This window comes from Bacillus sp. FSL W8-1127, assembly GCF_038006725.1.
In the GTDB taxonomy this organism is placed as follows: domain Bacteria; phylum Bacillota; class Bacilli; order Bacillales; family DSM-4216; genus Bacillus_O; species Bacillus_O smithii.
The window spans coordinates 1672477-1730147 of the sequence record NZ_JBBOVU010000001.1 but is presented as its reverse complement, the minus strand read 5'-3'; the positions used below and the strand labels follow the sequence as shown (position 1 = coordinate 1730147).

The 57671-nt window shown below is 38.6% G+C and carries 57 protein-coding genes, 1 tRNA gene, 5 pseudogenes and 1 riboswitch (2 of these 64 only partly in view); of the genes and pseudogenes, 34 read left to right on the top strand and 29 right to left on the bottom strand.

From position 1 onward, the window contains the following. From NST12_RS08245 to NST12_RS08215, 7 genes are all read left to right on the top strand, one after another. Positions 1-1095: the 3' portion of a heavy metal translocating P-type ATPase gene (locus tag NST12_RS08245; protein WP_341100892.1), read on the top strand. It extends 996 nt beyond the left edge of the window; 1095 of the gene's 2091 nt are visible here — the last part of the coding sequence; its start codon lies off the left edge, out of view; its stop codon occupies positions 1093-1095. Between the two features lie 299 nt (positions 1096-1394). Then, the gene (locus NST12_RS08240; protein WP_082142290.1) at positions 1395-1982 is read left to right on the top strand and encodes an SCO family protein; all 588 of its coding nucleotides are present in this window, start codon (positions 1395-1397) and stop codon (positions 1980-1982) included. A gap of 260 nt (positions 1983-2242) precedes the next feature. After that, positions 2243-2422, top strand: coding sequence for a hypothetical protein (locus NST12_RS08235; RefSeq protein WP_040340888.1), 180 nt, complete (start codon positions 2243-2245; stop codon positions 2420-2422). A gap of 326 nt (positions 2423-2748) precedes the next feature. Beyond that, entirely contained in the window at positions 2749-3861 is a 1113-nt protein-coding gene (ald, locus tag NST12_RS08230; protein WP_003352941.1) for an alanine dehydrogenase, read from the top strand. 528 nt (positions 3862-4389) lie between these two features. Further along, the gene (proB, locus tag NST12_RS08225; protein ID WP_327797511.1) at positions 4390-5514 is read left to right on the top strand and encodes a glutamate 5-kinase; all 1125 of its coding nucleotides are present in this window, start codon (positions 4390-4392) and stop codon (positions 5512-5514) included. Between the two features lie 38 nt (positions 5515-5552). Beyond that, positions 5553-6800 carry a glutamate-5-semialdehyde dehydrogenase gene (locus NST12_RS08220; RefSeq protein WP_327797510.1) on the top strand — a complete coding sequence of 416 codons (1248 nt, stop codon included), beginning with the start codon at positions 5553-5555 and terminating at the stop codon, positions 6798-6800. A gap of 447 nt (positions 6801-7247) precedes the next feature. After that, positions 7248-8813, top strand: coding sequence for a hypothetical protein (locus NST12_RS08215; RefSeq protein ID WP_341029490.1), 1566 nt, complete (start codon positions 7248-7250; stop codon positions 8811-8813). A 62-nt stretch (positions 8814-8875) separates the two neighbouring features. On the opposite strand, the gene NST12_RS08210 is transcribed toward NST12_RS08215, so the two are convergent. Then, entirely contained in the window at positions 8876-9307 is a 432-nt protein-coding gene (locus tag NST12_RS08210) for a MarR family winged helix-turn-helix transcriptional regulator (RefSeq protein WP_003352937.1), read from the bottom strand. Between the two features lie 342 nt (positions 9308-9649). Between NST12_RS08210 and NST12_RS08205 the strand changes: the two genes are divergently transcribed. Together NST12_RS08205 and NST12_RS08200 are read left to right on the top strand one after the other, a co-directional pair. Then, a complete protein-coding gene (locus NST12_RS08205) occupies positions 9650-10219 on the top strand; it encodes a lytic transglycosylase domain-containing protein (RefSeq protein ID WP_341102172.1) in 570 nt (189 codons plus the stop codon). A gap of 106 nt (positions 10220-10325) precedes the next feature. Continuing rightward, entirely contained in the window at positions 10326-11150 is an 825-nt protein-coding gene (locus NST12_RS08200; RefSeq protein WP_327824420.1) for a thermonuclease family protein, read from the top strand. 414 nt (positions 11151-11564) lie between these two features. Here the strand turns inward: NST12_RS08200 and NST12_RS08195 are convergent, their stop codons facing one another. After that, positions 11565-11840, bottom strand: a complete 276-nt coding sequence (locus tag NST12_RS08195; RefSeq protein ID WP_327803876.1) for a hypothetical protein — start codon at positions 11838-11840, stop codon at positions 11565-11567. Between the two features lie 415 nt (positions 11841-12255). After that, on the bottom strand, positions 12256-12399 hold the full coding sequence (locus NST12_RS08190; protein WP_003352931.1) for a small acid-soluble spore protein P: 144 nt from the start codon (positions 12397-12399) through the stop codon (positions 12256-12258). 118 nt (positions 12400-12517) lie between these two features. Between NST12_RS08190 and NST12_RS08185 the strand changes: the two genes are divergently transcribed. Then, positions 12518-12889: a hypothetical protein gene (locus NST12_RS08185; protein ID WP_341100884.1), complete on the top strand. Its 372-nt coding sequence runs from the start codon at positions 12518-12520 to the stop codon at positions 12887-12889. Positions 12890-13505: 616 nt separating this feature from the next. Here the strand turns inward: NST12_RS08185 and sspO are convergent. Continuing rightward, complete coding sequence (sspO, locus tag NST12_RS08180; protein ID WP_048623370.1) at positions 13506-13655, bottom strand: small acid-soluble spore protein O; 150 nt, start codon at positions 13653-13655, stop codon at positions 13506-13508. A gap of 262 nt (positions 13656-13917) precedes the next feature. Here sspO and NST12_RS08175 point away from each other — a divergent pair. Beyond that, positions 13918-14451 (top strand): annotated as a pseudogene (locus tag NST12_RS08175) (N-acetylmuramoyl-L-alanine amidase family protein); the annotation flags it as partial. Positions 14452-14679: 228 nt separating this feature from the next. Here the strand turns inward: NST12_RS08175 and NST12_RS08170 are convergent. Next, positions 14680-14753, bottom strand: a tRNA-Arg gene (locus NST12_RS08170). A gap of 292 nt (positions 14754-15045) precedes the next feature. Continuing rightward, on the bottom strand, positions 15046-15549 hold the full coding sequence (locus NST12_RS08165) for a DUF1648 domain-containing protein (protein WP_048623368.1): 504 nt from the start codon (positions 15547-15549) through the stop codon (positions 15046-15048). 281 nt (positions 15550-15830) lie between these two features. Between NST12_RS08165 and acnA the strand changes: the two genes are divergently transcribed. From acnA to NST12_RS08135, 6 genes are all read left to right on the top strand, one after another. Then, on the top strand, positions 15831-18548 hold the full coding sequence (gene acnA, locus NST12_RS08160) for an aconitate hydratase AcnA (protein WP_003352926.1): 2718 nt from the start codon (positions 15831-15833) through the stop codon (positions 18546-18548). A gap of 112 nt (positions 18549-18660) precedes the next feature. Beyond that, positions 18661-19245: a peroxiredoxin family protein gene (locus NST12_RS08155; protein WP_048623367.1), complete on the top strand. Its 585-nt coding sequence runs from the start codon at positions 18661-18663 to the stop codon at positions 19243-19245. A gap of 84 nt (positions 19246-19329) precedes the next feature. Then, positions 19330-19473 (top strand): FbpB family small basic protein, encoded by a 144-nt coding sequence (locus NST12_RS08150; protein WP_082142289.1) that lies wholly within the window; start codon positions 19330-19332, stop codon positions 19471-19473. A 60-nt stretch (positions 19474-19533) separates the two neighbouring features. Then, positions 19534-19677 (top strand): acid-soluble spore protein N, encoded by a 144-nt coding sequence (locus tag NST12_RS08145; RefSeq protein WP_040340887.1) that lies wholly within the window; start codon positions 19534-19536, stop codon positions 19675-19677. A gap of 38 nt (positions 19678-19715) precedes the next feature. Continuing rightward, positions 19716-19946: a small acid-soluble spore protein Tlp gene (tlp, locus tag NST12_RS08140; RefSeq protein WP_341100880.1), complete on the top strand. Its 231-nt coding sequence runs from the start codon at positions 19716-19718 to the stop codon at positions 19944-19946. Between the two features lie 339 nt (positions 19947-20285). Then, positions 20286-20588, top strand: coding sequence for a hypothetical protein (locus NST12_RS08135; protein WP_048623366.1), 303 nt, complete (start codon positions 20286-20288; stop codon positions 20586-20588). Between the two features lie 72 nt (positions 20589-20660). Here NST12_RS08135 and NST12_RS08130 read toward each other — a convergent pair whose 3' ends face one another. Together NST12_RS08130 and plsY are read right to left on the bottom strand one after the other, a co-directional pair. Then, the gene (locus NST12_RS08130; RefSeq protein ID WP_048623365.1) at positions 20661-20957 is read right to left on the bottom strand and encodes a HesB/YadR/YfhF family protein; all 297 of its coding nucleotides are present in this window, start codon (positions 20955-20957) and stop codon (positions 20661-20663) included. 233 nt (positions 20958-21190) lie between these two features. Continuing rightward, the gene (plsY, locus tag NST12_RS08125; protein ID WP_040340886.1) at positions 21191-21772 is read right to left on the bottom strand and encodes a glycerol-3-phosphate 1-O-acyltransferase PlsY; all 582 of its coding nucleotides are present in this window, start codon (positions 21770-21772) and stop codon (positions 21191-21193) included. A 283-nt stretch (positions 21773-22055) separates the two neighbouring features. Here plsY and NST12_RS08120 point away from each other — a divergent pair, with 283 nt between their 5' ends. From NST12_RS08120 to NST12_RS08060, 13 genes and pseudogenes are all read left to right on the top strand, one after another. Continuing rightward, entirely contained in the window at positions 22056-22466 is a 411-nt protein-coding gene (locus NST12_RS08120) for a CoA-binding protein (RefSeq protein WP_048623364.1), read from the top strand. 288 nt (positions 22467-22754) lie between these two features. Then, positions 22755-24728, top strand: coding sequence for a DNA topoisomerase IV subunit B (gene parE / locus NST12_RS08115; RefSeq protein WP_280513057.1), 1974 nt, complete (start codon positions 22755-22757; stop codon positions 24726-24728). Positions 24729-24731: 3 nt separating this feature from the next. Continuing rightward, positions 24732-27164, top strand: coding sequence for a DNA topoisomerase IV subunit A (parC, locus tag NST12_RS08110; protein WP_048623362.1), 2433 nt, complete (start codon positions 24732-24734; stop codon positions 27162-27164). 527 nt (positions 27165-27691) lie between these two features. Beyond that, positions 27692-27803, top strand: a riboswitch (SAM riboswitch). 83 nt (positions 27804-27886) lie between these two features. Then, positions 27887-28633: a phosphoadenylyl-sulfate reductase gene (locus tag NST12_RS08105; RefSeq protein ID WP_048623361.1), complete on the top strand. Its 747-nt coding sequence runs from the start codon at positions 27887-27889 to the stop codon at positions 28631-28633. Between the two features lie 54 nt (positions 28634-28687). Continuing rightward, positions 28688-29839 (top strand): sulfate adenylyltransferase, encoded by a 1152-nt coding sequence (sat, locus tag NST12_RS08100; RefSeq protein WP_048623360.1) that lies wholly within the window; start codon positions 28688-28690, stop codon positions 29837-29839. 141 nt (positions 29840-29980) lie between these two features. After that, positions 29981-30574 (top strand): adenylyl-sulfate kinase, encoded by a 594-nt coding sequence (gene cysC / locus NST12_RS08095; protein WP_003352912.1) that lies wholly within the window; start codon positions 29981-29983, stop codon positions 30572-30574. Positions 30575-30590: 16 nt separating this feature from the next. Beyond that, a complete protein-coding gene (locus NST12_RS08090; RefSeq protein ID WP_048623359.1) occupies positions 30591-32216 on the top strand; it encodes a nitrite/sulfite reductase in 1626 nt (541 codons plus the stop codon). A gap of 17 nt (positions 32217-32233) precedes the next feature. After that, positions 32234-32461 carry a DUF3906 family protein gene (locus NST12_RS08085; protein WP_048623358.1) on the top strand — a complete coding sequence of 76 codons (228 nt, stop codon included), beginning with the start codon at positions 32234-32236 and terminating at the stop codon, positions 32459-32461. 15 nt (positions 32462-32476) lie between these two features. Then, positions 32477-33250, top strand: a complete 774-nt coding sequence (gene cobA / locus NST12_RS08080; protein ID WP_341029474.1) for a uroporphyrinogen-III C-methyltransferase — start codon at positions 32477-32479, stop codon at positions 33248-33250. Then, positions 33247-34008 (top strand): sirohydrochlorin chelatase, encoded by a 762-nt coding sequence (locus tag NST12_RS08075; RefSeq protein WP_327797498.1) that lies wholly within the window; start codon positions 33247-33249, stop codon positions 34006-34008. Before cobA ends, NST12_RS08075 begins: the two co-directional genes overlap by 4 nt. Next, the gene (locus NST12_RS08070) at positions 33989-34612 is read left to right on the top strand and encodes an NAD(P)-binding protein (RefSeq protein ID WP_341029471.1); all 624 of its coding nucleotides are present in this window, start codon (positions 33989-33991) and stop codon (positions 34610-34612) included. The genes NST12_RS08075 and NST12_RS08070 overlap by 20 nt, the downstream gene beginning before the upstream one ends. 33 nt (positions 34613-34645) lie before the next feature. Beyond that, positions 34646-35557, top strand: coding sequence for a sulfite exporter TauE/SafE family protein (locus tag NST12_RS08065; protein WP_048623354.1), 912 nt, complete (start codon positions 34646-34648; stop codon positions 35555-35557). A gap of 228 nt (positions 35558-35785) precedes the next feature. After that, positions 35786-35911, top strand: a pseudogene (locus NST12_RS08060) (alpha/beta hydrolase); the annotation flags it as partial. A gap of 208 nt (positions 35912-36119) precedes the next feature. Here the strand turns inward: NST12_RS08060 and NST12_RS08055 are convergent. Next, complete coding sequence (locus NST12_RS08055) at positions 36120-36950, bottom strand: serine/threonine-protein kinase (RefSeq protein ID WP_169799156.1); 831 nt, start codon at positions 36948-36950, stop codon at positions 36120-36122. Between the two features lie 15 nt (positions 36951-36965). Next, on the bottom strand, positions 36966-37142 hold the full coding sequence (locus NST12_RS08050) for a hypothetical protein (protein ID WP_187118537.1): 177 nt from the start codon (positions 37140-37142) through the stop codon (positions 36966-36968). Between the two features lie 953 nt (positions 37143-38095). Here NST12_RS08050 and NST12_RS08045 point away from each other — a divergent pair. Then, positions 38096-38538: pseudogene (locus NST12_RS08045) on the top strand (site-specific integrase). Here NST12_RS08045 and NST12_RS08040 read toward each other — a convergent pair. From NST12_RS08040 to NST12_RS08000, 10 genes are all read right to left on the bottom strand, one after another. Further along, positions 38513-39079 carry an LOG family protein gene (locus NST12_RS08040; protein WP_003352899.1) on the bottom strand — a complete coding sequence of 189 codons (567 nt, stop codon included), beginning with the start codon at positions 39077-39079 and terminating at the stop codon, positions 38513-38515. The pseudogene NST12_RS08045 and the gene NST12_RS08040 sit on opposite strands and share 26 nt — an antisense overlap. Before the next feature lie 87 nt (positions 39080-39166). Further along, complete coding sequence (locus NST12_RS08035; protein WP_341100869.1) at positions 39167-40132, bottom strand: M24 family metallopeptidase; 966 nt, start codon at positions 40130-40132, stop codon at positions 39167-39169. 21 nt (positions 40133-40153) lie between these two features. Next, positions 40154-40525, bottom strand: coding sequence for an NUDIX hydrolase (locus tag NST12_RS08030; RefSeq protein ID WP_341100867.1), 372 nt, complete (start codon positions 40523-40525; stop codon positions 40154-40156). Then, on the bottom strand, positions 40494-40634 hold the full coding sequence (locus tag NST12_RS08025) for a hypothetical protein (protein ID WP_327805742.1): 141 nt from the start codon (positions 40632-40634) through the stop codon (positions 40494-40496). Before NST12_RS08025 ends, NST12_RS08030 begins: the two co-directional genes overlap by 32 nt. Positions 40635-40680: 46 nt before the next feature. Then, positions 40681-41220 (bottom strand): 4-hydroxyphenylacetate 3-hydroxylase C-terminal domain-containing protein, encoded by a 540-nt coding sequence (locus NST12_RS08020; protein ID WP_341100864.1) that lies wholly within the window; start codon positions 41218-41220, stop codon positions 40681-40683. Beyond that, entirely contained in the window at positions 41210-41332 is a 123-nt protein-coding gene (locus NST12_RS08015) for a hypothetical protein (RefSeq protein WP_445662343.1), read from the bottom strand. The genes NST12_RS08020 and NST12_RS08015 overlap by 11 nt, the downstream gene beginning before the upstream one ends. 310 nt (positions 41333-41642) lie before the next feature. Beyond that, complete coding sequence (locus tag NST12_RS08010; RefSeq protein ID WP_327805741.1) at positions 41643-41801, bottom strand: hypothetical protein; 159 nt, start codon at positions 41799-41801, stop codon at positions 41643-41645. Positions 41802-41813: 12 nt separating this feature from the next. Then, positions 41814-42323 carry a hypothetical protein gene (locus NST12_RS08005; RefSeq protein ID WP_327805740.1) on the bottom strand — a complete coding sequence of 170 codons (510 nt, stop codon included), beginning with the start codon at positions 42321-42323 and terminating at the stop codon, positions 41814-41816. Positions 42324-42373: 50 nt separating this feature from the next. After that, positions 42374-42700 (bottom strand): DUF4062 domain-containing protein, encoded by a 327-nt coding sequence (locus NST12_RS17095; RefSeq protein ID WP_412677386.1) that lies wholly within the window; start codon positions 42698-42700, stop codon positions 42374-42376. A 193-nt stretch (positions 42701-42893) separates the two neighbouring features. Next, positions 42894-43373: a hypothetical protein gene (locus NST12_RS08000; RefSeq protein WP_341029398.1), complete on the bottom strand. Its 480-nt coding sequence runs from the start codon at positions 43371-43373 to the stop codon at positions 42894-42896. Between the two features lie 349 nt (positions 43374-43722). Here NST12_RS08000 and NST12_RS07995 point away from each other — a divergent pair, with 349 nt between their 5' ends. Continuing rightward, the gene (locus NST12_RS07995; RefSeq protein WP_341100862.1) at positions 43723-46047 is read left to right on the top strand and encodes a TOTE conflict system archaeo-eukaryotic primase domain-containing protein; all 2325 of its coding nucleotides are present in this window, start codon (positions 43723-43725) and stop codon (positions 46045-46047) included. Positions 46048-46380: 333 nt separating this feature from the next. Here NST12_RS07995 and NST12_RS07990 read toward each other — a convergent pair whose 3' ends face one another. From NST12_RS07990 to NST12_RS07965, 6 genes and pseudogenes are all read right to left on the bottom strand, one after another. Next, positions 46381-46440 carry a hypothetical protein gene (locus tag NST12_RS07990; RefSeq protein ID WP_234395415.1) on the bottom strand — a complete coding sequence of 20 codons (60 nt, stop codon included), beginning with the start codon at positions 46438-46440 and terminating at the stop codon, positions 46381-46383. 209 nt (positions 46441-46649) lie between these two features. Further along, positions 46650-46877, bottom strand: a pseudogene (locus NST12_RS07985) (nucleotidyltransferase family protein). A 334-nt stretch (positions 46878-47211) separates the two neighbouring features. After that, a complete protein-coding gene (locus NST12_RS07980; RefSeq protein ID WP_412678316.1) occupies positions 47212-47853 on the bottom strand; it encodes a ribonuclease H1 domain-containing protein in 642 nt (213 codons plus the stop codon). Between the two features lie 624 nt (positions 47854-48477). After that, positions 48478-48705, bottom strand: a pseudogene (locus NST12_RS07975) (endonuclease domain-containing protein); the annotation flags it as partial. 1239 nt (positions 48706-49944) lie between these two features. Then, positions 49945-50472 (bottom strand): FUSC family protein, encoded by a 528-nt coding sequence (locus NST12_RS07970; protein ID WP_327798348.1) that lies wholly within the window; start codon positions 50470-50472, stop codon positions 49945-49947. A gap of 44 nt (positions 50473-50516) precedes the next feature. After that, entirely contained in the window at positions 50517-51941 is a 1425-nt protein-coding gene (locus NST12_RS07965; RefSeq protein ID WP_341100859.1) for an NAD-dependent succinate-semialdehyde dehydrogenase, read from the bottom strand. 115 nt (positions 51942-52056) lie between these two features. Between NST12_RS07965 and NST12_RS07960 the strand changes: the two genes are divergently transcribed. Beyond that, positions 52057-52914, top strand: coding sequence for a LysR family transcriptional regulator (locus NST12_RS07960; protein WP_341100857.1), 858 nt, complete (start codon positions 52057-52059; stop codon positions 52912-52914). A 511-nt stretch (positions 52915-53425) separates the two neighbouring features. Here NST12_RS07960 and NST12_RS07955 read toward each other — a convergent pair. Next, entirely contained in the window at positions 53426-54994 is a 1569-nt protein-coding gene (locus NST12_RS07955; protein WP_341100856.1) for a Vga family ABC-F type ribosomal protection protein, read from the bottom strand. A gap of 305 nt (positions 54995-55299) precedes the next feature. Between NST12_RS07955 and NST12_RS07950 the strand changes: the two genes are divergently transcribed. After that, the gene (locus NST12_RS07950; protein WP_270584625.1) at positions 55300-55512 is read left to right on the top strand and encodes a hypothetical protein; all 213 of its coding nucleotides are present in this window, start codon (positions 55300-55302) and stop codon (positions 55510-55512) included. A 136-nt stretch (positions 55513-55648) separates the two neighbouring features. Here NST12_RS07950 and NST12_RS07945 read toward each other — a convergent pair whose 3' ends face one another. Then, positions 55649-55882, bottom strand: coding sequence for an ATP-binding cassette domain-containing protein (locus NST12_RS07945; RefSeq protein WP_278898843.1), 234 nt, complete (start codon positions 55880-55882; stop codon positions 55649-55651). A 260-nt stretch (positions 55883-56142) separates the two neighbouring features. After that, positions 56143-57671, bottom strand: partial view of a DEAD/DEAH box helicase gene (locus tag NST12_RS07940; protein WP_341102163.1) — the 3' portion only. It continues 1360 nt past the right edge of the window; only the last 1529 of its 2889 coding nucleotides appear in the window; the start codon falls outside the window, past its right edge; the stop codon is at positions 56143-56145.

Genomic DNA, 57671 nt, shown 5'->3' with positions numbered 1-57671 from the left:
TCGCTATATCAAGGATTAGCCGTCTTAATTGTAGGATGCCCATGTGCTCTTTTGTTGGCTTCTCCAATCGCATTAATCTCAGGGATTACGAGAAATGCTCGAAACGGAATTTTAATGAAAGGCGGCGTGTTTCTAGAACAACTAGGTAAAATCAAAACGATTGCATTGGATAAAACGGGGACATTGACAGCAGGAAAACCGGTTGTCGAAAAAACAATAGTATATGATGACCAATTTTACTTCATTGCGGCATCCGTAGAATCATTATCTGGACACCCTTTAGCTAAAGCTGTTTACGAAGCGGCGTGCAAACAAACAACTCAAAAGGCACAGCCTGAACAAGTCGTTACGCTGCCTGGAAAAGGCGTGAAAGCGGTCATAACCGGAAAATCTTATTTTGTCGGCAATGAAAAAAGCGCCGGTCACCTTCAGCTATCGGAATCTATCCAAAAAGATCTTGAGGATTTGAAAAAACATGGTTATACCATCGTCATGGTCTCTGATGAATCCAAAGTATTTGGGATGATGGGTGTTACCGACCAAATTCGTCCGGAAAGTCACACTCTTGTTTCCAAACTGCACCAAGCCGGCATCAAACAGGTTGTGATGTTAACAGGGGACCATAAAGGAACGGCAGAAAAAGTCGCAAAACAAACTGGAATTCAAGAAGTTTACGCCGGGCTTTTGCCGGACGAGAAACTAGCCGTGATCCAAGAACTATCTAAACATGAAAAAACAGCTATGATTGGAGACGGAATCAATGATGCTCCTGCTCTGGCAGCTGCGGATCTCGGTATTGCGATGGGAAAAGGTTCTGATAGTGCCATTGAAACGGCAGATGTCGTCTTAATGCAAGATCATCTCGGAAAGTTGCCGTCTGCGATTGCGATTTCCAAAAGAGTCAATCGAACCATTCAATTGAATATTGGATTGGCGCTCGGCTTAAAATTGTTGGCACTGCTGCTTACGATTCCCGGCTGGCTGACACTGTGGATTGCCATCATGTCCGACATGGGAGCTACCATCATCATTACCCTCATAAGTTTAAGCATCTTAATGGAAACAAAGAAAGAAAAACAACTAGAAATTAGCTGATGGGGATTCCTTTAGATCCCCCATCTGTTACATTAAATAAGAAACATAACTTAAATCCAATGGAAAGATCTGCTTCGCGGAACTTTATCTCCACACAACACGAAAAAATGATCCTTCCGGTTCATTCATTCCACATAAAGGCATCATCGTTTTAGAGAACCAGCAGCATTGAAAAGATCCATGATATTGAAAATTGCTTCTGCAGATGTTTGCCTAAAAACAGATTGAAAAATAAGCGCTTCATTATCAGAATTTTTTGGATAAAATATCGAAATGATGTTAAAAGAGGAGGATACAACTTGTACACCAAAAAACAGTTTGCCGTTATTTTTTTCATTCTTTTCTTTACTATGACTGGCTGCAGCAATGATGATTTTAGAGGAAACATGAATGACAAGGTACAAAATTTTTCTTATGTGAACCAAAATAATCAAAAAGTAAATTTAAAAGATTTAAAAGGGAAAGTATGGATAGCAGATTTTATTTTTACGAACTGCAAAACGGTCTGTCCTCCTATGACCTATAATTTGACGCAGCTGCAAAAAAAATTAAAAAAAGCAGGTGTTCAAGATTATTTGATTGTCTCTTTCAGTGTGGATCCTACAAAAGATACTCCTCAAAAATTAAAAGAATATATTCATAAGTTTGATGCGGATGAATCTCATTGGCAGCTTTTGACAGGTTATAACCAAAAAGAAATTCAAAAATTAGCGGAAAAGTCGTTTAAAACCATTGCTGTTCCTCAACCGAATAGTGATCAAATCATGCATGGGACTAGCTTTTATCTTGTGGATAAGAAAGGGACTGTGGTAAAAAGTTATAGCGGAAATCAAGACGTTCCTTTTGATGAAATTGTGAAGGATATAAAGACGTTAAACAAAATGTAGGAAAAAGGCATATTGGCTCTGAAACAAGCAGACTATCGTTTGAACGAATCGCGATCGTCAACCTGCCTTTTCATCATCGTATTCGCGGGGTCAAAAAATGAATGTGGAAAAAGGCGCATTTAATGGGGAAATGGGCAGCAATTTCTGTTTTTTTATAGGTAAATGGTGAGAATTCACAATTTTGTTATGGGCAATTTACTGAAAATATAGTAAAATACAATTGTAGTAATTTTTCAAAAAATTTAAAAGGGGTGGTTTTATTGAAGTATGGTGTTTATAAGTTTGGATCTTTTAACGTCATTAAGTGCGATTGTGGTTGGGAAGGTTTACGGGCAGACCTTCGTCAGCAAATTGTAATCTTGGAACAAACGAAACGCGGCGATGTTTTGGATGCGGAAGATATTTATGTTTGTCCAAACTGCTCCACCAGAAAGTATTAAATTCAGTTTGCTAGATCCCTTTTCCCATGTTCTGCGATATTTTCCTGTCTTTTCAAATCTATCCCATTGTTTGTTCATTTCGTTTGAAGATCCCCATGTAAATGGATGCCACACATAGAGAATAAATATTCCCATCTTGTATCGCAGGCTGATTCTGAGTAAGTACCCATCAGAAATGCCTGCTTTTTTTCTTTGCTTGCACCTTTTTTATACAATTGATACTATTGAATTACAGAAAAAGTATTTTCAGGTTCATTTTTCCTTCATTTCAATCGTTCACATCTACAGCGTGAATTATGACAAAATAATGGATGGGAGATGTAATGATGATCATAGGCGTACCAAAAGAAGTCAAAAACAATGAAAATCGAGTGGCGATTACCCCTGCGGGTGTTCTTCAATTGGTAAAAGCCGGCCACAAAGTGTTGGTTGAAACAAACGCCGGTTTTGGAAGCGGCTTTACTGATGAAGAATATAAAAATGTAGGGGCAAATATCGTGAAAAACGCATCCGAAGTTTGGGAAAATTCCGAACTCATTCTCAAAGTCAAAGAACCTGTTGAAAGTGAATATCAGTATTTTCGAAAAGATTTGCTTCTTTTTACATATCTTCATTTAGCTGCGGAACCAAAACTGACAAAAGAACTGGTGAAAAGCGGCGTAACGGGAATTGCGTATGAAACGGTCTCTGTCAATAAGACTTTGCCGCTTCTTTCTCCTATGAGCGAAGTGGCAGGACGAATGGCAGCGCAGATCGGAGCACAGTTTCTTGAAAAACAATATGGTGGAAAAGGAGTGCTGCTTGGGGGAGTTCCGGGAGTCAAGAAAAGCAAAGTCACGATTATTGGCGGGGGGATGGTAGGATCGAATGCTGCAAAAATTGCGATAGGTCTCGGTGCGGATGTAACCGTGATTGATTTGAATCCGGATCGTTTACGGGAATTGGAAGTGATGTTTGGCGGCAATATTCAAACGTTAATGTCGAATTCTTATAATATTGCGGAATCTGTAAAAGAATCTGATTTAGTGATAGGAGCGGTACTTATTCCGGGAGCCAAAGCACCAAAACTTGTCACAGAAGAAATGGTCAAGGAAATGTCCAACGGAGCGGTAGTGGTCGATGTCGCCGTCGATCAAGGTGGAATTTTTGAAACAGTGGATCGAGTCACGACACATGACAACCCAACTTATGAAAAATTTGGAGTTGTTCATTACGCTGTTGCCAATATGCCGGGTGCTGTTCCTCGAACTTCGACAATCGCTTTAACGAACGTTACGATCCCTTACGCATTGCAATTGGCCAATAAAGGTTTTAAACAAGCAATTTTGGACAATCCCGCTTTAAAGGCTGGAGTGAATACATTTAAAGGGCAAGTGACTTATGCGTCCGTAGCGCGCGATTTAAATTATAAATATGTTTCTGTAGATGACTTGCTTTAATCTACCGTTCTGAGAATGAACGGTTTTACGAAAAGGACAAGTTTATGGCAATGAGTGAGTCCGGATGCGGATCGCCATATCCGTATAAAGTAGTAAACTTGGTTAAAACCGAATTAAAGACGGAGAATTGCTAAGATTGCCTCACTTTTTAAGGATTTACAGTTGCATTGGTCATCATCGGTTTTAGCGCCCTCATTATGATTAGAAAAGATTTTCTTGACAGCCCGTTTAAATGTGGTGCATAATTTTAAAAAAACAAATGTCAACGGCGATGAAAGGGACTAGTAAACAGATGCTCAGGCGATAGAGAGTGGAATCCGCAGGCTGGAAGATTCCTCGTCTTAGAGGCTGTTGAACCTGCCCGGGAGCTCTTGTCATAAAACCAAGCGTTAACCTTCGTTACAGGTTTCAAAGCGGGCATTGATCATTTTGATCCTGCCAATAAAGGTGGTACCGCGGAATCGAGCCATTCCGTCCTTTTAGAGGACAGAATGGCTTTTTGATTTTTGCGGATTGGAGGGAGAACTCGTGCGAAAAAAACGGATTGTGGTGAAAATCGGAAGCAGTTCATTAACGAACGCGATGGGCGGTATTTGCCGGGAAAAACTGGCGGACCATGTTCGGGCATTAGCTAAATTAAAACAACAAGGCCATGAAGTGGTGCTGATTTCGTCCGGTGCGGTTGCAGCCGGTTTTACTGCGTTGAACTATCCCACCCGGCCGGTTTCAATAAAAGGAAAACAAGCAGCGGCGGCTGTCGGGCAAGGACTGCTTATGCAGGCTTATACAGAGGAATTCAAAAAATATCACATTGTGGCCGCCCAGATGCTGTTAACGAGAAGTGATTTTTCCAGAAAACAGCAGTACAGCAATGCTTATGAAACATTGACGGAACTACTCGACCGCTCGGTTTTGCCAATTATCAATGAAAATGATTCGGTTTCCATTGAAGAGTTGACTTTTGGGGACAATGATATGTTGTCTGCTCTAGTCAGCGGTTTGATACATGCTGATTTTCTCATTATCTTGACGGACATTAACGGATTATATGATAAAAATCCGCGCGAAGATCCAACAGCCAAAAAATATTACTACTTGCCAGCCATTACCGATGAGATTCTTGATTTAGCCGATACCTCCGGATCCAAGTTCGGTACCGGGGGAATGAAGTCGAAAATCGATGCGGCGAAAACAGCTCTTTCTCTCGGAGTCAGTTTATTTATCGGTACAGGAACAGGAGAAAACAAACTAGTGGATATATTAGAAGGCAAGGGAGACGGGACGTATATCGGCTATACTCCACGAAAAGGAATGACAGCAAATAAGCAATGGATTGCCATTCATTCTTTCGTAAAAGGGCAAGTCGAAATTGATCAAGGAGCGGCTGAAGCTCTTTTGGATCAAGGGAAAAGTCTATTGCCTGCCGGAGTGACGGCAGTGAACGGAAGCTTTCGCGCGGGCGATGTGATTGAAGTGGTGAATCCTCGCGGTGAAGTGCTTGGAAAGGGACAAGTGAATTATGATTCCTCAGAATTGCAAGAAATAAAAGGAAAACATAGCGACGAAATCAAACAAAAGTATAACCGCGATCATTGTGAGGTCATTCACCGTGATAACTGGGTGTCTCTAGCTCATTCGAACCGATCACGTTGAAAAATTTGGTAAAAAAGGGTAAGGAGGAGTACGAAACGATGACGGAGTTGCTGGAAAAAGCGAAAAAGGCCAAGCAAGCTTCTGCTGAGCTAGCCAGTAAAACAACAAAACAAAAAAATGAAGCGTTAGCTGCTATTTCGAAACAACTAATAGAAGAAATATCCTTTATTCTTGAGGAAAATAAAAAAGACGTTGAGAACGCTCGTGCCAAAGGTATGACAGAGGCATTGATTGATCGCTTGACTCTCAATGAGAAAAGGATTCAAGATATGGCGGACGGCATCCGTCAACTCATTGATTTAAAAGATCCTGTAGGGGAAATTTTGGATAGTTGGGAACGGCCCAATGGACTGCAAATCAAAACAGTGAGAGTTCCACTTGGTGTGGTGGGGATGATTTATGAGGCACGTCCAAATGTGACCGTGGATGCGGCCACACTATGCTTAAAGACAGGAAATGCGGTGATACTGCGAGGCAGTTCATCCGCTCAACATTCCAACATAGCGATTAGTGATTGCATTAGACGAGCCCTTGAAGGAACGGAAATTCCTGCGGATGCTGTTCAATTGTTGGAAGATACTTCAAGAGAAACCGCTCAGCAATTATTTACACTCACGGAATATTTAGATGTGTTGATTCCTCGCGGCGGAAAAAATTTGATCCAATCCGTCGTGGAACAAGCTTCTGTTCCAGTGCTAGAAACAGGTGTCGGAAATTGCCACATTTACATTGATGAATCAGCTGATAAAGAAATGGCCATTGATATCGTCATTAACGCCAAAACTCAACGACCTTCCGTCTGCAATGCGGCGGAGAAGGTTCTCGTCCATGAAAACTGGGCTGCAAAGTATTTTGCGGAACTTGCCAAACGTCTTCAAGATCATGAAGTCGAAGTACGAGGAGATCAAAAAGCCCAACAACTGGCCGTCGGACTGAAGCCTGCAACTGAGGAAGATTGGTCGACCGAGTACTTGGATAAAATTATAGCTGCCAAAATCGTTTCTTCGGTAGAGGAAGCCATTGAACACATTAACCAATATGGAACGAAACATTCAGAAGCCATCATTACAGCTGACGATCAAAATGTAGCGAAATTTTTCAATGAAGTGGATGCAGCAGCTCTTTATCACAATGCTTCCACTCGATTTACGGATGGATTTGAATTCGGGTTTGGTGCTGAAATTGGCATCAGCACGCAAAAATTGCACGCAAGGGGACCAATGGGATTAAAGGCTTTAACGACAACGAAATACTTGATTTATGGAAACGGCCAAATTAGAAACTAATGTGCGAGCATGATGGTCGACAACATACGTTTCCGTTACGAGATGACAAAGAATCCGAATCGGTAAAATCGAAAATAAATAGGTAGAAATTGAAACGAAAAGGATGAAAAAATCAGGCATCTTAGGTAAGATTTCGTAAACACGACTGATTCTAAAGATCTTTTATGCAAGACATCTATTGTTCAGTAGGAAAAAAAGGGGTAAAATCCTTATGGCTGTATCTAACATATATAGCAAGCCATAAGGATTTTTCCATTTCAATCGCATGAGGAAATGAAGCTTATCGTGCTTCTCTTAAAACGTATAGAATAAGCTACAGTGGAATCATTTTTTATCAAGTAACAAAGCCGGATGGAAAATGGAGAAAGAGATTTCCTTATTCATGATCAGGAAGATCGTTTATAATAGAACTACAAAAAGAACAGCCGCAGTAAAGAGGGGGAGACTATGGACGGATCATTTCTGGCGCGTTCGCTCAGCTCTTTAAAAGGCGATGAGTTGCGTTATCTTTATATTCTTTTTTGCAAAACGAATATATGGGACATTGTATCCAATAAAACAAAAGATTGGTTTTCAAGAGATCATCAAGATCATTTTTTCAAATATATAGAAACGGAAACAAAGAAATCCTCTCTTCTAAGCGAGGATGAGTTGCGTCTTTCTATTTTTTTGCAGTTATTAAAAGTGTTAAAGATTAAAGGCGGACGATTTCACACGGTCTTTGAAATTACAAAAGGATTCGACCAAGTGATTGAAGAGACGTTCCAACTCCTTTCCAAGAAGAACCGGGATTTTTCTGCGTTTGCCAAACAGCATCACTTGGAAAGCCAGCTTGGGATGATCGTGAGTTGGCAATTTAGTCAGCTGTTAAAAGATTTTCACAGGAGGCTGAATGAAGACTCAACCGAATGGCATCAAACGATTGCAGATACACTGAATTCTTTGCCCATAAACGAAAGGCAGCAGTTAAAGTCTGTCATGATGATCGATCAGTTCGATTCAGAACAGATACGCCGATGGATAGAGAATGAAGGGATTGTTCAGTTGGTCAACGCTTTAACTTCCGTATCCGGCTATTCATATTTTGGGGAGTTTTTGCAAAGATTTCGGGAGCTGCGATCATTTTCCAACACGGCTTTTAGCCAATTGACAACGGATCCGCTTCTATTCTTTTTGCTTAGTCCGGACTTTTTATATTCGCTTCTCTTTGGACCTAAACTTGTTCCGTTTCGTTATCAGCATCTATTGTTTTCAAACGAATTGGTTCCTTTTGTCCTGTTGGAAATAATGTTGCATGGTTTAGAAGCCCCATATTCTCAATTGGCTGATGTTCAGAATACAGCCGATGTTTGGAGCAAACGTTACAGAAATTACATTTCTTTGCTTTTACAATTGGAAAAAAATCGGAGTGAGCAGGAACAGTATAAGAAAGAACGGAACGATTTGGAAAGTGAGCGTTCAACCATCTTATCGATAAAAAAAGAAAGTGAAACCTATCTTTCGATCGCAAAAGAAAAACTAAAAAACCAACTGATTGCTGATGAAAATCGTCCTTATTTTGGCGATACGACTGTTGAATACTATCGAATCAAAGAAAAAATGGAAAACATCGACAAGAAGCTGGAGCAAAAGAAAGCGAGGGCAAAAGGAGTGGTCAAGTCCGTAGCTTCTTTTCTCCAATCAAGTTTTTATTTAACTGAAAAGGCACAGTGGGAGAAGAAGTTAAATAAAATATTTGATGAAATGACAGAGTTGACTATTTCGAAATATCCCGACTATGATCCAGTTTTAACACAAGAAATTGAACACTCTGCCTTTAAGAGGGATGAATGTGAAAAACAGCTGACAGAGGCTGAAAAGAAATTGACAGAAGTTGAGCAGCGCATTTCCCAATTAAAGAAAGAAGAACGAGAATTGTTGGCGCGGAAGGAAGAAGCCGAAAAAGAGACGTATGGCCTTAAACAGCTAGGAAAGGACAGGAATCCTAATCTTGCACTTTCTCGAAAACGATAAAGCGGTTCCTGCATAACCACCAAAAATGGTGAATGCGGGAACCGCTCCATCTGAACAACCGATTATTTTTGTTTTTCCAAAAATGACAGTAATTTTCCATAGACAGAGTTTAATACTTTATGCTCTTCTTTTGTCAGCTGTTGAAAAAGCTGCAAATACATTTTTTGTCCCATTTTCATGGCTTCCAAAAGTAAATCTTCTCCAGATTGGTTGATCGCTAAATAAACAATTCTCCTATCTTTTTCATCTGAAATTCGTTCCGCTACTCCGGCTTCGATTAATTTATTGGCGATATTGGTCATGGCTCCTGGTGTAAATCCAAGCCGCGTAGCAAGGTCCGATTGTTTTCTTGGACCTTTTTCCCACAGCTCCGCTAAAACGAGGATTTGAGAAATGCTGATGTTTTTTGGAAACATTTGATTCCAATAAATTAATAATCGGTTGTTCAATAGTTCCATTGTATGTATAAATGAAAATATGTTCCCTTTTTCCATCCTCATCAACCCTTTTCATTACGCGCTGTATTTCTATTCATAAGATCACCGTTGGTTTTCCGAAAGAGAAAAGAGGCTTATATGCCTTGTGCTCAAAAAGAAGGCGAAATTCTTCCCATGAGCAGTATACATGGAAACAACAAGAAAAATCAATTTACTCTTGGAAAGGATTGGAGAAAAGTTTTGCTTTTTATTGGCAAAATTTCCACCTTACCTTTAACTTGTACAAAGACTATCAGCCCATTACTTTCTAATGTTTTAAAAAAACTCACTTGCATCCATTCCAATTTATCCATAATATAGACATGGATATCACTTTTGAATTGGGTGACAAGTACAGTGATGAAAAAAGCGTTCATTTGGTTTCTTTTTCCATTTATTATTTTGGTCGGTTTCGTGACTTATAAATGGACAAATGGAAAGATTGAGGAAAATGTGAGCATACCGAAGGAATATATTCCGATATATAAAGCTGCGGCACAAAAATACGGGGTGCCTTGGGAGCTTTTAGCTGCACACCATCGAGTGGAAACGAAGTTTTCTAAAGGTCCGTTAGTTTCTCCTGCAGGTGCTGAAGGCCCAATGCAATTCATGCCATGCACGTTTGTGGGGTGGAAATATCCTGGCTGCGAAGGGAAAGGAATAGGCAAAATTCCTGAAAAAGATAAAACCAACCCGGCTGTCATAAAAAAATACGGCGGCTATGGTGTGGATGCCAACGGAGACGGCAAGGCGGATCCTTTTGATCTTGAAGATGCAGTATTTAGCGCAGCCAATTATTTAGCACGAAACGGGGCGGCTAATGGACACTGGAAGAAAGCGGTCTACGCTTATAACCATAGTGAGCAATATGTAGAAGAAGTACTTTTTTACACGAATAAATATAAAATGACTGAATCTACAAGCTTTTGAGTTTACATAACTTTTTTATTTGGTAAGATGAGACTGTTTTGCCGTTCCCCTTTTCATTTTGCCATCAACAGAGAGAGTTTCATCAATAGATTAGGGAGAGAAGAATATGAAAAAGTGGTTCGCTATCTTTAGTATGTGCGTACTTATTTTGTCTGGCTGTTCGTTAACCGGCGGTCAGCAAAATAAGCATTCATCAACAACAACAAACGAATCTGCTACTAATGAAGCAGCATCCGATCAGCAGTCGAAAAAAGCCTATGCCGGAACAAATAAATCCGATGTAAAAGGGATACGTGCTGTTGTAGTGCGTGTAGTAGACGGTGATACATTCGTGGCCCGGATGGCAAACGGAAAAGAAGAACGGGTACGGATGATTTTAGTTGATACACCGGAAACGAAACATCCTAGATTAGGGGTTCAACCGTTTGGCCCGGAAGCCTCCTCCTTTACAAAATCACAATTGACCGGTAAAACCGTTACGCTGGAGTTTGATGTTCAAGAAAGGGACAAGTACGGCAGGCTTCTGGCTTACGTGTGGTTAAATCATCAAAATTACAATAAACTGCTGATTGAAAAGGGCCTCGCCCGCGTGGCAGTCTTTCCGCCTAATACAAAATATGTCGATGAATTTAGAGCTGCACAAGCAGTCGCGCAAAGAGAGAAGAAAGGAATCTGGTCTATTGAAAATTATGTAACGGACCATGGATATAATTCGAATGGAAAGGAACAAAGTTCATTAACAGGTACAGAGAAATCGTCAACACAAGACCATTCCAAGGGAAGCTGCAATATTAAAGGGAACATCTCCAGTTCCGGTAAAAAAATATACCATATGCCTGGCGACGAATATTATGATGAAACGAAACCGGAAAAAATGTTCTGTTCCCGTGAAGAAGCGGAAGCTGCAGGATTTCGTCCTTCTCAGCGATAACATCGTCCCAAAAACGAAATGAGTCATCCCGGCTAGGATAAGAGAAGCTGCGCCCATTTAGGGTGCAGCTTTCTTTTGTTTACGTGTTGTTTGTGACATCTCTTTTTCTTGAGAGTATTGAATCTATAAGGATTTTGCATTTCAAACAACGTCGAACAATCAGAAAGATAGACGGATAAAGATATTAGGGGATATAATGGTCCCGTCCGTCCTTTACCTAAAGGAAAGAAATGGCATATACAAATCGTCTTTGTAAATATATTATTTGCGACTTTTATTGATTCTTTGGTTCTCCATTCTTAGCGATGAAATGTGCGAAAGCAATATGGACGAGATTCACAAAAGCTAAAATAATCAATAGCGATCCATCTATGAGTGAGCAAAACTTATGCCATTTTTCTAAAGCCATCTAGTTTACCAGAAAAAGAAAGGAAGAAGAGCGAGGCCGACGATTGCTCCTAATGCAATTCCAACGCCGAAACCTCCCCATCCTCCACCATAGCCATATCCCCAACCGTAACCATAACCTCCGAAACGATTAAAACGACCTCTAGAAAAAGGATGGATGAATACTCTGTCATGATGAACGCGATGAATGATTCCTTCGTGTATCCTACCATCGCGAGTTCTTATGCGAACAGCTCTCCCCCTATGCTTTTGACATAAGGAATGATAATGGTGTACTGACATAAAGACACCTCCCGATTCATGATTGATAAAGCTTGCTTTTGACAGAAGCGCTTAGTTTACTTCTGCACGATATACCTGATCACCCAATAGCATTTTCAACGTCAAAAGAACAGCAGGTAATCGATTTCCTTAGTATAGTATGAAAAAAATGCAAAATAGAAAGGACAAGTATCCTGATTTAAAAAAATGGGCTTTTTTTGAAAAAGAAAACATTCTGATTCTTATAAAAAGAACTCATAAAAAATTCTGATGTACAGCCAAAGGACCTTCCATAATCTTTCTTGAAAAAGATGGATGTGGAACAAAAAAGTTATCTATAAAATTATTATGTAAACTAAATGGCCAAAATGAGTACTCATTCAAATAGAATAAACGATAAGTTTTAAAAACACGCCGGGGTCACCGGCGTGTTTACTTACATTCCGTGGCCGGGATTATGTTTTTGACGGGTATGGTTTCTGTTTTTGACTTTATGGGAACCGCTTAATGGTTCAGGTTGACCAGTGTGGTGCCCTTTTGGAGCATTTTTTCTCATATCTTTCCCATCGTTTTTGTTCATTTTTATATCCCTCCTTGCTATACCTTATTGTGTGCGATTATTCAAAACAAACACCGAATAATTTGTTGTTTTTGACACAGAATAAAAGTGATTCTCCAATGAAGGAGTTTGCTCCATCATGCCTTATCAAAAAAGTAAGCAGAGAGCGTTTCAAGATGCTGAACAGAGAGTTTCTGAAGTCGAAAAAGCATCTCTGGAACTTGAAATCGATTCCGCTGATTTTGGTTCCCAATTATCTCATTTAAAAAATGAGGTAAACAAAGCTTATCAGCAAGTTGAAAATGCTTTAGAAACCGCAACGGAAACTCAAAGAAGGCAATTGGAAAAATACCATGCAGTTTTAACGGATATTGTGGAAAAAGTAAATGAATATGAATCGAGTAGGAGGGAGCGATTAACTCCCGTCCTCTCACACCACCGTACGTACGGTTCCGTATACGGCGGTTCAATTAAGATAATTGACGCAAGTCTTTATAACTTCCGTGAATAGCTGTTCTCTTTATGCCAGTGGTCACTCCACCCTCCAAGAGGTCTCCCACGGGATTCACCGCTTCCTCCCTCAAGTGAGGTACTACGTTTTCTGTGTTCATCATGACTCACTGAATACCAAGGGCTATTCTCTCTTAATTGTTCGGTCCTTCTTAGTTGTTCTAGACCAACTAATACTATGACCTCTGCTGACTTCTGACGGTTCAGCTACTTATCACTAAGTAGGTTATGAAGAGTACTTCACATATCCGCCAGACCTCCCCGGGTAAGTACATGCACTTTCACACCATCTATCCGCCTCATTTACTCGATATGACCTTCGACAGAAAGAGCTTTGTTTTGTTATGCAAACTCACTCAATCATACCTAGCCTTATATGAGGTTCGTGTTCCTCGGACCGGTGTTTTGCCTCCAGCTTCCTTCAGATTCCGCGTCACCACGGACACCCTTGCTCTTGGCTAACCTCTACTTCTGTCTTCGGGGTTCGGGACTTACACCCTATAGTTCATGTACATGCCGGGCGCACATAAACAAACATCGCCAACATAGGCGATGTTTGTTTGTCTCGACCATCCCTTTTGGTTTGATTGAGAAGATGTCGTCGTCAGTGTGAAATTTTATTGGTTTTTCTTTCTTTTTTTATTGTTTTGTCTTTGCTGTTCCGTCAGTGGTTCGTTGGAGGACCCTTCGTTGTATCCAGCTCCATCTCCTTGTGATTTGGATGCATTCATTCCGGGAATGACATGGTTTGCTTTTCTTTTGGTCATATGGTGCACCTCCTTATAACTAGCTTGTGGACCCTTGCTGCAAGATATAATTGGAATATTTTAATGCTCGATATCAGAATATTCTGTTTTTTATCGGCATTCATTTTTGGATGATGACCGTAACGTTACGTTGAGAAATTCCGTATTTATATAGCAGAACGCATTGGTCAGCTTTTTAAAGTCCTTCACTGACGAGTTATATATCCTAAACAACCTTGAGAGATAGCTGGAAAGGTTGAATATCTAAAGGAGGGGATGAAGCATGTTTAAACTTTTTTTAGATCCAGGACATGGGGGAAAAGACTCTGGAGCAACGGGAAACGGCCTTATGGAAAAAAATATTACACTAAAAATTTGTCAACTGATTCGAGACAGACTGCAGAACGATTATGAAGGAATTGCCATTCTCATGAGCCGTTCAGGGGATTCTTATCCGACATTGACTGCCAGAACAGAGAAAGCCAACGCTTGGGGGGCAGACTTTTATTTATCTGTTCACGTTAATTCCGGAGGAGCAACAGGATTCGAATCTTTTATCTATCCGGGCGTCGGACAACCTACCACTTCGTATCAAAATACCATTCATCAAGAAATTATAAAAGCAACGGGGTTCTATGATCGAGGGAAAAAGCAGGGGGACTTTCATGTTCTTCGCGAAAGCCGAATGCCGGCGCTTTTAACGGAAAACGGCTTTATTGATAATACTGAAGATGCGACAAAGCTGAAAGATCCCAGCTTTATTGAAAAAATAGCAAAAGGTCATGTTCAGGGGATTGTAAAGATCGCCAACTTAAAACCTATAACACCAAAGGATTCTGCTGGTTAATCGGCTATGGCCGATAAAGCGCTTAGCAGCACGTATTAAAGATCATGTCATCCATTGAATGATTATTGCTTAACAAGATAGGACCGTTTTAAACTACTGCAAATCTTTAAGCGAAACAGGGAGGCTGTCTCGATTTTTGACAACCTCCCTGTCTCTATTCCCTTCTTCATACAACTGTGAAAATGAATCATGAAAAAACGTCCCGGGCGAGATTCGAACTCGCGACCTACAGCTTAGGAGGCTGTCGCTCTATCCTGCTGAGCTACCGGGACACTGATAAAAATTATAAGGTGAATTAGAACGAAGGTCAATAACTTTATCAAAATAAGTTGGAGAATAAGGAGAAAAGTAGGTGACCGTGTAATCTTTTCCATGGCAAGTTTTCTTATCTACAGAATAAACATCCTTTTAAATATATGTCTTTTGGAAAGTGATGATCGTACCCAATTTCCATTTTTATGCTCACTTTATGCTATGTTTCGATAATCATCCAGTGTTGATGAAAACCAAGACGGGTTCAAAAAATTATTATATGAAAAAAACAAACCATCCAATCTTATACCATTATTGTAAACGGAATGACCTGATGATAAAAAATCCGATCGAACCGAAAAGGATGAGAAGAAATATAGGTAAATCCCAAGTTTCTAAAACGACATCGCGTCCATAGGCAATATTCACATCTTTCCAACTGCAATAAGCAATATAAAGGAGGATTTCATTTTTTACAACGTTGATCATAGTACTTGCGTTTTTGTATTGCCGTTCTATATTTTCTTCCGTTAAAACAACCATGTAATTATAAAGGTGTGGGAATTTTTCGAGAATTGCAAGCCCCATCCATAAAATGGCGCCTGTAATCGGGAGGAAAAAAATAGCCTCTTTGCTGCCCCATTTGTCTATTTCTCCGACCAAGTTATAATGAATTGGAACTCGATTCGGCAAGGAAGACCAGTGCATGAATAAGTGCATAACACTTCCGATGTACACTAATAATGAAATAATGTTTAGAATGTTTCCTAATGGCGTCTTTTTTAATTTTAATGCAGGACGCTTTCGAATTTCCATTTTGATCGCCTCCGATGTTTATGGTTAACTAATTAAAATACGGGCAATGACCGTTAAAGTTTCAAGAGAAATTTGAAAAATGAAGAGAAAAAATGATGCCTATGATTGGGCATTCATATCGACACAATTTGTCGATATAAGGAAAACTTATGAAAAACAATAACATTCTTGTTATTTACTTATGTTAGCGCTTGTATTAAGATGAACATATAAGAAAAGTTTGAATTTCCATTCAAACTTTTCGCTGCATAGTCTTACATAACAGAAGAGGGGGAATTGGGATGACAAACGACGTTTTTAACGCTCGTTCATCATTCGAAGTGAATGGTAAACGATATCATTATTATCGTCTAGCGGCTTTAAAGGATGCCAATGTGGCAGATGTCAGCCGCTTGCCATATTCGATCAAAGTATTATTAGAATCAGTTCTCCGCCAATATGATGGCAGAGTCATTAAAAAAGAACATATTGAAAATTTGGCGAAATGGGGTTCAAAAGACGTAGAGGGCGGAGAAGTTCCGTTCAAACCATCCCGCGTTATTTTGCAAGATTTTACAGGTGTACCAGCGGTTGTAGACCTGGCTTCATTGCGTAAAGCGATGAGCGATATGGGTGGAAAACCAGAAATGATCAATCCGGAAATTCCGGTGGATCTTGTCGTTGACCATTCTGTTCAAGTCGACAAATATGGAACTTCTGACGCTTTGGAAAAAAACATGGAATTGGAATTTGAACGAAATGCTGAACGATACCAATTCTTAAACTGGGCACAAAAGGCCTTTAAAAACTATCGTGCAGTTCCGCCGGCAACCGGGATTGTCCACCAAGTAAACCTTGAATATCTTGCAAGTGTGGTTCACGTAAAAGAAACAAGCCCGAACGAATATGAAACTTATCCAGATACTCTAGTAGGTACGGATTCCCATACAACCATGATCAACGGACTTGGTGTATTGGGATGGGGCGTAGGTGGTATCGAAGCAGAAGCTGGTATGCTTGGACAACCTTCTTATTTCCCAATTCCTGAAGTAATTGGTGTCAAATTAACGGGAGAACTGCCAAACGGTTCGACTGCGACAGACTTGGCGTTAAAAGTGACTCAAGTACTTCGTCAAAAAGGCGTGGTAGGAAAATTTGTTGAATTCTTCGGTCCGGGTGTTTCTAAGCTGCCGCTTGCCGACCGTGCTACCATTGCCAATATGGCGCCTGAATATGGGGCAACATGCGGATTCTTCCCGGTAGATGACGAATCGTTAAGCTATCTTCGCTTGACTGGACGCGAAGAAGAACATGTCCAAATTGTTGAAAAATACTTAAAAGAAAATGATATGTTCTTTAATCCCAAAGAAGATCCAATCTACACAGACGTAGTAGAAATCAATCTTTCTGAAATTGAGTCGAATTTGTCGGGTCCAAAACGCCCACAAGACTTAATTCCGCTTTCAAAAATGCAATCTTCTTTCCGTCAAGCCGTTACAGCACCACAAGGCACTCAAGGTTTCGGGTTGACGGAAAAAGAATTTGATAAAGAAGCCGTGGTGAAGTTCGAAAACGGCGAAGAAGTGACTATGAAAACGGGAGCAGTGGCGATTGCAGCTATCACTTCCTGTACCAATACATCTAACCCTTATGTATTGATCGGTGCCGGATTGGTGGCAAAAAAAGCCGTTGAAAAAGGGCTGAATGTACCGAAATATGTCAAAACTTCTTTAGCTCCTGGATCTAAAGTGGTAACTGGTTATTTACGCGACTCCGGCTTGCTAAGCTATCTTGAAAAAATCGGATTTAACCTTGTTGGTTACGGATGTACAACGTGTATCGGCAACTCCGGACCGCTTCTTCCGGAAATTGAAAAAGCAATTACGGATTCCGACCTCTTCGTGACATCTGTATTGTCCGGAAACCGCAACTTTGAAGGTCGTATTCATCCGCTTGTAAAAGCAAACTATCTTGCTTCGCCTCCATTAGTTGTGGCTTACGCACTTGCCGGAACAGTGGATATCGACTTGCAAAACGACCCAATCGGAAAAGACAAAGATGGAAACGATGTATTCTTTAAGGATATCTGGCCTTCTTCCGATGAAATTAAAGAAGTCGTTCAACGTACGGTAACTCCAGAATTGTTCCGTAAAGAATATGAACGTGTTTTCGATGACAACGCCAAATGGAATGCGATTAAAACCAGCAATGAACCACTTTATAATTGGGATCCAAATTCGACTTACATTCAAAACCCTCCATTCTTTGAAGGGCTTTCTGAAAATCCTGAAGAAATTAAACAGCTTACAGGTTTGCGTGTAGTCGGAAAATTCGGCGACTCCGTTACAACAGACCATATTTCGCCTGCAGGAGCCATTGGCGTAAATACTCCGGCAGGAAAATATTTACGCTCCAAAGGCGTAGAGCCGCGCAATTTCAACTCGTACGGCTCCAGACGTGGCAACCATGAAGTCATGATGCGTGGAACATTTGCCAATATCCGCATCCGCAACCAAATCGCTCCTGGAACGGAAGGCGGATTTACGACTTATTGGCCGACAGGAGAAGTAATGCCAATTTATGATGCATGCATGAAATATCAACAAGACGGAACGGGTCTAGTCGTTCTCGCCGGAAAAGACTATGGAATGGGTTCTTCCCGTGACTGGGCAGCAAAAGGTACGAAACTTTTAGGAATTAAAACCGTTATCGCTGAAAGCTACGAACGTATTCACCGTTCTAACCTTGTGATGATGGGTGTTCTCCCTCTTCAATTCAAACAAGGTGAAAATGCGGAAGTTCTTGGCTTAACCGGTAAAGAAACGATCGATGTTCATATCGACGATAATGTCAAACCTCATGACATTATTAAAGTAACGGCAACGGACGAAAACGGCAATAAGAAAGAATTCGAAGTGATGGTTCGTTTTGATTCAGAAGTAGAACTTGACTATTACCGTCACGGCGGAATTTTACAAATGGTTCTTCGTCGCAAATTTGAACAATTAAAACATGCGTAATCCTTCTTAAAAAGAGGTTGACAAAATTTTGTCAGCCTCTTTTTCTTTGTCTTCTAACATTTATGGACAGGCATATAATAGGACAAAGCATATTCGAAAGGAATGTGTCAGCATGATCAAAATAAAATGGGGAGTCCTATTGATTGCTTGTCTTCTGCTGATGGCTGCGAGCCAGCAACTGAAAGCCGATCCATTTCCGGAAAATGCAAAGAAAGAAGAGAAGAATCAATCCAATCTAATGGAAAAGACAGGTAAACAAGATCAGCGTCTAAAGAAAGGAGATCGTCTTCCTGGTTTAAAAATAGGTGAAAACGCACCGGATTTTACGCTGACGACTTTAAAGGGAGAGCGGATACGCTTAAAAGAGAGAAAAGGACAAAAGATTATCATCAACTTTTGGGCTACGTGGTGTCCACCTTGTAAAGAAGAAATTCCGGTTTTGCAGAGATTTTATGAACAAAATAAAGGATCAGTGGAATTGTTGGCAGTCAATATGGATCCTGAATCAAATGTTACACAGTTTGCCCGGAAATATGGCATATCGTACCCTATTCTTTTAGATCAAGACGGCAAAGTGAATGAAACATATAAAGTAGCGGCTATTCCGACAACTTATGTCATTGATGAAAATGGAGTGATCATCCATAAACATATTGGAAATTTACAACTTCAGCAAATGATCAATTGGCTAAAATAATAAAAAATTTTGCAAATTTGTTTATACTCTTTCTTCCACTTGGCCATACTAAAAATCAACAGCACTAACAACGGAGGGAAAACAATGAGAAAAATCAGAAAAAGATCCTTTCATGAATTAGTAAGAGAGAATCGTCAAGCGCTTCTTCATGATCAACAAGCGCTGGATAAGATCGAGGAGAGGCTTGAGGCACGACTGGAAATGAGACGAATGGAAAAAGCGGAATAAATTTTTGCGTTATAATCCCCCCAGAACAGGAGAAACTTTATGTCAAGGGGGAATTTTTTTATGAGCAATCCACATAAAAAAAGCAAATATTTTGTGCCGGATCATTTAGGCACCCAGCCTCGTGCAGCAGGAGGCAACAAAGGCAAAAAAATGCAAGACAAATCAGGACACCACGCACAAGTGATCCAGACGAAAGGCGAGTAAATCCAGCTCTCAATATATGACGACAAGGAGGATGTTTCATGACCAATCATCGTCCAAATCCAGACGATCGCAGTGACAATGTAGAAAAATTGCAAAACATGATTCATCATACGATTGAAAACATGGAAAGAGCAGAGGAATCAATGGCCTATACAGATTCCAAAGAACAATTAGAAAAAATTAAAGAAAAAAATGAACGCCGTCGTCAAAGCATCGAGGGATTCCGGAATGAAATAAAAGACGAAGCTTCCAATCAGCAAACAGAATAACAAATTTAGGGCTGACTCACTTGAGTCGCCCTTTTCTTATGCCATCAGAAGCAGTTTAAAAGCGAATGATCGAGTATTGTGATAAAATATCAATGGCTTGAAGTGAGAGTGTTCATGCTTATTTCGGAAAAAAATGAATCGAAATGATTACATACGGGTACACCGCGGAAACGGAAAAAGGGGAAACGTCTCCTTTTACGATGAAATGCTGTTTCTGTAAAGTGTAAAGATTAGGTTCTTTCGATTTCGCTGTAAAAAGAACATTCCCGAACGACACGAAGCATGAGAACGATCTAAAATGCCTGTCCAAGCAATATCCGTAGGCAAGGAGGGACGGTTATGGCATTTGGAATCAAAAGGGAAGAACTGTTAAATTGGAAACATCGAATTGAAAATGGCGAAATTGCTTTTTTAACACATTTTTGGTTGGACAGCCGCTTTCCTGATTGTCACAGTGTGACGAAAGTAGGGTGTAATGACCTTGAAAAGTTAGCCAAATGGGGGAAAAAATACGGTTTGAAAAAAGAATGGATTCACATTCGACGAGACGGTTACTCCCATTTTGATCTTCTTGGGGAAAAACAAAAAGAAATCCTTCAATCAGAAGGATTGACAGACCATATTCGGCATTTTCGCCTTTAGGTTCAACGTTTTCCGTTAATTCTTCCAGGGCGGTCTCTAAAAGAAATTCTTTTGGGGCCGCCCTATAATTTTTTACGATTGAAGCGTATATTGATAAATCGGTTCATCCAATTTTTCGCTATAATCCACATAAAGATCATGTTCGTCGAAAAACCAGAGGTCTTTTTCATCTACATAATATACAACCCCGTTATATTCTGCTTTCGCTCCAATCTGGATGGGTTCTTCTTTTGAAACTCCCAGTGAAAATCCTTGATGAAGCGGACTGGACCCGCCGTAACGGGCAAAGAATCGTACGAATTCTCCTTTTTTCACGCCCATTTCATCCTCAAACCACTCAAGCGCTTTTTTGGATATCTGAATATTCATCTTAAATACACCTCGTTTTGTTTTGGATTAGATCCAATACTTATCTCATAGTTAGTTTACCTTTCTTGGCCAAAAAAGAACAACCAATAAGCACGTCGAATCTGACCCGTTTCCTTCTACTCTTATTCGCGAATACGATCGTTCGAATATCGGATCAACGTTCTCTCTGTAGATATATAATGTCGTAATGGCACTCCCAGAAAAAAAGAGCCTTTTGTGATAAGGCTCTTTTTTCACATCCATTTAATTTTTGGCTCCGTTTTATTCAGAATTCTTTTGACGTTTGCTCGGTGGCGGAAAATAACAAAGGATGCCAAGAACAATACGACAATGATCAAGGGGATATCCCCTTTAAAGAAAGTATAGATCACAGCGATTATGGAAACGATGATGGAGGAAAGCGATACATATTTGGATATGTATAAGCTAATCAAAAAGGCTACGACTAATAATAGGAATAAGACCGGCTCGTACGCCAGCAGTACTCCCCCTGATGTAGCCACTGCTTTTCCTCCTCGAAATCCGGCAAAAACGGGAAAGCTGTGCCCAACGGCAGCTGCCATACCTGCGATCAGAGGATGCAAGTCTGCACCGAACCAGATTGGAAGCAAAGTAGCGAGCGTGCCTTTTAGGATATCAGCGATAATCACGACAGATCCTGCTTTTATTCCAAGTGTGCGGAAAGCGTTGGTTGCTCCTAAATTTCCGCTTCCATGTTCGCGGATATCCACACCATAAAATATCTTTCCCACAATCAAGCCAGATGGAATGGAACCAAGCAGATAAGCTATTAAAATAAAGACTACATATTCCATTCTGGTCATTGCCCCTTTTTCCGAACTATGTTGTTATCGGTTTTTATTTTCTTTATATCCAATTCCTATACAATCGTTGATGAACGCCTAAAAATTTTTGAACAATGCCTTTTCCCGCTGAACAGGACGCCCCAATTGGAAGTTTCACTCTATTTTATCATGGTCGGGATCAATAAAAAAAGATTTTTTTATGAAAAGCGAAAGCTTCAGATGAGCAGGATTTAGATTGAAGAGATAGAATAGAATAAAAAGCTGCATGCAGGCTAAAAAAGGAGGAAACAGTATGATCGAGAATCCATCACGAGAAGAAATTGGAGAAATTTTAAAAAAAGCCAAAAGAATTGCCGTTGTGGGTCTAAGCAATAATCCGAATCGCCCCTCTTATGAAGTAGCGGAAGCGATGCAACAGGCAGGATATGAAATCATTCCCGTAAACCCAGCTGTAGATGAAGTGTTGGGTGTTCAAGCGGTCGACTCTTTAACGGATATTGAAGGGCCGGTTGACATTGTGAATGTTTTCCGTCGATCGGAGGCATTGCCGGAAATTGCGGAAGAATTTACAAAGATTGATTGTCCTGTTTTTTGGGCTCAATTAGGGATCGAAAATGAAGAAGTGTACCGATATTTAAAAGAAAAAGGCTACACCGTTATTATGAATCGCTGTATTAAAATCGAGCATGCCATGACAAAATAAACAACATACCTACCTGGGCAAGGGCCAGTCCTCATATAATGAGGCCTGGCCCTGTATCTGTGAAACAGTTTTTCATTTCCTTTCTTGCGCTTTTTTCATGAAAAGGTAAAATAGTGCATAGGTGTCTTTTGAACGTGAATGGAGAACGCTTTTGGATGGTTAAAATGAACCTGTACAAAACCAAATAAAAGATGTTTTGGTTATTTGGACGGATTTTTCATTTATCATTATGTATGTTATAATAAAATGCGAACGTTTGTTTGTTTTTGTTTTGAAAGGGGAATGTTCGTGGCAAATAAGAAGAACCAAATGGAATATAACGAGGATGCGATTCAAGTATTAGAAGGTTTGGAAGCGGTTCGAAAAAGGCCAGGAATGTACATCGGATCAACCGATTCGAAAGGATTGCATCACTTGGTGTATGAAATTGTCGACAATGCGGTGGATGAAGCATTGTCTGGCTATGGTGATGAAATTAGAGTCGTTATACATAAAGACAATTCGGTTAGTGTGGAAGATTTCGGTCGTGGAATGCCGACTGGAATGCATAAACTTGGAAAGCCGACTCCCGAAGTCATTCTCACGGTGCTTCACGCCGGGGGGAAATTCGGACAAGGCGGCTACAAAACAAGCGGCGGTTTGCATGGGGTTGGCGCTTCCGTGGTCAATGCCTTATCGGAATGGCTGATTGTGACTATTCAGCGAGACGGATTCATTTATGAACAACGCTTTCGAAATGGCGGAAAACCGGAAACGACTTTAGAAAAAATCGGAAAAACGACGAAAACAGGAACAAAAATCCACTTTAAACCGGATCCGACTATATTTAGTACGGTTGTGTTCAATTATGAAATCTTATGTGAACGACTAAGAGAAAGTGCCTTTTTATTAAAAGGGCTAAAGATCGATATACGGGATGAACGTTATAATCAACATGATACGTTCTATTTTGAAAACGGCATTGAAGCATTTGTAGAATATTTGAACGAAGATAAAGAACCTTTGCATCCTGTCGCGTTTTTTGAAGGAAAACAAAACGGAATCGAAGTGGAGTTTGCTTTTCAATTTCATGACGGATTTTCGGAAAATGTTCTTTCCTTCGTCAACAATGTCCGTACAAAAGACGGGGGAACTCACGAAGCCGGAGCAAAAACGGCGATGACGCGGGTGTTTAATGATTACGCCAGAAAAGTCAATTTATTAAAAGAAAAAGATAAAAATTTAGAAGGCTCTGACGTTCGCGAAGGATTATCCGCTGTCATTTCCGTCCGGATCCCGGAAGAATTGCTTCAGTTCGAAGGCCAAACAAAAGGAAAACTTGGAACAAGCGAAGCCCGCTCCGCTGTAGATGCCGTTGTTTCCGAACAGTTATCCTACTTTTTAGAAGAAAACCCTGATATCAGTTCTTTGTTGATCAAAAAAGCCATCAAAGCGTCTCAGGCTAGAGAAGCAGCAAGAAAAGCGCGAGAAGAAGCGAGAAACGGGAAAAAACGAAAAAAATCAGATTCCATGCTGTCCGGAAAATTGACACCTGCCCAATCGCGAAATCCTAATCGTAATGAATTGTATTTGGTGGAAGGGGATTCCGCGGGCGGCTCTGCAAAACAAGGACGCGACCGGAGATTCCAAGCTGTGCTTCCGTTGCGTGGAAAAGTAATCAACACGGAAAAGGCAAAGCTTCAGGATATTTTTAAAAATGAAGAAATCAATACGATCATCCATGCCATTGGAGCCGGCGTCGGTCCTGATTTTTCTGTAGAAGACTCCAATTATGACAAAGTTATTATTATGACGGATGCCGATACGGACGGAGCGCATATTCAAGTACTTCTTCTCACGTTCTTTTATCGCTATATGAGGCCATTAATTGAAGCGGGAAAAGTATTTATCGCGCTTCCTCCTTTGTACAAGGTCAGCAAAGGAACGGGGAAAAAAGAGATAGTGGAATACGCATGGACGGAAAAGGAATTGCAGGCGGCCATTAAAAAAGTCGGCAAAGGCTATATGATTCAGCGCTATAAAGGGCTAGGCGAAATGAATGCGGACCAGCTGTGGGAAACGACTATGAATCCCGAAACAAGAACGCTCGTCCGGGTTCGAATCGATGATGCCGCCCGGGCGGAACGGCGAGTGACGACCTTGATGGGAGATAAAGTAGAGCCGCGTCGCAAATGGATTGAAAATCATGTGGCGTTTGGCCTTGAAGAAGATGTGAGTCTTCTGGAAAATGAAAATCTGTCCCATCGAGAGGAGGTTGAATAGTCGATGGCAATGGAAGAACGTTTTCAAGATTTACCACTTGAGGAAGTGTTGGGCGACCGTTTTGGCCGGTACAGCAAATACATCATTCAAGATCGGGCGCTGCCGGATGCCCGCGATGGTTTAAAGCCTGTACAAAGGCGCATATTGTACGCAATGCTGGTCGATGGCAATACTCATGACAAAGCTTTTCGAAAATCTGCTAAAACGGTAGGTAATGTCATTGGCAATTACCACCCGCACGGTGATTCCTCTGTTTACGAAGCCATGGTCAGGATGAGCCAAGACTGGAAATTGCGGAACCTGCTGATCGAAATGCAAGGAAACAACGGAAGCATCGACGGCGACCCTCCGGCTGCAATGCGTTATACAGAAGCGAGACTGTCCGCGATCGCATCAGAGCTGCTGAGGGACATTGATAAAAAAACAGTTGATTTTGTGCCTAATTTTGATGATACCGCATATGAACCGACCGTCCTCCCGGCAAGATTTCCAAATTTGCTTGTGAACGGTTCTACGGGTATTTCGGCTGGATATGCGACGGAAATACCGCCTCATCATTTAGGAGAAATTATTGACGGTGTCATTATGCGAATGGATCAACCTGATTGCACCGTAGACGATTTGATGAAGGTCATTAAGGGTCCTGATTTCCCGACCGGGGGCATTATACAAGGAATTGACGGAATCAAAAAAGCATATGAAACAGGAAAAGGAAAAATTGTGATACGCGGTAAAACGGAAATAGAAACGATTCGCGGCGGGCGCAAACAAATTGTGGTAACTGAAATTCCGTTTGATGTCAATAAAGCGAATCTTGTCAAACGGATTGAAGAGTTTCGTATTGACAAAAAAGTGGAAGGAATCGCCGAAGTCCGGGATGAAACCGATCGAACGGGCATGCGGATCGTCATTGAATTGAAAAAAGAAGCAAATGCAGAAGGAATTCTGAACTATTTGTATAAAAATAGCGATCTGCAAATTGCGTACCACTTCAACATGGTGGCGATTCATGAGCGCCGGCCGAAACTGATGAGTTTGCCTGCCCTGTTGGACGCTTATATCGCCCATCAAAAAGAAGTGGTCACGAACCGTTCAAAATACGATTTGCAAAAAGCGAAGGAAAGACAACATATTGTAGAAGGATTAATCAAAGCGCTGTCCATACTCGATGAAGTGATTGCGGTGATTAGAGGATCCAAAGACAAAAAAGACGCAAAGCTGAATTTAATGAATCGATTTGAATTCTCTGAACCGCAAGCAGAAGCGATCGTTTCCCTTCAACTGTACCGCCTTACCAATACGGATGTCACTGCTTTGCAAAAAGAAGCGGAAGATTTGAAAAAGAAAATCGCTGAATTGACGGCCATATTGGAAAGCGAAAAGAAACTATTGTCCGTTATTAAAAAGGAATTAATCGAAATGAAAAAGCGGTATGGGGATGAAAGACGGACGACCATTGAAAAAGAAATAGAAGAAATAAAAATCAATCCTGAAGTGACCGTTGCTATTGAAGACGTCATGGTAACCGTTACGAAAGAAGGATATATTAAGAGAACAAGTCTTCGTTCCTACTCGGCTTCAAGCGGTGCCGATTTGGCGATGAAAGATTCAGATCGGTTGCTGTTCCAAGCGGAATTGAGCACCACCGATGTGCTGCTATTGTTCACTAACAAAGGGAATTATTTGTATATTCCTGTACACGAATTGCCTGATATTCGCTGGAAAGAAATGGGGCAGCATATTGCCAACCTGATCGCCATAGGAAAAGACGAAAAGATCATTCAAGCCATTGCGGTCCAAAATTTTGAGGAAAAGGGCTATCTTCTCTTTTTCACGAAAAACGGCATGACCAAAAAATCTGAACTGTCTCAGTATAAAGCACAGCGCTATTCACGTCCGCTTGTGGCCATTAATTTAAAAGATAATGATGAAGTAATCGATGTGTTTTTAACAAACGGCCAAATGGATGTGTTCATTGCTACAAGGTTGGGATATGGGCTATGGTTTGAAGAAGAAGAAATTAATACCGTAGGACCAAGAGCGGCCGGAGTAAAAGGCATCAATTTAAAAGAAGATGATTATGTGGTCAGAGGAAAAGTATTCGTCCGAGGAGAACAGCCTTATATTTTTGTGGCAACCCAGCGCGGAGCTGTGAAAAAAATGAAATTGAATGAAATGGAAAAAATGTCCAGAGCTAAACGGGGTCTTGTTTTATTAAGAGAATTAAAATCCCATCCGCACCGAATTGCGTATTTAGATCTCACCGACAATGACTCCATCGTTTATTTGCGAACGGAAAAAGGAGTCGTAGAAACGGTTTCCCTTTCCGGATTAAGAGAGAATGACCGCTACTCAAATGGCAATTTTGCCATTGACGAATCAGAAAGCGGTACAGTCATAGAAGGATGGACAGAAAAACCGTCCGGTACAGAGTAAAGGATTTTTCTACGGCGAGATATATGTATAAGCAATGCTGTAAAACAAAAGTAGAAGGATCTCCCATCAAAAAGATTTTGATGGGAGATTTTTTTTGCACAATAATTCATTTGTATTGTTTTGAACAAATCATCAGACAAACAATATGGGTATTTATATCCATTTTTTAAAACATGTCGCTCTTTTTCGGATCACTTCCATGAAGGTACTACTTTTTAATGCCAAACCGTTTTCCACCGTAAAATCTTCAAACGCCCCATCAAGAAGTTAATCCTTTCAAGCAATGGATGTGGCAAAACAATGACTCCAATGCAGGAAATACAATGCCCCAAATTTAAGAAGGAAGAAAAATTTCATTTCAGCAAAGAGTTGTTCTCTTTAAATTTTTTCTTGCTGCCTATGAGTTTATTTATACGAAAAGGTAAAATGATTCTACAAATTTTATAAATTCCTATAAATTCCTATCAAAAAACTGCGGAAAAATTCGTTGACTTTTAGTAACTTTCTGATAAAATAAAAAGCAATTAAACTTATCAAGAACGACGGAGGGACCTGGCCCAATGAAGTCTGGCAACCTGCCTTGAAAAGAAGGTAAGGTGCCAATTCCAGCAAAATGGTATCCATTTTGGGAGATAAGGTATGTATGATATGGTACCTATTGATTCTTTCCTGAAATGGAAAGATTTTTTCATTTTACCATCAGCCTCTAAACAGGAACACCAATGAGTGGTATAGAAAGAAGGGGTATTTTGAGCGAATTATTTACGTTTGACACGTGGGATCATTATCAACTACCGGAATTTGATGAAAAGAGTGAAACAAAAGGGGCATTAGAAGTTCTGGAATGGGCCTATGACCATTATGGAGAAAAAATTGTCTATTCGTGCAGTTTTGGAATAGAAGGAAGTGTACTTGTGGACTTGATTTATAAAATCAATCCAAAAGCGACCGTCGTTTTCTTAGACACAGGACTGCACTTTCAAGAAACATACGAAACCATTGATAAAGCGAGAGAACGTTATCCGGAACTGAACATCGTCATGCAAAAGCCGGAATTAACGCTGCAGCAGCAAAGCGAACAATACGGTGAAGAATTATGGAAAAAAGATCCGAATTTGTGCTGCCATCTACGCAAAATTGTTCCGCTAAAAAGTGTTCTCGAACCTGTTGAAGCATGGATCTCAGGCTTGAGAAGGGAACAATCAGAAACAAGAAAACACACGAATTACATAAACCTTGATAAAAAGTTTGGCAAAATTAAAATTTGTCCATTAATTCATTGGACGTGGAAAGAAATTTGGCGGTATGCGTATAATGAAGAACTGCCTTACCATCCTTTGCACGATCAAGGATATCCAAGCATCGGATGCCAGCCTTGCACCTCTCCTGTATTTGATTTAGAGGATTTACGGGCCGGAAGATGGAAAGGCACCGGAAAAACGGAATGCGGTTTACATCTGCCCTCTTAAAATCACTAAACCAAGTAGACTGATTAAATATATAAAATAAGGAGGATCCTCTACATGACCGAAATAAAACCGCACGGAGGAGTTCTAATTCAAGCGTACAATCCAGAATATCCATTCGAAGGCATTGAAAAAGAAATTGAGCTGGATGCCACTGCTTTAAGCGATCTTGAATTAATCGCGACAGGAGCCTATAGTCCTTTAACAGGATTCCTAGAAGAAAAAGATTACAACAGCGTAGTCGAAACGATGAGGCTCTCCAACGGCATTGTTTGGAGCATCCCCATTACACTGCCGGTCACAAAAGAAAAAGCAGCCGATCTACAAATCGGGGAACAGGTTCGGCTTACTTTTGACTGTGCTACATATGGTGTGATCACCATTAAAGATATTTATGAACCAGATCAACAAAAAGAGGCGGAATTGGTTTACAAAACAACGGAACTAGCCCATCCGGGTGTGAAAAAAATGTTCAGCCGCGGAAATGTTTATGTAGGAGGTCCTATTGTTCTAGTCAAAAGAATTAAAAGAACGCAATTTAGCGAATTTTATTTTGACCCGGCAGAAACGAGAAGAATTTTCGCAGAAAAAGGCTGGAAAAAAGTCGTCGGCTTTCAAACCAGAAATCCGGTTCATCGGGCGCATGAATATATTCAGAAATCAGCTCTTGAAATTGTGGACGGCCTCTTTTTAAATCCGCTTGTCGGGGAAACAAAAGCAGACGACATCCCTGCTGATGTCCGGATGGAAAGCTACCAAGTACTTTTGAAAAATTATTACCCTGAAGACCGTGTGTTTTTAGCCGTATTCCCGGCAGCCATGCGCTACGCCGGCCCAAGGGAAGCTGTATTCCACGCGATGGTGCGAAAAAATTATGGCTGCACGCATTTTATCGTCGGGAGAGACCATGCAGGAGTCGGAAATTATTACGGTACGTATGACGCTCAAAAAATATTTGACCAATTTACTCGGGAGGAAATTGATATTACTCTCTTATTCTTTGAACATAGTTTTTACTGTACGAAATGTGAAAGCATGGCGTCTACGAAAACTTGCCCGCATGGAAAAGAACACCATGTCATATTATCAGGAACAAAAGTAAGGGAAATGCTCCGCAATGGAGAAGTGCCGCCTAGCACTTTTAGCCGCAAGGAAGTAGTGGAAGTTTTAATTAAAGGCTTAAAAGAAAAAGCGCCGGTTCATCAATAAAAAAGCGCTAGTGCTTCTAAAACCAGCCGTTGACTTCTTAAATAGGGAGTTGGCGGCGGGTTCAATCAAAAAGTATTAATAGATCTCAACACTACTTGTATAAAGCTTTTATAAATGAGTCAGCAAAAAGGGGAATATAGAATGGCACAAAATATTGTATGGCATGAACCATCTTTGCAAAAAGAGGAACGCCGGAAACGGAATGGGCATCACAGCGCTGTATTCTGGTTTACAGGGCTGTCGGGATCAGGAAAATCCACGATCGCCAACCGCGTCGCCAAAAAACTTCATGAATTAGGGGTGCAGACTTATGTGTTAGATGGGGACAATATCCGCCACGGTTTAAACAAAGACCTCGGATTTTCGGAACAAGATCGCAAAGAAAACATTCGCCGAATTGGAGAAGTCGCCAAATTATTTGTAGATAGTGGGCAAATGGTATTTACTGCTTTTATTTCCCCATTTCGTGAAGATCGTGAAACGGTCAGAAAATTGCTCGAAGAAGATGAATTTATTGAAGTGTATGTCAAATGTCCCCTCAGCCAATGCGAAGAACGTGATCCAAAAGGACTTTATAAAAAGGCGCGTAAAGGAGAGATTTCAGATTTCACAGGTATCTCTTCTCCCTATGAAGAGCCTGAATCGCCTGAAATCGTATTGGAGACCGATCGGTTTTCAATCGAAGAATGCGCGGAACAGCTTTTGTCCTATATAAAAGAAAGAAATTGGATCTAAAGGAGGAGGAATTTCTATGAGTTATGAAAAAGTGTGGAAGGATAATCCCAAATTGAATAAGGATGAACTTCGGAAACTGGAAAAAGACGGTTTGGAAATTTTTAATGATATTCCATACTATGCGGAACACGGTTTCTCATCCATTCCAAAAGAAGAATGGGGTGCATTTAAATGGGCGGGGCTTTATTTGCAACGTCCGAAAGAAGACGGCTATTTTATGATGAGGGTAAAAGTGCCGACTGGAATACTAAACAATGAACAGTTAGAAACTTTGGCGGGCATTGCAAAAGATTTTGGACGAAACTTTTTTGATATTACAACTCGCCAAGCCGTCCAATTTCATTGGTTGAGAATTGAAAACATTCCGGAAATTTTTGATCGCTTGAATAAAGTGGGATTGACCAGCACTTTCGCCTGCGGTGATGTTCCTCGGAATATTCTCGGAAATCCGTTGGCAGGCATTGATAAAGACGAAGTATTGGATACTCGTCCGATCGTTCAAGAAATACATGAATTTCTGACCGGCAACGAAGATTTTTCCAACCTGCCTCGAAAGTTTAAAATTTCAATCAACGCTAATGTTTATAATTCCGGACAAGCAGAAATCAATGACTGTGCATTCGTTCCAGCCAAAAAAGTCATCGACGGAGAGGAAAAGATAGGGTTCCATCTAAAAGTTGGCGGCGGGTTGTCCGCGGTGCCAAAACTAGCTGTTCCACTCGATATCTTTGTACTGCCTGAAAAAGTAAAAGATGTTGTAAAAGGCGTTCTGACCATTTTCCGTGATTACGGTTATCGGGAAAGACGAAATCATGCACGCTTGAAATTTTTAGTGGCGGATTGGGGTCCGGAAAAATTCAAAGAAAAATTGTTAGAACTTACCGGTCCGCTTCCTGAAGCAGGAACTGATCTGACAAAAGGATGGAATGCCAGCTATTTGTACGGAGTTCATCCACAAAAACAAGAAGGACTGCATTACGTCGGTTTGAATATTCCAGTGGGCAGACTGCAAGTAGAAGATGCATTGGAATTGGCTCGGCTGGCGAAAAAATATGGAAACGGAGAAGTCCGGACATGTGGTTCGCAAAATTTGATTATTGCCAATGTTCCGACTGAAAATGTAGATGCTTTGCTTAAAGAACCTATTCTGGAGAAATTCTCGATACGTCCACCGCGATTCACCGCTTATGCCATTTCATGCACAGGCATTGAATTTTGTAATTTAGCTTTGACTGAGACAAAAGAAAGAATGAGACGGCTTGCCGCATTTCTTGACAAGGAAGTGGATGTGGATGTTCCGGTTCGCATCAATATGGTGGGCTGCCCTAACTCTTGCGGCCAGCGGCAAATTGCTGATATCGGCTTGCAAGGAGTTTTAATGAAAAATAAAGAAAAGAAAATGGTGCAAGCATTTGAAATCAATGTGGGCGGAACATTGTTGAATGGCGGCCAATTTAACCAAAAATTAAAAGGAAGAATCGACGGCGAACATCTGCCGTTTGTATTAAAAGAATTCTTAACCTATTTCAGCAAGACCAAATTGGAAGGCGAAACGTTTTTTGAATACTTCAAACGAGTGGGAATAGAACCACTTCAAGAAGAGTTGGATCGTATATTAAGCAATTTGGCCTTAACAGCTTGACAAGAAAGAGGAAAACTATGACTCTATATCGTTTTGAAGTCATCACAGAGGATCAGCAAATGATACCTGTCATCATTGCGGCTGACAATGACGAACGGGCATTTGAATTAGTTGAAATAGAATTGGAAAAATTTTATTTAACCTTACCGCCCATTGAAGAAATTGTGTTATATGAAAAAAAGAAACTAAGAAATGGCGGCGGATTTGTCATTGGAACCGATCATGATCAATACGCAAAATATTGATAGGAGTTGAGAAAGTTGGGAAAAGTGTTCCTGGTGGGAGCCGGCCCAGGCGATCCAGAATTAATTACATTAAAAGGTTTAAAAGCCATTCAAGAGGCGGACGTGATTTTATACGACCGCCTTATAAATCCCGCATTGTTGGATTATGCCAAACAGGGAGCTACTCTGATTTTCTGCGGTAAATTGCCGAAACATCACCATCTCCAGCAAGAAACGATTAATCACATTCTAGTAAAACATGCAAAAGCAGGGAAAACAGTGACGCGGTTAAAAGGAGGCGATCCCTTTGTGTTTGGAAGAGGCGGGGAGGAAGCGGAATTTTTAGTAAAGAATGGCATTCCGTTTGAAGTAGTGCCTGGCATAACATCAGGAATCGCTGCCCCGGCTTATGCCGGAATTCCTGTTACCCATCGGGAGTATAGCGGCAGTTTTGCTTTTGTGGCTGGACATCGCAAGGAAGGAACCCATGAAGACTTGAAATGGGAAGCTCTGGCAAAAGGAATCGATACACTGGCCATATATATGGGAGTCAGCAATCTTCCGTACATTCAAGAACAATTGTTGAAATTCGGCAAACCGAAAGATACTCCAGTTGCTCTAGTTCATTGGGGAACTACCTCCCAGCAGCGGACTGTAACAGGTACGTTGGAAACCATCGTTGATGTAGTTCGTCGAGAAAAGGTGGAAAATCCAAGCATGATTGTGATTGGGGAAGTGGTAAAGCTGCGGGAGAAGCTGAGTTGGTTTGAAAAAACCGAGCCGTTCATTTTAATGGGGGAATCCGTATGAAAGCCGTCCTATATATTTGCCATGGAAGCCGGGTCAAAAAAGGATGCGAACAAGCGATTGAATTTGTTCGACAAGTTCAAAAAGAGATATCCATCCCAATTCAAGAAATTGCATTTCTTGAATTGGTCCGGCCTACGATCAAAGACGCTTTTTTACGCTGCATTGAAAAAGGGGCTGACGAAGTATATGTCATTCCCATTCTCCTCTTTGCGGCAGGACACGTGAAAACCGATATTCCTAAAATCTTGCTGCAGCTGCAAGTTTCTTATCCTTCTGTGACGATCCTGTATGGAGAACCGATTGGCGTACATAAAAGTGTGTCTGAAATATTAAAAAATAGAATCAAAGAAACAGGAGTTCCGATTAAGGACCATGCAGGAGTATTGCTTGTAGCACGCGGCAGCAAAGACAAGGATATGCAGCTTGATTTTAACGAACTTGCTCGTCGATTTAAACAAAAAACCGAGTATTTTTATGTGAAAACTTCTTATCTAACTGGGGCGTCTCCAAGCTTTGAAGAAGCTTTGGAAGAGATGGTCAATGAATCTCGACTTAAACAAATTTTTGTACTCCCATATTTGTTATTTACCGGACTCTTAATGAAAGGGATGGAAAAGAAAATTCGTGATCTCGATACAGAAAAGGATGTCATCTTATGCCGTTATTTAGGATATGATCCTTTGCTGAAAGAAGCTGTCCAAGATCGAGTGAAAAATGCGTTGAAAATGGGGGAAATCCATGTTTCCTATTATGGTTGATTTATCGGATAAAAAAATCGTTGTAGCGGGCGGCGGTCATGTCGCCTACCACAAGATTCAACATTTGCTAAAATATCACGTTCATGTTCATGTTGTGAGCCCTACTTTTCACCATAGGATCGTGGAGCTGGCAAATGAAAAAAAGGTGACGCTTATTCAAAAGTCGATTGAATATGAGGATTATAAAGACGCTTTTTTCGTCATTGCTGCTACCAATTCCAAAATCGTAAATGATCAAATAGCCAATTCGGCCAAACCTCATCAGCTTGTGGTCAATACAACGGATCCCCAAAAAGGAAATTGCACGATCCCGGCATCATTCAATCGTGGAAAATTAGTCATCGGTGTATCAACAGGAGGAGCCAGTCCCACTTTGGCTAAACAGATTAAAAACCAAATAGCCGAGCAATATGATGAGCGCTATGAATCTTACTTAGAATTTTTATTTGAAATCAGGGAAACAATCAAACAGCATATATCAGATCCGCAAGAAAAAAGAAAATGGCTGAAAAAAGCGGTAGACCCCATTTATCTATCTTCAACCAAAGAACAGCAACGGTTTAGAGAGCAACTGGAATCTGTATGGAATCACGATCTATTATGATTGGTTTGTTTGTGTTTGAATGGAGGAACAATAATGCAAAAATTAATCGTACTTGCATTAGTAGGTTTAGCGGCACAATTAGTAGACGGATCGCTTGGAATGGGTTATGGTTTAACATCCACTTCCTTGCTGTTATTGTATGGCATCGCTCCGGCTGCAGCCTCCGCTTCTGTTCATTTGGCAGAAGTGGTGACAACGGCAGCGTCCGGCATTTCTCATATACGTTTCGGAAACATCGACAAAGAAATCGTCTTGAAATTAATTATCCCTGGATCCATCGGGGCTTTCCTAGGTGCTACCGTATTAAGTAATCTTCCGGGAGACGTGTTAAAGCCGTACATCTCCATTTTTCTTCTACTTTTAGGGGTGTACATTATATTTCGCTTTATTTTCCGATCCAGTCAGAATGAAAAGGCTGAAGGAAAAAAAGTGTCCAAAAAACTGTTCGTTCCCTTAGGATTTATCGCCGGATTTTTCGATGCGACCGGCGGTGGGGGATGGGGCCCGATAGCAACCCCGACATTGTTATCCAAAAAGGATCTGGAACCGAGGAAAGTGATCGGTTCAGTGGATACAAGCGAATTCGCAGTATCACTTGCGTCAAGCATAGGATTTCTTCTTTCGCTAGGAGCGAATGAAATCAACTGGATCTGGACATTGGCCTTAATGATTGGAGGCCTGATTGCCGCACCGATCGCCGCATTTTTAATAAAAATCATTCCTTCCCATTTGCTAGGTGTCCTTGTTGGTGGAATGATCATTTATTCGAATTTGCAAACATTATTAAAATCAAGAAATTTATCTGATTCGTGGATTACTTTTGCTAATATCGCCGTTTTCCTTGTATGGGCTTTAAGCGTACTGTTTGTGATGAAAAAACATCGAAATTTAGCGGCCCAAAACAGCCGTTTCACCAAAAATCTTAAAAAGATTCATGTCGAATAGAAAACCTTCAAAACTATCATACACGCCTGTTATCAGCAGGCGTGTTGTTCATTTTATTTGAAAAAATGATTGGTTAAGAATACAAAAATAGTATTCATCATCGCGAAAATGAAAAAAATCGGATGTTTTTAAGCAATAGTAAAGGAACCAGGAGTTTAAGACGAAAAAAGCGAATAAATATTATGTCAATTAAGCGATTTTTCAAAATGGAAGAAAGAAGGATGAGATATGACCTATTGTAAAGTTCGGCAAGCTGAAATCTATTATGAAGATTTAGGGGAAGGTAAACCGATTATCATGATGCATGGTTATTCTCCTGACCATCGTTTAATGAGTGGTTGTATGGAACTAGTAAATGAATGGTTGGATAGAATTGAAGAGTCCCTTTAACTAATAAATGAACGCTTAGGAGAAGATGTTATACATAGGGTGATATAGTTCTAATATTATAAGAGCGTGTTATAAAAAAGATGATTTAAACACGCTCTTTTCTTTCATTCTTTTATCATGGTTCATAACATGAATTGGAACAAACAATCTCGAAACCACAATCAGCTACACGTTATCCATTTTGAGCAACGATTATGGGTTTTATTTCTCGCTGATTTGGACTTGAAAACAGGATGTTTTGGACATCTTCTATCACTTGTTCCACAGAATCATAAGGAGGGCTGATATGAAGCATTTTTCGAATGACCTCTTTAGTTTTTCTAGGCAACTTCAATTCTTCTTCCCAGCTCTTTTCCCTGATGGAAACAGGCTTATAGGTTGAATACAGCAAAAAAAGAACAAAATGGCCAAGTGCCATTAGATCTTCTTGAAACGAGAAGGAACATCGTGCGACATGTTTGAAATTTTTCTCATTGAAATCATCACGAGCTCCTATTCGACGTGCTAAACCAAAATCAATAATCAACAGCTGATCGTTGTTCATCAGGATATTGGGGGTCCGCAAATCGCGGTGTATAATCCCTTGGCAATGCAAAAAATGAACAAGTTTTAACACTTCTAATAAGATCAGCAAAGAATCGTCATGATCAAATTCCTTTTTTTGTTGAAAAATAAGTTCTTCAAATGAGTATCCGTCCAATTTTTCCATCACTATAAATTTTCCGGTCTGATCTTGAAAAGAATCGATGTAGGAAGGAAAAGCCGGATGGGAAAGAGACTTCAATATGGCAGCTTCATTTTCAAAAGCGAGACAATCCTTTTGGGATTTTGCTCTTCGCTTCCTTAATTGTTTGACAACCACTTTTTGGCCAAGTGAGTTGTCAAGAGCTTCATACACCAGCCCATATCCTCCTTTACCCAACAATCGAACGATTTCATAACGATTGTTGAGAACGGTTCCGACTTTTAAGGCCCTTTCGAATAAGTCTATCCACTTCTTCATACGCATCCGACTTTATTAGCTGCTATGGGAACGGAAGAAAAATCCGCTCGATTTCCATTTTTTCTTATAGTAATGGTGACCGTAGTGGGAAGAGTGTCTTCTTTCCCATTTCCTGCTGTCGTCGCTGCTATAATGGGAATGGTGACGGTAAGCAGAGGAGTCTAAAATTCTTTTTAAAAATTTTTTTAGCATCCAATCGCCTCCTTACTTTCTTTACGAACGAAAGGCCAAATGGTTTCAAAAAAGGATATGAAAATTGTCTTTTATTTAATAATACGAACGCATTGTAACACTGACAAGATGGAAGGTCGAAGCAAAAAGAAAGAAGGATAGTTAGGCAACTGTTTTGAAGCAGTTAAATTGAAATTTAAGCGTTTCATGCTGTGCGAAAGTAGAAGGGGATCATTCCAGTGAATATCTCCGCATGATCTCAAATATCCATCTTATATAACTAATACCAAGTGGTGAGTCCTCTGCAACAGCAGCATCAGAACGACTTTTAGGTGGAAAATAGGGAGGAGGATAAATGAAAAATGAATTATAAATTGTAGAAATAGCGTTTGCACTGAAATATTGAATGGAATAGACTAAAATAATTTCTTACAATTCTTTCATTCTAAATGGTAAATATAGGTTATAAAACAGAATGACGGATGCGAAAATAGATCGGTTTAATTTGTGAGATGTTTAAGCCAAAAAGCAACATTATAAAATTATTATCATAATCGATCGATGCAGAATGAAAACATTACACGATGAATGACTTTACAGGATCATATAGAATTCATTTCGATCAGACTTTCAAAATGAATACCGAAAGATTTATAATTGGTTGAAATGAAAATTAAGATCAGCGTTTCAAAATTTTTATTTTGTCTCAATGTAACAAGTATACTTATATTATGAGACAATCTATCCTTAACTTCCTATAATATATATTATGTAAACTAAATTATTTCTTCGTAATGTTAGGGGTCCTTCCCTTCAAGTTCCTATAAAAACAATTATTAGGCACTTCTTCTTCTAAGTTCCTCATAATTTTCGGGTGTTTTTGATGTGAACGAATGATCTATTTTTAGACGATAATCATCATCTTTTGAACTTGTTGTCAATGATCGTTCATTATCACTGAGGTGTTATTTTAGATGTTGCTGCAAGAAGCTATTGATGAATTTTTACTGTATCTAGAAATTGAAAAAAACTATTCGAAAAACACTGTTGCTGGTTATTCTTTGATCTTAAGACCTTTGAAGATTTTTTGGTAAAGCATCATCGATCCCTTGAATTGGATGACATTCATAAAACTCTCGTGCGACGTTTTATCCAAGAACAAATTACAGAAGAAAATATGAAACCTAGAACGATTCACCGAAAAATCTCTTGTTTAAAATCGTTTACGAAGTACTTTACACACGAAAACCTGTTGATGAATGATTTCATGGTTGGTATCGAAACCCCGAAGATTGATAATAAACTACCTGTATATATGAACTTGCAGGAGTTGCAAAAACTCTTTCGCTATCTAGAAAATGATACAGGTCGATTTGCCATCAGGAGAGGTATCATGTCCATTTATTTACTAAATTAGGTTTGAAATTCTCCATCAATTGATAAAGAGTAGCCACATTGCCAGCACTTATAATTAACTTTAGATTTTCAGGCTTTGCAAAACCTTTATCGACAGTATGTTCTAACATTTTTATAAGAGGATCGAAGAAACCATTGACATTAAGCAGAGCAATTGGCTTATTATGTATGCCTATTTGCAACCAAGAGAGCACTTCAAAAAGTTCTTCATAAGTTCCATAACCTCCAGGCATGACAATAAATCCATCTGCTAACTCATACATTTTCGCTTTGCGTGTATGCATTGTGTCTACAATAAAGAGTTCACTTATATTTTCATGTGCTAGTTCCTTATCTTTTAAAAACTTAGGTATGATCCCAATAACATGGCCTTTATGGCTTAAGACAGCATCTGCAATTTCCCCCATTAGCCCCGCCTTCCCTCCACCGTAAATCAGGGATATTTTTTTATTGGCAAGGAACTTTCCAAGCTCTCTGGCTGCTTGCCTAAACTCCATGTCATTCCCATAGTTTGAACCACAAAATACACAAATGGATTTCATCTTTCTCACCTTCCCCGTTGATTATTATTCCAATTACTTACAGGAACACTCTGCATATTAAGCGGCATTGGAGAGTAAGTCAAGACTTTATGGAAATTTTTTCAGACCCGCACTCATTGTTAATTTAAATACATCTTTTCCCTTCATACCGATCTTTACTTCATTAATTGCCACAAGCTGTCCCTTGTACAATGCATTAAATTTATCATAATCGGGTTTCATATATTTATATGAGAACACCCGTGCATTATCTGCCCAATACCCATTACAGACTACATCGCAATCAAACCATATTAAGTCCCCAGGTTGGAGCTTAATTTCCGATTTTTGTCTACGTTGTCCTCCAACCGCGTGTCTACCTATTTTGATCATTGGTAAAGCAGCGATAGCTCCTTGACTGGCTATAGATGTATTAAACATGTTTGCTATTTCTAATTCACTAATGCCTTCTTTGAGATTACTGATAACATCTTCAACGGCTTTTTCCACACAATTAGCCGCGTAAGTAAGCGCATCTATCTCATGTGGTGTTTTAACAGCCCTTATCTGCCTAATTTTGTTAGAAAAAAATATAAATTCTATACCTGGAAATCTACTTTTAATATGACTTAAACAAGCCATTGTCATGCCATCTTCATCGATCCCTAATCTTGATTTTGCTAATCCTAGTTCTCTTAACAAAGATGATAAGGCCTCTCGTGCACTAGTAGCGCTGTGAGTAAGATCAGATAGTTCCTTAAGCCTTCTTTCTTCGTGAGTAAGCTCAACTCCATTCATATACTCCCTATAAAAAGTACCATATGTCTGAACTTTACCGATTGCTACTTTAGCATCAAGTACTTGATCTATTTCCCCTACTGAATGCACGATGTTAACTTGATTAGGTTTGTCTCTTGTTATAACAATGTAACATTCACCTAAGTATGGACTTAAGGTTTTTATTACAGGCTCAAAACCTGTAAAGTATCTTATGTTCTCTTTTGTTGAGACCACTATGGCATCAAGATCATATTGTTTCATTTTATCAACTAATCGATTCTCATTGTAAAACACGACACTATATAACCTCCTTCATTATAAGTGGTTGAGGAGTTCGATAACGGCGGGAGCCAGTAATTCTTTATGGTTAATGTCGATCCAAGAAACTTCACTAATTTCAGCATGAGGTTTTATTTCCCCTGTCCATTCAGCTGTATAGCAGTATAACTCCACCATAGCTTCTTCACCATAAGCAGGACCTATAATATTGCAAAGATACTTTATACTTGAACGCTCAATTCTTATGCTGAGTTCTTCATATAACTCTCTTACCAAAGTTTCTTCAGGTGTCTCACCATGTTCAATCTTACCACCAGGTAGGTACCAAAGCTTATTATCCCTAACTCTAACACACAATAACTTATCTTCTTTTTTATTAACAAGACAGGAACACTTTATTATCTTCATTTCTTGCTAACGCCCTTTCTACCATGTTTAACATGTGATCCTTTTGATATGTAAGATAATGGACGGCTTCAATGCGCATTGGATCACCTGCGTGATAATATTCATACATGAGCTGCCTCTGCCCAAATCCATCACCAGAAACATCCCAAGCCAAATTAGAAGTTTTGATCTATCTTTAGCATCAACCATATCATTTGAGAGTGGAAATCTCCTGAATGTGGTGTGGAAAGCATAGATCCGGCTGCCAGTGATTGTATATGTTTGACCATTCGTTCATACATTTTAGGGAAGTTATATCTAATAGCTTGAATAGCACTAATACTAGGATTGAGTACACCTTCCTCACTCATGGAAGCTTCCTCCTCACTTAAGAGAATACTTGCTTTCAGTAATTCAATATAGGATGTGAGTTCACCTAATTTCTCTTGAACATTTATAAATCCATTTACCCCCAATACTTCTGCTAACTTAATAGCAGTACCTGTAAGAAATTCGGCTTTAGATAGACCTCTTACGATTCCTTGGTGACCAGTATGATTTCGAGCAAAAGTCTTATCGTAAAAGATGTTGGACTTTTGTACATCCTTAAACACAAAAACTCTATTCCAAGGAATATGAACATTATCTAGTAATAAATAGGCATCAATCTCATCAAAGCTATTTACAATTGGATAATCAAAGTCGCTAGTCCTCATCCCCTGGCTTTAAGCCTGGCATGTTAAATATTAGAAGTTCGTCGGCAATGGGAGCTAGAGTTACAATCATTTTTGCTCCTTTTACCTCAATTCCATCTGAGTCATGACTAATTACACGAACAGCAGCATAGTCATTGTTTTGTTCACCTAATGGAATAGACAGATTGATCTAAGGATTTATGGCACCGTGACCTACAAACAGATTTTCTTTTTTCACAAAATTATAGTACTCTACCTATTAGCTGAATACTAAAACTAAAACCTATAATAACAACAGATATATAAAACCAACTACAAGACCTACTAATAAGAATAGGAATATCCTTCTTAATATTGAAATTGTAGAACGGGCAAATTTGAAACATTCGAAGAAATGGATTTTACTCCTTCTATCAGTAGAACATTTTTTACATCATGAGCGTTTATTTTGAATTACGAAATGAATTTTTTATTTGGGAAAGTTTATTTTGAAAATTTGCATGATCACGCTTCATTTGGCTAAGACGATTCGTTACAACTTTTTTTCCATATCCATGTGGTGCGGAGGCAATTAATATTACATTTTCTTTATAATTGTTCATTTGGGAGACCTCTTAACAGCATTTTGAATCATCTAATGAAAAGTTCTCAGGAGTTGTTAATCCATCATATTCTTTGCAAATCATCTGGTTATCTCTTTTTTCGTAAAGAGTTACGGCTTTACAGTCCATTAATGCTCCTATAGCTTCTTGTTGGTAATTTGTATTTTTAGAGTAAATATTGCAGCCGACCATCTTAGATCGTAAAAGCGCTAAAAGCCTTCTCCAATTTGTAATTTGCCCATTCTGCAATAAACTTATGAATTCAAGTGATAGTTCATAAAAATCCCCGTATAATTCTACATGTTCTAAGCTCCGTTCGATTTCAGAACGAATATTTAAGTATTGAAGGCTTTCTTTGAAAAGAGCTGAAAGATAGCTTTTTATGTTTGAAAGAATTTCGACACCTAATGAGCATTTTTCGAAATATATGCCTTTTTGTTCTGCATCATAAAGAAAGTACCATACGTAATTTTCGGCAACATGAGGCTGCTCTTTAATGTTTTCGCTTATAAATTTCAACATTGAATCCGGTTCTTTATCGTGTTCGCTTAAATACTGTACTAACGATTGTTTTATTTGAGGTCTGATGTCTGAAAATAGGTATCAAGAACTATATCGTGAACATACACGATAAGACGTTTATTTTCGTGATATGCACGCAAAAATTCAAGGTGAGTAACAGTTTTCCCTTCATCCTCTAAGTATGTTCCTGCTTTATCCGCGATAAATAGTAGAAAGATATCACTTCTTGATACGTACTCCAAACAAGTTCGGATAGCATCTTGGTGAATATATCGCATACTATCTTCAAAGCGAATAGGTTCATGCCCCATATTTTTTAATTCTTCAAATACAGCATTTCGTATAGAGGAAAGAGCATCTTGTGCAACCGAACTTATAAAATAGTAGTTCTATCCATATTATAACACCGCCTTACTTTTTAAACAATCTCCCAAATCCGTAGAAATTTAGTTCGTTTGCAAATTCGTGTCTTAAAGCTTGATAACTTGATTTGAGAATTTCTTCAGAGGTTTTATTAGTGTCATGAATTTATGAAGTTAGAATCTATTTGATTAATGGAATATTGTTGTCTTAACCTTTTTTTCTTTTATTCGCAGGATGTTTGAGGTGCTTAACAAGGATTCCTTTCTGCATCTGCTTAGATAATTTATCTAACTTCTCTAAATTTTCGAATACAGACATGTCCCCTTCAATTGCTTTTCCAAACAACTCTTTTATGATATCCGTTTGGGCATTCTTTTCATAAAGTTCTGCTTGTTTTTCTATTTCAACCTTTATTCTCTCTATATCACGCAAAGACTGCTCTCTTATCCTTTGTATCTCTGCATTCTGCTGCTCTTTTAGTTTTTCTAACTCCGCCTGTTGTTGTTCTCTTAGCTTCTGCAAATCAACACTGTGTTGTTCTTTCAATTTTTGCAACTCTGCCTGTTGTTGTTCTTTAACAGTTTGTAGTGCACTATTCGCCTGATACCGAGCTCCTAAAAACGAAATAAAAGCAGGTACAATTCCAACCACAAGTGGAATTACAATCGATGTTAAAACATCCTTCACGAATTATCACCTACACCTACCGAATTTTAATTTGAATAGTGTTGAAAATGTTTGAAACTGAATATGTATATCGTCACACACAAATCATGTGTTGCTCTAACCTTTAGATCTTTTTAGCATAAAAAATTACTTTAAAAACATTCATTAGAACTTAAGTTCGACAAAAACTGCTAAATTCCTCCCCCTCCAATGATAAGTTTTTCTTCCTTAAAGTGGTTTGAATGAAAGTAAGTAATTTAATTAAATACTAGTATAAAGAGTTGTTTAATTTTGGATGATCACTTTTACACTTCTAACTCAATGCTTTACAATATCATTACAGTTAAATAAATGTTTTAGAGGTAAAGTCATGGACATCCGGATTCAGTTGCAACAAGCTCTTGCGGAATGTGAACGTTTAAGGAAAGAAAATGAATATTTAAAACACATTCTTTCAATGATGATGCAAAAGAAAGAAAACAATCATTCTGTAACTATGGCTAGTTCTATAGTGAACAACCAATCGTCACCGGAAGAAAAGATACGATTATTCAAGCAACTTTTTAGAGGACGAACAGATGTATATGCGGTTCGCTGGGAATCAAAAAACGGTCGCGCGGGATATACGCCTGCTTGCGCCTATGAGTGGCAACCGCCTATTTGTCGAAAACCGGAGATAAAATGCAGTGAGTGTCAGCATCGAACATTGCTACCGCTAAATGATCAAGTGCTTTACGATCATTTAAGCGGGAAGCATACGGTTGGAATTTATCCAATGCAAAAAGATGAAACGTGTTTCTTTTTGGCGATTGATTTTGACAAAAAGAATTGGCAAGAGGATGTGTTGGCGTTTGTTCGTGTATGTAAAGAGTTTTCCGTACCGTATAGTATTGAACGCTCAAGATCTGGGAATGGTGCACACTTATGGATTTTCTTCTCCGAAGCGATTCCTGCTTCATTAGCTCGCAAAATGGGAATGACATTGCTCGCTAAAACAATGGAAAAAAGATATGAAATAGGTTTAGACTCCTATGATCGATTATTCCCGAATCAAGATACGCTTCCAAAAGGCGGATTCGGAAATTTAATTGCATTGCCGCTTCAGCGAAAGCCAAGGACAAACGGCAATAGTGTATTTGTAGATGAATCCTTTACTCCTTATCCAGACCAATGGATGTATTTATCTTCTGTTCAAACGATGACAAAAAAAGAAGTACAAGATGTGGTACAGCTTTACGAAAATAAATCTATTACTGTAAACGAAGTGTATCCAGAGGAAATTACTATTGAATTAAAGAATGGTCTATACATTCTAAAAGATAGAGCCCCCTCTTCTCTTTTAACTAAGTTGACGAAACTAGCAACGTTAGCGAATCCTGAATTTTATAGAGCCCAGAAAAATCGCATGTCTACATACGGAATACCGCGAGTGATTAATTGCTCTTGGGATAAGGAAGGATATTTGGTCTTACCTCGTGGCTGTTTGGAGGAGGTTATCAACCTTTTATCGTCATTATCCATTCAAACTGAAATCATTGATGATCAATTCGATGGCAAGACGATTGATGTGGAATTTCAAGGTGAGTTAACTTTCCAGCAACACGATGCAATATCACAATTATTGAAACACAATACTGGTGTTCTTTCAGCAACCACTGGTTTTGGCAAAACGGTTATAGCGGCAGCTCTTATTGCGGAACGAAAAACCAATACGTTAGTCATCGTTCATCGTACACAGTTGATGCAACAATGGTTAGAGCAATTATCAACGTTTCTTAATATTTCATCAAAAGAAATCGGACAAATTGGAGGCGGAAAAAACAAAATAACAGGAAATATCGATATAGCAACCATTCAAAGCTTAAATTACAAGGGTCAGTTGAAGTCATTTATTACTCAATATGGCCAAATCATTGTCGATGAATGCCATCATATTTCCGCCTTTAGCTTTGAACAAGTGTTAAAACAAGTTCGCGCCAAGTATGTGTATGGTTTAACGGCTACACCGATTCGTAAAGATGGTTTACATCCTATTATTCACATGCAGTGTGGTCCTATTCGTTATAAAATTGACGGGAAAATACAAGCAAAAGTAAGGCCATTTGTTCATTGTTTAATTCCGAGGTACACGAACTTTACGTCCTCACACAACGATATTCAGCAACTTTATACAGAAATAGCACTCAATGAACGGCGAAATCAGCAATTATTTGATGATGTGTTGTCTGCACTTGAAGAAGGTCGCTGTCCGTTAATCTTAACGGAACGAATTGAGCATATTGAAATTTTGAAGCAATTATTTAAAGGATTTGCCAAAAATATTATTGTACTCTCCGGAAATATGACGAAAAAAGAACGGATAGAACAATTGCAACGACTTGCTTCAATTCCTGATGACATGGAAAGATTAGTGATTGCAACAGGAAAATATATCGGCGAAGGATTTGACAATGCCCGATTAGATACTCTATTCTTAGCAATGCCAATTTCATGGAAAGGCACCCTGCAACAATATGTCGGACGCTTGCATCGAATTCATGCAAATAAACAAGAAGTACGTGTATATGACTACGTGGATAAAAAAATCCCGATTATGCAAAAGATGTTTGAAAAAAGATTAGAGGGGTATCGCGCAATGGGATATGTTATGGATGAAAAAAACACTTCGTACAACGAACAGATGAAGTTGTTTTAATCTTAGTTATAGAAATGGGTATATGTTTCACTTCACTTACACAAGATTACGATTAAATTAGCAGAACCCACATCGACTCTTAACAATGTGTACCAAGGTGGGGCTTTTTCATTTATTTATGGGGTTAGAAAATACAGCAAATGTTAAACGCCCAACTACATTTGATGAGCAACTAGAGATTTTAAGAGAACGCCGGTTGAAAATAGATAGTATGGATTTTTAACGACAGTAAATTATTATCGATTATCATCTTCTATGCCAACTCAAAAAGATTTGGTCTCACTCTAATTTTCATTTAGTAACTGCTCAACATGTTTTTTTAACTTAGGAATCTTATTTCTGAACAACATCCCAGACAATTCGATAATTAATGGAGAAATAACCGTGAATCATCATATCTCTCATGCCAGCCATCTTTCTCTATTCGATATGTGGGTGTGCTTGTCGGATTTCATTTGGAATGTTTTTCGTTGCTTAGCCAATCACTAATATATTTTTAATTACCGCGTCCGACACTAAGTCTTTGTCTAGAAAATCATCATAAGATAAGCCCTTGGTGTATTTCTCAATTTTTTCTGCAGAGAATATCTTGTAAAAAAACTTTAGGCTCTCTCTGCATAATTAGCACTCCTTAAAATACTAGGCTTTAATGCTGGTTTGATATCATCTAAAATGTCTAAATCTACCGGCTTTTGAAAATGATCTTCCAGATTGAATTTTAAATCCATATAATCATCGAATGTCATGGCATCATCCATAAATTCCACTAACACATCAATATCACTGGACTATCTTTGTTCTCCCCGGCTATACGAACCAAATAAACCAATCCTTCTTCATCTACTGTATCTTTTGCTCTGATAATATAAGGTAACTTTATACGCGCAAAAACTTTTAGCCCCAAATCGAGGTACCCCCTCTTCACTAATAATTACACCCATCAATTCAATAAAAGCTAAATTTTGTATTTTTAAAAATTATACTATTGACTGACATGCTTCTCAGAGAGAATACAGCAAATTAGCTTTGATGCTTCATTTACATAAAAGAATAATTGTGTTAAATCTGTTTTAGAGTCCAAATAAAACAAAACAATACTACTACAATCGAAAACTATAAACTTCATCGACATCTTCATATTACATAGAAATTGTAGACAACCGGCTATTTCCGTCCGAAATCTGCTTTAATCTCACCCCATATGTCTGTTTCCCATTTGAGAATAGGGTTATTGTAATCGTTTTTTTTGAGCCATTGCTTCGCTCTTTCAATGAGCCGCCAAACTCGTTCGGTGTCTTTATTTCTTATTAGCGCAGTATTAACCTTTTTAGTTTTCACCCATTTGATAGCGGTTAGGGAGTCTGAATAAATAGGATAATCTTTTCCATACTGCTTTAGGAAGGCTAAAGCATGAACGATAGCTAAAAATTCTCCGACGTTATTTGTTCCAAGAATAGGGCCAAAGTGAAACAATACTTTTCCAGTTTTCGTGTACACTCCTTTGTATTCCATTTGTCCGGGATTGCCGCTACATGCCGCATCTACGCATATGCTCTCTTCTATATATGTCATATCTTTATTTAAATTAAGGGATATCTGTTGGGATGTTTTGGCCTTCTCTGCAGTCCTATAGTATTTCGTCCAACCATCATGATAAGCTTGTTTAGCCTCTTCGATGGATGAAAATGACTTATACTTTGCACTGGCTACCCCTAATACATATTGTTTGCATTCATCCCATGATGAAAAAATACCTGTCTGTTTCCCTATCCAGACCACGTAATATTTTGATTTCTTTTTCTCCATCATTCCACTTCCTTGAACTTCAGGAGTTAACTGACTCTCCTTTGTATGAACGCTCCGTAACGTTTCCGTATTTTCCTTTTTGATTGGCTTTGTTCCTTGCTTTAGGATGACGTTATTAACAATATCGGAATCCTCAACAATCCCATTACTTCCGTTAATTAATACATAAGAGCGAGTATTTCGACCAATGGCAAGGCGTTTTTGGTACTTCCTTTTATATATAATTAATTTCACGACTCTCTTTTCATTTCTTAACCAACTGGGAATCTGGCATTGCGATAACGATTCGACATAATATAAAACAAACGGGATATTATAGCCGACAAATGCACAATGGACGTTTCCTTTTGTGATTAACTCACTTAATTGGGGTAGTTGGTAATAAAAGGTCTGAATGTTAGGAGAATAACCTGCCCTAAAAATGGTGTTTACAAACTGTTTTATTTTTTCTTTTGTCGTTTCCTTCTTTTTAAGAGTAATATTATGGAAGACAGGAAGTAACTCTCTTAATACGATTTGAACATAATCACCGATACATGAAACATCGAGATTTGTGTTAAGAATTTTCGCTTTTCGATTCCTCATTTCGTAAAATTGATCCCACGCAGATATTTTTGATCGAATCATATTCATACATTCGGATAAATTTTCCTTTATTTTATCTCCTGGAAGCCGAATGACCTCATCAAATCCGTTTTTCAGCAGCCATAAATCTCTTTCTGTATCGTACACTTTTGCTTGATCGGTTAAATGGTAACGGAGCCCATCGCATTCAACGGCAATTTTGCAATGTTCACCATATATCACAAAATCAATGATATATTTAGGGATCCAACTGTTTCTACTGCCCATCTTTTGATAAACTGCATATTGGCTTTCAAATTTGATTCCGTACTCTTTTAACGCATTTTCAATCTTTACTTCTAAAGGTGAGTTTACATTCTTGCTGCCAAGCTTAGAGGGAATTTTGTTTATTTCTGATGTATCGTACTTTAAATTCTTTATATGTAAAAGTGTAATTTTCCGCTGCTCATCATATCGAAGTAATAAATTTTTACAAAAACTTGCTTCTCGATAATACGTAATAAGTAATCGGTACAATGAACAATGATGAAGAAGATTCATAATGGCTCTTTTCAACCTCGAAGATGTAATTTCAATCGCAAGTACACAGTCGTCATCATTATAAAGAGCGATATCAATCGTATGTTGTTCGTTATGATAATAAACAATTTCATTTCTTATGACGAGTAAACCATACCCTTCAGATAATTGAATAATACGATCAATGAGGGAAGATCTAAATTTATAAATATCATCAATTCGATTTTTTGCCTTATTGTGGTGAACAGATCTTTGTTCTTCTATTACCTCACTTATTTCTTTAAGAAAAGTACCGATTTCAAAGTTCTTCATAAAAACTACCCCAGTTTTAACAAGTGTTTTAGAAGTTATTCTTCTTTTTTTCGCCAAAATTTGCTAAAATCCTTCTTTTTGTAGTGAGATTGGCGCAGGAATATAGTTATACAATTATTTTGATTTTGAACATTGGTATAGAAAAGATTATATATTCTATGTGGGGAAACATTGATGAATTGATAAAATTTTGTATGAGGATTATGATTACCACCGACCATGTCTCAAGGTGGGTCTTTTTACTTATATGAAGGAGTTTTTATACAGATCTATAGCGTAAATCCCAGCAGTATGTACCAAGGAGGAATTGCACAAACGTCTTCAATGAAGTTTCAAGCAGCCGAATGGCTTATTAATCAAATACAAATGTACAGTATTGATTTAAAAACAAATTCAGTTAAAAATATGAAGGTTGGATCAATACTATTTTACAAGAATATGTGAACGATAAAACCGATGCTTTAAACAAACGTGTATTGCTGTAGAAACAGACATTCAACGTATAATAAGAATATTAAGACAGTGAGCTAGTATTCTAGGGTATAAAACCTATTTTGTGAACAGTCTGAAGGTATGCCGAATTGGCATACCTTTATCAATATGTTTACACTAGGAAAATGAACCAACCGTACTTTTTCGAGTAATTGAATGAAATACAGACATAAAAACAACATATTACGTTGCTTTGCCGAGGTCAAGGGTATCATCATGACCAGCTTTCCTGTTAGGTAAAAGTATAGTGACAAAAATGGCAACGACTGATCCTATGACTGTCTCCATGATGCGGGCCCATTCATAACCTCCCGAATGCAAAAAAGCCAAAACCATTACGACAGTTACGCCTATTTGTGAGATGCTGTCTTGATGAAGTTTAAGAGTTTTCGCCATTGCCATCCCTATAAAAATACTTAGAAAAGCGGCCATTCCTGAAGGCATGATCCACTGAGAGACAATCAGACTGCATGCCACTCCACCTACAACCCCTAAGAAACGATGAATCGCTTTGGTTACAGCCTTTTCAAAAGTCGTATTGGTAATTAAAACGGCTGTTAACGGAGCGATATAAGGATAGAAATGGGGAGTAATGAAAGTCGCCAGCCACCATGAAATTCCTGCTGCTAGTGATATTTTAAAAGTCTGTAAGGTGATGCCTGCACGATTTAGTTCTCTGCTAAGATGCTTTATAAACACTTTGGTGTTCATCGATATTTCCCCGTTATGATCCTTTTTGTTATTATGAGGCACAATTACAATCCAAGTGAAATATACTTAATTTCTAGATAGTCTTCAATTCCATAATGGCTTCCTTCACGACCGATCCCACTCTCTTTAAATCCACCGAATGGTGCTTGGGCGGCCGAAGGAGAACCATCATTTAAACCAATAATTCCATATTCTAATGCCTCTGTTATATAAACTGCTTCTTGAATATTCTCTGTAAATACGTAAGCAGCCAATCCATAAGGACTATTATTAGCACGTTCAATAGCTTCTTCTACTGTTTTAAATGTTGTGATAGGAGCAAGCGGCCCGAATGTTTCCTCATGCATGCAGTACATATCGTCAGTAGCATTCATAATAACAGTTGGTTCCATAAAAAAGCCTTCTTCTTCTTTTATGGAGTTACCTCCTACAAGGATTTTAGCTCCTTTTTGTTTTGCATCTTCAATTTGTGCCTTTACTTTCCGAACGACTGCTTCATTAATGAGTGGACCTATATCTACACCCTCTTCAAATCCATTACCCACTTTCAATTTTGACACTTTTTCTGCTAGTTTATTAGAAAATTCTTCAGCGATTCCTTCTTCAACAAAAATACGGTTTGCACATACACAGGTTTGGCCGGCATTTCTAAATTTAGACGCCATAACCCCCTCTAAAGCTTTCTCTATATCTGCATTAGCTGTTACGATGAACGGAGCATGCCCTCCTAATTCGAGAGATATTTTTTTCACAGTGTCAGCGGCCCCGCGCATTAAAATTTTCCCTACGCGTGTAGAACCGGTAAAAGTGAGCTTGCGTACACGTTCATCTTTTTGCCAAACATCCACAATCGGTTCTGCATCGCCTGTTACAATATTTATGACACCCTTTGGAATCCCGGCTTGCTCAGCGAGTTCTGCCAATTTCAAAGCAGTGAAAGGCGTCTCTTCAGATGGTTTCAAAACGGTTGTACAACCAGCAGCAAGAGCTGGTGCAATTTTTCGTGTAATCATGGCTGCCGGAAAATTCCATGGAGTGATGGCTGCAACAACACCTACAGGCTGTTTTTTGACTATAATACGTTTATGGGGAGAAGATGCCGGAATCGTTTCGCCATAAATTCGTTTTCCTTCTTCAGCAAACCAAGAGATGTAGCTATTCGCATAAAAAATTTCTCCTTTTGCTTCGGAAAGAGGTTTTCCTAGTTCTGTTGTTATGATTTCCGCTAGTTCGTCCGTATGTTCTTCAATTAAGCAATGCCATTTTAATAAAAGTTGACTGCGCTCTTCGGCAGTCTTTTTAGACCACTCCTTGAAGGCAGAGTATGCCGCATCTACTGCCATTTTTGCTTCTTTTTTACCGCCGTTGGGAATAGTGCCGATGATCTCCTTTGTAGCTGGATTGATGACATCAATGGTTTCTTTTGCATCCACCCACTGTCCATCTATATACATTTTGTTTGGATACATAGGATTGTCCTCCTTAGATGTTGTTTTGAACTCATCCAAAGACTATCATGATTTTTGCATTAAGAGTACTTCCTTTATATACTAGGGATATAACAAAAAGTTATGAGGGATCAAAATGAGAACAGAGTGGCTAGAGGCTTTCTTGATTACAGCGAAGACAAAAAGTTTAACAAAAGCTAGTGAACAACTTCATATGACACAACCAGCATTAAGCAAGCAAATTAGAAAACTAGAAGAAGATTTAGGAGCAACATTATTTACACGTTCTGCCAAAGGAGTAGAACTAACAGAAGCCGGGGATATTTTATTTGAAGAAATTGAACCTGTCTTACATAAAATTCGTTCTATACAAAAAAAGATTCTATCAACACAAAAAACTTCAGAAATTAAAATTGGAACGTGGCCGAGTATTTCCAGCTTTTATCTCCCATATAAATTAGCTACAGCTAAGGAGAACGACCGGGAAGTGAATATTAAAATTTTTTATCATTATTATGATATTTTCAATTACCTACATACCGGGGACATTGATGCAGCACTGCTAGATGATCGAGAAATTCAACATTCATATTGGTCTAAACCTCTTTTTAAAGAACCTTTTTATTTGTTTGTCAATCATCTCCATCCACTGGCTAAGCATGAAGATGTCATTTATTTTAATGACTTCAAGGATGAACCCCTCGTTGTTCTCCCTTCTTCATGCGATGTTCGTATGTTAATAGAAGAAGCCTATAGACTTCATCATTCTCAACCGAATATTTCTTTTGAAATTGACTTTGGTCAAAGTATTATCGGGTTTATTTCAGCCAATTTAGGCATATCTATACTACCGGAAATTTTTACCTATAATACTGATCGATCCGTTATTAAGGTTCTTCCGATTGCCGATTTCAACATCAAGAGACAGATCTCACTCATTGCACGAAATCCTGCTATAGGAAAGTTGCTATTTACCTTATTCTTTCATGAATAATCTGCTTCGGTCGAACAGAAGAACCAAGAACTTTAATAGATTGTTAAAGAAAGAATATGATTTTGGAATTTTGATTTTTTGCTTGTACACATAATCTAAGAGGCTCTATTATGTGCAAGATCGGATGACGAATTCTGAAATAATGTACCATCCATATCAAAAATAATTGCTTTTTTCAACTTCCTCTTTCCTACCCTTCTTTTCAATGTATTTAAATGAAGCTTAGGGGAATGACCATAATACATGTTCGATGCTTCGTTCAATATCTAATTACATTTGGAGAATTTCTTGCATTATAAAAGCTAAGATGGTTTGTTTTTGGAATAATGGATTAAAACCGTCATTTCAAACTTAAATAGCGCATTTTTACCTCAGGAATAGATCACCGTTTCTGCACGGTCTAAATGTTTTTTATATCAAAAACAAAGCCCCCTTCATTAGCTTATGGGGGCTTAACAGTTGATGTAAATTTAACTATTACAAAATTTTATTATAAAATCAATATTCGAAATTATTTATTTATGTCCAATTCCCTTTTTTCCTTTAAAAGTTTTTGAAATTCTATTTCTAATTCTTTAGACGGTTCAATACTTAAGCGGCTTAGCACTTCTGAAATTTTCGTTTCGAGTAAGAGACGTTGATCTTTTTTGCTGTCTCGAGTTTTTTGTGGTTGAACATGTTTATATTGCTGAAAGGTTCCTTCAAATAATTCTATCTTTTGATTACGAATGATCAATATTCGTGTTGCGATATTTTCAATGAATCGGCGATCGTGTGAGACGAAGATCACGCTTCCTTCATATTCTTTTAGAAGTGACTCTAATGCTTCAACAGATTCTGTATCAAGAAAATTCGTCGGTTCATCTAAAATCAACGTATTGATATCACTTAAAAATAGTTTTGCTAGTGCCACTTTTACTCGCTCTCCGCCACTCAAAACCCTTACAGGCTTATAAACATCTTCATTGAAAAAATGCATTCTTGCAAGGACCGTCCGAATAAGCGTTTCATCCTGCTTTGAAGAGGATTGGACATTCTCTATAATAGATTTTTCCACATCCAATATATTTAAATTTTGGCTAAAATAGCCCATTTTAACAGACGGAGAAACCATGATGCCTGGCTCTTGGTTGACGATCTTTTTTACTAGCGTCGTTTTCCCGCTTCCATTTGGACCGATAATCGCTAATTTGTCACCACCTCGAACCTGAAAATTTGCATGGCTCCAAAGCATACGTTCTCCAATCATACCCGTTACATCTTCTACACGAAAGATAATCCGATTTTTAATCGTTTCTTCATTCGGCAAGTTCATCTTAATTGGTGGGAGTTCTTTCACTTTTTCTGCCTTTTCAAGTTTTTCTAATCTCGTTTGAATGGCTTTCGCTGTTTTTTGCAGTTTTTTTTGCTTTTTGGCAAAGTATGGCTTTGTCCCTCTTACTTCCGATTCACTGACTCTTTTTGGCGTCTTCGTTGCTCTTTCCGCTTTTTTCTCTTTTAATTTTAATGCTTCTTCCAACTGCTTTTTCTTTTTCACATATTTTTCATAAGCTAATTGTTCTTGATGTTTCTCTGCTTCTTTTTGTTTTACGTAATCGCTGTAGTTACCTGCATACTCTTTTATCTTTCCTTCATTGATTTCCCATATGGTTGTACAAAGAGCATCCAAAAATTCGCGATCATGCGAAACAATGATAAATGCCCCCTGCCACTCTCTCAGCTTCTTTTCTAACCATTCAATATGGTCAGTATCTAGATTGGTCGTTGGTTCGTCTGCAAGTAAAAGCGTTGGAGCTTTAACAAGAGCTTTTTGAATATATTCTTGCGTCACTTCACCACCACTTTTGGTTGTATCTGTTCGTTTAAACTGCGGTAAAAGTTCACATGCAGTTTGTTGAATAACGATACCTTCTTCTGGAGAAATCTTATTAGCTAGAATTTGAAGCAACGTCGTTTTCCCGCTGCCATTTCGACCAACTAATCCAATTCGATCATTTTGATGAATTTGCAATTGATCCGCATCTATCAATAAACGATCCTGTACATAGTGCTTTACATGATGAGCTTCTAATAAAAGCATATCAACATCTCCTTTTACCCGAGTTTAGGAGACAAAAAATGCCTCCTATTATTCAGAATAGGAGGCACAAAATCATAGGGCACACCAAAAGAAACGATCTTTTAGATCCAACCTATGAAAGTCCAATCCTATTCTGAAAAACGACAATTAAAGGCCTCATAAATGAAAATGAAGCGGAGATTTTTCTGCTAATATAGCCTTTAATTGTTGACTTTCGTGAATAGGATTAGAAAATCATTTAGTTGGTTCACCCTTCCGATCTTTTATTTTGATTACAATCTAAACGATACATTTAGAATTGTCAAATGGCAAGTGTAAATAAAAAACCTTTTTATAAATTTAAATTCAATAAACCACTTTTTCAAAACATATGTTGCAAAAAACTCTTTCATCAACATGGTCAATCTGTTAAGCCTAACGACTTTACAGAAACAAATGTTCGTAGACAACCAATGAAAGATTATGAGAAATCAAGTTTAGCTCACTTTGAAGCTGGCTTCACAACAGGTGGCGGTTAGATAGTTCCAGCACTAATTTTCTCGGAATAGCTCCATTAGGATTTGTAACTTTGATAATGGATAAAGAAATCGTCTATCGTTTTAAAAATTTTTCGGATAGTGGAGATTGGGGTAAAAGGATTTAATAAAACAGCTCTTAACCAACGTTTTCCCTTATAAGTCGGCAAAGAGAAAAACACCCCTTCTTTTTGTAATAGACATTGTTGTAACTCCAAGTTCCATTGGTCGTATTGCTTTGCATCGAGATTTTCGGGCCTCCACCTAAGGGGGCATTATATTGAGAGATTTTACCGCTGTCCGGCTTTATGAAGCCACCTATCATTTTTAACACCGTACTTTTTCCTGAACCATTTTTCCCCACAAGAGCCATAATTTGTTTTTCGTTAATGGAAGAGAAAGATTCTCAAAAACTGTTTGGCCATTATATTGTTTTGTGATGTCTTGCAGCTCGATAATAGATTTCGTGATTACCCCCCTTTCTTAAACAGGATCAACAAATGCTCTGCTGAAATCGCTTGCCCATCTCCCTATCCATTAACTTACAACTAAAATTCGTTAAATGGGCAAATCTAAAACCGCAGGGAATAAATAATCCTAAATAATCCGTTTGTATACCATTTCTTCTTACGTTCAACTCTTAATATAATGATAAAGCTTATTATCGATGCTTTGCTCCATCACCATGTTCATACAGACAACGGGAATTTCTTTATCATTTTTGTCTTTCATTACAGTTTGTTGAACAGATTTCTTATCAGGAATCGCCTGGCCTAGATAATAAAAGTCGCTTCCTTCATCATCATCTTTTTTTACGAATATATGAATATCAATATTATTTTCTTCTGCTTCAATAATGGCTTTAACTTCTTTTGATTCTAACGTTCTATTGCTTCTTGTATACCATTTTAATACTTCTTGATTCAAAAACTCATCACCATAATCTACACTTGACTCTATATCATCATTTTTATGGTAAGTGATAAATATTGGGCACGTATTGTATTTTGTCTTATAACCATACATGGTAAAACTTTCGTCATTCAACCAATTCAACAGCTTGCAAACATCTTTTCTTGTATATTTTTTATACAATGTTAGCGGTTGACTGCTTTGATAAACTTTGCTCTTTTCTTTTGCACTTCGAACAATGTCCATTACTAATTTTTTGAAAAATCCATTTGACTTTATACTCTCTCGAATTGAATCATTAAACCTATAATGTTTATCTTCATCAATAATAATTGGCTTATCTCCGTATTTTTTTCTAGTGTTTTCGGTGAAAAATGATAAATCAAAGACGCGTTGGACGGAAATAATTGTCGCATCATCCATTCGACAATTAGACTCTGCTAAACGTTTACGATATTCATCATATTCAACTTTTTCTTGACGAAGTAACAAATCTAATAAAATGATTTCATGCTGTCGTTTACCATTCAATATTTCTAGTGAAAACATTGTTAATACTTTATTTTCATAATCTGATAATGTAGGAACTTTTTCCTTTAATTTTAATAAAAATTGATAGTAGTTCATATTCTTTTCTACTATAACAACCGGATCAATTGAATGGTTGGAAACAAAATCATATAAAAATGGGATTCTGCCAATTCTATTTTTCAACTCGATAAAGGCTTCTTTTAATATTTTTATTGACGTTAAATTGCTGTTATTTATGGCTTTAAAAATTTGCTTTTTGGCAATTTCTTCAAAGTTTATTGTTGAGACACCTTTTATATAGCTTGTATCCGTCATATGTCGACGAATATGGTCTTTGTTTAGCGATTGGTCGCCTGATAAAGCAATCGGAATTAAGTAATTATTTTTATAATTGCCAATAAAATCAATGATCGTAACGAATTCTTTTGATGGATGCTTACGGAGTCCGCGTCCAAGTTGCTGTATGAAGATAATGCTCGATTTTGTTTGTCTTAGCATAACTACTTGATTAATGCATGGAATATCAATGCCCTCGTTAAATATATCCACCGTTAAAATATAATCCAGTAAACCATTTTCTAATTGATTTACTCGACGAATTCGTTCTTCTTGAGAATGATCCCCTGTTAAAGCTACTGTTCTGAATCCTCTTTTATTCAATAAAGAAGATAGCTTTTCTGCTTCTTCTTTTCGGCTGCAGAACATCAACCCTCTTACTT

Bases quoted from the DNA above. Each gene is read 5' to 3' on its own strand.
- ald (WP_003352941.1), top strand. From the start codon at position 2,749: ATGATCATAGGCGTACCAAAAGAAGTCAAAAACAATGAAAATCGAGTG.
- NST12_RS08220 (WP_327797510.1), top strand. From the start codon at position 5,553: ATGACGGAGTTGCTGGAAAAAGCGAAAAAGGCCAAGCAAGCTTCTGCT.
- NST12_RS08215 (WP_341029490.1), top strand. From the start codon at position 7,248: ATGGACGGATCATTTCTGGCGCGTTCGCTCAGCTCTTTAAAAGGCGAT.
- NST12_RS08210 (WP_003352937.1), bottom strand. From the start codon at position 9,307: ATGGAAAAAGGGAACATATTTTCATTTATACATACAATGGAACTATTG.
- NST12_RS08205 (WP_341102172.1), top strand. From the start codon at position 9,650: ATGAAAAAAGCGTTCATTTGGTTTCTTTTTCCATTTATTATTTTGGTC.
- NST12_RS08200 (WP_327824420.1), top strand. From the start codon at position 10,326: ATGAAAAAGTGGTTCGCTATCTTTAGTATGTGCGTACTTATTTTGTCT.
- NST12_RS08195 (WP_327803876.1), bottom strand. From the start codon at position 11,840: ATGTCAGTACACCATTATCATTCCTTATGTCAAAAGCATAGGGGGAGA.
- NST12_RS08190 (WP_003352931.1), bottom strand. From the start codon at position 12,399: ATGAACAAAAACGATGGGAAAGATATGAGAAAAAATGCTCCAAAAGGG.
- NST12_RS08185 (WP_341100884.1), top strand. From the start codon at position 12,518: ATGCCTTATCAAAAAAGTAAGCAGAGAGCGTTTCAAGATGCTGAACAG.
- sspO (WP_048623370.1), bottom strand. From the start codon at position 13,655: ATGACCAAAAGAAAAGCAAACCATGTCATTCCCGGAATGAATGCATCC.
- NST12_RS08165 (WP_048623368.1), bottom strand. From the start codon at position 15,549: ATGGAAATTCGAAAGCGTCCTGCATTAAAATTAAAAAAGACGCCATTA.
- acnA (WP_003352926.1), top strand. From the start codon at position 15,831: ATGACAAACGACGTTTTTAACGCTCGTTCATCATTCGAAGTGAATGGT.
- NST12_RS08155 (WP_048623367.1), top strand. From the start codon at position 18,661: ATGATCAAAATAAAATGGGGAGTCCTATTGATTGCTTGTCTTCTGCTG.
- NST12_RS08150 (WP_082142289.1), top strand. From the start codon at position 19,330: ATGAGAAAAATCAGAAAAAGATCCTTTCATGAATTAGTAAGAGAGAAT.
- NST12_RS08145 (WP_040340887.1), top strand. From the start codon at position 19,534: ATGAGCAATCCACATAAAAAAAGCAAATATTTTGTGCCGGATCATTTA.
- tlp (WP_341100880.1), top strand. From the start codon at position 19,716: ATGACCAATCATCGTCCAAATCCAGACGATCGCAGTGACAATGTAGAA.
- NST12_RS08135 (WP_048623366.1), top strand. From the start codon at position 20,286: ATGGCATTTGGAATCAAAAGGGAAGAACTGTTAAATTGGAAACATCGA.
- NST12_RS08130 (WP_048623365.1), bottom strand. From the start codon at position 20,957: ATGAATATTCAGATATCCAAAAAAGCGCTTGAGTGGTTTGAGGATGAA.
- plsY (WP_040340886.1), bottom strand. From the start codon at position 21,772: ATGGAATATGTAGTCTTTATTTTAATAGCTTATCTGCTTGGTTCCATT.
- NST12_RS08120 (WP_048623364.1), top strand. From the start codon at position 22,056: ATGATCGAGAATCCATCACGAGAAGAAATTGGAGAAATTTTAAAAAAA.
- parC (WP_048623362.1), top strand. From the start codon at position 24,732: ATGGCAATGGAAGAACGTTTTCAAGATTTACCACTTGAGGAAGTGTTG.
- NST12_RS08105 (WP_048623361.1), top strand. From the start codon at position 27,887: ATGAGTGGTATAGAAAGAAGGGGTATTTTGAGCGAATTATTTACGTTT.
- sat (WP_048623360.1), top strand. From the start codon at position 28,688: ATGACCGAAATAAAACCGCACGGAGGAGTTCTAATTCAAGCGTACAAT.
- cysC (WP_003352912.1), top strand. From the start codon at position 29,981: ATGGCACAAAATATTGTATGGCATGAACCATCTTTGCAAAAAGAGGAA.
- NST12_RS08090 (WP_048623359.1), top strand. From the start codon at position 30,591: ATGAGTTATGAAAAAGTGTGGAAGGATAATCCCAAATTGAATAAGGAT.
- NST12_RS08085 (WP_048623358.1), top strand. From the start codon at position 32,234: ATGACTCTATATCGTTTTGAAGTCATCACAGAGGATCAGCAAATGATA.
- NST12_RS08075 (WP_327797498.1), top strand. From the start codon at position 33,247: ATGAAAGCCGTCCTATATATTTGCCATGGAAGCCGGGTCAAAAAAGGA.
- NST12_RS08070 (WP_341029471.1), top strand. From the start codon at position 33,989: ATGTTTCCTATTATGGTTGATTTATCGGATAAAAAAATCGTTGTAGCG.
- NST12_RS08065 (WP_048623354.1), top strand. From the start codon at position 34,646: ATGCAAAAATTAATCGTACTTGCATTAGTAGGTTTAGCGGCACAATTA.
- NST12_RS08055 (WP_169799156.1), bottom strand. From the start codon at position 36,950: ATGAAGAAGTGGATAGACTTATTCGAAAGGGCCTTAAAAGTCGGAACC.
- NST12_RS08050 (WP_187118537.1), bottom strand. From the start codon at position 37,142: ATGCTAAAAAAATTTTTAAAAAGAATTTTAGACTCCTCTGCTTACCGT.
- NST12_RS08040 (WP_003352899.1), bottom strand. From the start codon at position 39,079: ATGAAATCCATTTGTGTATTTTGTGGTTCAAACTATGGGAATGACATG.
- NST12_RS08030 (WP_341100867.1), bottom strand. From the start codon at position 40,525: ATGAAGATAATAAAGTGTTCCTGTCTTGTTAATAAAAAAGAAGATAAG.
- NST12_RS08025 (WP_327805742.1), bottom strand. From the start codon at position 40,634: ATGTATGAATATTATCACGCAGGTGATCCAATGCGCATTGAAGCCGTC.
- NST12_RS08020 (WP_341100864.1), bottom strand. From the start codon at position 41,220: ATGAGGACTAGCGACTTTGATTATCCAATTGTAAATAGCTTTGATGAG.
- NST12_RS08010 (WP_327805741.1), bottom strand. From the start codon at position 41,801: ATGAACAATTATAAAGAAAATGTAATATTAATTGCCTCCGCACCACAT.
- NST12_RS08005 (WP_327805740.1), bottom strand. From the start codon at position 42,323: ATGTTGAAATTTATAAGCGAAAACATTAAAGAGCAGCCTCATGTTGCC.
- NST12_RS07995 (WP_341100862.1), top strand. From the start codon at position 43,723: ATGGACATCCGGATTCAGTTGCAACAAGCTCTTGCGGAATGTGAACGT.
- NST12_RS07980 (WP_412678316.1), bottom strand. From the start codon at position 47,853: ATGGAGAAAAAGAAATCAAAATATTACGTGGTCTGGATAGGGAAACAG.
- NST12_RS07970 (WP_327798348.1), bottom strand. From the start codon at position 50,472: ATGAACACCAAAGTGTTTATAAAGCATCTTAGCAGAGAACTAAATCGT.
- NST12_RS07965 (WP_341100859.1), bottom strand. From the start codon at position 51,941: ATGTATCCAAACAAAATGTATATAGATGGACAGTGGGTGGATGCAAAA.
- NST12_RS07960 (WP_341100857.1), top strand. From the start codon at position 52,057: ATGAGAACAGAGTGGCTAGAGGCTTTCTTGATTACAGCGAAGACAAAA.
- NST12_RS07955 (WP_341100856.1), bottom strand. From the start codon at position 54,994: ATGCTTTTATTAGAAGCTCATCATGTAAAGCACTATGTACAGGATCGT.
- NST12_RS07950 (WP_270584625.1), top strand. From the start codon at position 55,300: ATGGCAAGTGTAAATAAAAAACCTTTTTATAAATTTAAATTCAATAAA.
- NST12_RS07945 (WP_278898843.1), bottom strand. From the start codon at position 55,882: ATGGCTCTTGTGGGGAAAAATGGTTCAGGAAAAAGTACGGTGTTAAAA.